Below are 41267 nucleotides of genomic sequence, written 5' to 3'. Positions count from 1 at the left end.
AATGCGCAATACCCAGAATTCGATCTCGATGCTGCAGACCGCCGAAGGCGCGCTGAACGAAGTCACCAACATCCTGACCCGCATGAAGGACCTGGCTACCCAGGCAGCCGACGGCTCTTCGTCGGACGATGACCGCACCGCAATGCAGGGCGAATACACGTCGCTGACGAACGAACTGACCAACATCGTCAAGAACACCAGCTTCGGCGGCACCGCACTGCTCAACAACGCGTCGGGCAAGCTGGCCTCCAACGTGTCGTTCCAAATCGGTTCGGCCAGCACCGAACAGATGGGTCTGGATGTGTCGGCTCAACTGACCTCGATGCACCAAGCCATCAGCGCTTCATCCGCGGCTTTCAACGGCGGCAAGGTTACCGAAAATCATGACAATGACGATGGTCCTACCCCAGAAGAAGACTGGGCGCAATCGAATATCGCCGGCAAAGAACTGCTTGCAACTACTGCTGCCGAAGATCTTACTGTTGGCGGCACCGGCACCGGCACCGCTCGTACGGGCACTCAAAACGCCAACTTGAATATCGATCGCCTGAAGACTGCTATCGAAGGCGTCAGCACCGTCCGCTCGGCACTGGGCGCCGCTGCCAACCGCCTGGATCACGTCTACAACAACCTGGCCAACGTCAGCACCAACACCAAGAACGCCACCGGCCGCATCATGGACGTCGACTTCGCTACCGAATCGTCGAACATGACCGCCAAGCAGATGCTGATGCAAGCCGGCACCGCGATGCTCAAGCAGACCAACAGCATGTCCTCGATGGTCATGTCGCTGCTGCAGTAATACTCGCTTCCCGGCACCTGTTCCGGCGATACCGAAGGCCAGCCTGTAAAGGGTTGGCCTTTTTTCATGGATGGGCGGCCATGAAAGAATTTCCGTACGGCACTTAATGGGCTAGCGAAACCGGTCGTCTTGTACTTATGAGAGCGCGACGAGCGCGACCTCCCACCAGATTCTTAATTCAGGAGTTCACCATGCTGAGCCTTCACACCAACGCCGCGACCCTTTCCGCGCAAAATTCGCTGGGCCGTACCCAGTCCTCGCTGTCGACCTCGATGACCCGCCTGTCGACCGGCTACCGCATCAACTCGGCCATGGACGACGCCGCCGGCCTGCAGATCGCCACCCGCCTGAAAGCCCAGACCAGCGGCATGGCCGTGGCAATGCGCAATACCCAGAATTCGATCTCGATGCTGCAGACCGCCGAAGGCGCGCTGAACGAAGTCACCAACATCCTGACCCGCATGAAGGACCTGGCTACCCAGGCAGCCGACGGCTCTTCGTCGGATGACGACCGCACCGCAATGCAGGGCGAATACACGTCGCTGACCAATGAACTGACCAACATCGTCAAGAACACCAGCTTCGGTGGTACTTCGCTGTTGAACAACGCTTCGGGCAAGCTGCGCAGCGCAGTATCCTTCCAGATTGGCGCAGAGAAGACCGAGCAGATGTCGCTGAACGTCTCGACCGAGCTCAATTCCATGCATAGGGCAATCACTAAAGCAGCTTCAGCATTCGATGGCGGTGCGCTTGCTACCGAAGACACTGATAATGATACGGCGACGCCCGAGGTCGCGATGGTGAAGGCAAACGTTGCTGGCAAAGAACTGCTGGCGACTACCGGGGCGGAGATGGACACGGCGACAGGTGCCACGGGCAACGCCGCCCGTACTGGCACCGAAAACGCAAACGCGAACATCGACCGACTGAAGACTGCTATCGAAGGCGTCAGCACCGTCCGCTCGGCACTGGGCGCCGCTGCCAACCGCCTGGATCACGTCTACAACAACCTGGCCAACGTCAGCACCAACACCAAGAACGCCACCGGCCGCATCCTGGACGTTGACTTCGCCACCGAATCGTCGAACATGACCGCCAAGCAGATGCTGATGCAAGCCGGCACCGCGATGCTCAAGCAGACCAACAGCATGTCCTCGATGGTCATGTCGCTGCTGCAGTAATGCTGGTGCAGTAATACCAGCTTCCCGGGTAGCTGTTCCGGTAGTATCGAAGGCCAGCCCGCGAACGGCTGGCCTTTTTTCATAGGTGAATCGTCATGAGCACCATCCCTTCCATCGTCCCTCTCCTGCCACCTGCGGCGACGCCGCTCGGCGTCGGCACCGTTGCCGCCGCTGCGCCGGTCGCCCTCACGCCCTTCGACGGCGGCGAGCTGCCCTTGCCGCTGCCCCTGCCCCACGCCGCCGCACCGGCGGCGCCGGCGGAACCCGGGCCGGAAGGACTCGCCATGCGCCCCGACCAGGTCTTCCTGGCGCGCCAGCTGCATTTCCAGGCAGCCGACGGCCGCACCCTGGCCGCATCCTGGCAGGCCATGGTGCGCCAGTACGGCAAGCAGGTGACCGACCGCGAGCTGCGCGCCCACATGGGACAGCTGCCGCCGGCAGTGCTGGCCGCGAACCAGGAAGGACGCGTGCTGCGCCAGGCGGATCACCCCCTTCTGCTGCAGGACGCATGGCGCTTCACGGTGCATGCGGGCGGTCCGAAGGACCAGCACCTGGGCGTGGTGCAGGAGCAGCCCGACGGCCCGGGCGGCCGCCGCCGCAATGCACGCGCCGCGCTGCGCCTCGAGCTGGAACTGGACGACGGCACGATCGTGGTGCTTCAGGTGGAACCGATGCCCGGCGGGCTGGCGCTGGAACTGTGTGCGCCCGGCGCGGCGGCGCTGGAACGCCTGCGCACGCTGCAGCCGGTGCTGGCCGACGCCGTCGAACGCGCCGGCCTGCAGGTGCTGCGTTGGCGCTACCGCGACCGGTTGCCGCTGGCGCCGGCCCATGCGCGGATGCCGTCGCACGACGTGGTGCAGGTGCTGACGCTTCCCGTTTTCCGTGCCGTGGCCGAGTTGGCCCTGGTGCTGCCGCGCAGCCACGCCGCCGAATCCGGTGCTGAACCTCAGTCCCAGCCGGCGTGAAATAATCTTACATAAGTAGTATTTCGGTGAAATATTATTTCACCACAAAATGAGACTTACCGTCCGTTCAACCAACCGTCCCGACGATAGACACGTCCCGGTTCTCGGGAATCTCGTTATACGACAGCACGTGCAGCCCCGGCGCGAACAGCTTCGCGTAGCGCGCCAGCAGCGGACGCACCTGCGGCAGCACCAGCAGCAGCGGCGGGGTGTGCTGCTGCTTCATCTGCTCGCGCGCCACCGGCATGTTGATCTGCAGTTGGGACAGCAGTTGCGGGTCGATCGGGTAGTTGTCGAGCGCCACCTTGCCGCCGTTGTTCTGGCGCGCCTGGTTCAGGGAACCGAGCAGCATGTTCTCCAGTTCGGCCGACAGGTTAAAGGCTGGCATGTCCTTCTTCTTCCCGAACAGGCTGGACACGATCTGGCGCCGCAGCGCACAGCGCACCTCGGCCGCCAGCAGGATCGGGTCCTTGGTGGTCTCCGAACTGTCCAGCAGCGTGGTGGCGATCACCACGATGTCCTTCAGCGACACGCCTTCCTGCAGCAGCACGCGGAACACGCGCAGCAGCTGGGTGTGGGTGAGCGCTTTTTCCAGCGCTCCTGCCAGCTTCGGCGACAGCGCCTGCAGGCGCTCCAGGATCGCCGGCACGTCCTCGTGGCGGAACAGCTCGTGCAGGTATTCGCGCACCACCTTCGAAGTGTGGGTCGCGATCGCGCTGGCCACTTCGACCACCTGGTAGCCCAGGCCCAGCGCATCGGCCTTCTGCTCGGGCAGGATCCAGGTGATCGCCATGCCGTAGGCCGGCTCGATGCCGGGGATGCCGTCCAGCTCGCCGTACACGTTCGGCGACGGGATCGCCATCAGGTGGTCCGGCATCACTTCGGCTTCGGCCACCACGATGCCCGACAGGCTGATCGAATACTGCGAGGGGCGCAGCGCCAGGTCGTCGCGCACGCCGATGTTCGGCAACAGCATGCCCATCTGCTCCGACAGGCTCTGGCGCAGGCCCTTGATGCGCTTAGGTAAGGGCTCGCCCTGGGCCTTGTCCAACATGCCGACCAGCTTGTAGCCCACCGCCACCGTGACCGGCTGCACCACCGGCAGCGCCTGCCAGTCGAGCTCCGGCGCGCGCTCGTCGCGCAGCGCGGCTTCGATCGCTTCCACGCCGGCGTTGTCGGGCGCCTTGACGCGCTTGGTTAGCTTCCAGCCGACATAAGCGACCACTGCGGCGAAGATGAAGAAGGTAGCCATCGGCATGCCCGGCACCAGGCCGAGAACGACCATCACGCCCGCCACCGAGAACAGCACCGCCGGCTGGGCCAGCATCTGGCTACTCACCTGCTTCTCCAGGTCGCCCGATTCGCCGATGCGGGTCACCAGGATCGCCGCCGCCGCCGACAGCAGCAGCGCCGGGATCTGGGACACCAGGCCGTCGCCGATGGTCAGCAGCGCGTAGACCTTGAAGGATTCGCCCAGCGGCAGGTCGTACATCAGGGCGCCGATGGCGATACCGCCCACCAGGTTGATGATCAGGATCAGGATCGAGGCGATGGCGTCACCGCGCACGAACTTCGAGGCGCCGTCCATGGCGCCGTAGAAGTCGGCTTCGGCCGCCACGTCCTTGCGCCGCTGGGTCGCTTTTTCCTGGTTGATCAGGCCCGCGTTCAGGTCGGCGTCGATCGCCATCTGCTTGCCCGGCAGCGCGTCCAGGGTGAAGCGCGCCGAGACTTCCGAGATACGTTCCGCGCCCTTGGTCACCACGATGAAGTTGATGATCATGAGGATCACGAACACCACCAGGCCGACCACGAAGTTGCCGCCGATGACGACGTTGGCGAAGGATTCGATCACGTTACCGGCTGCGTGCGGACCGTTATGACCATTGAGCAGCACCACGCGGGTCGAGGCCACGTTCAGCGCCAGGCGCATCAGGGTGGTGCCGAGGATCACGGTCGGGAACACCGAGAAGTCGAGCGGCCGCTTGGCCGTTACCGACACCAGGATCACGATCAGCGCCAGCACGATGTTGAACGTGAACAGCACGTCCAGCAGCACCGGCGGCAGCGGCAGCATGATCATCGCCAGCAGCGCGATCAGGAAGGCAGGGCCGGCGAACTTGTGGCGCTTCAGCTCCGAGACAAATGCGTTGACGGAATTCATGCGGAAACCTCACTCAAATGCGATGGGACGACCACCTCGTTGGGGAACCGTGGGGGCGCCTGGCGCCGGCCTGCACGGAACGCGTTCAGTTGTAGGACGTAGTTCAATACCTGCGACACCGCCTGGTACAGCTGCGCAGGGATCTGCTGCTGCACCTGGCTGGTGTTGTAGATCGCGCGCGCCAGCGGCGGCAGCGACAGTGTCTCGATGTCGTGCTCGCGCGCGATGCGCTTGATGTACAGCGCCATCTCGTCGACGCCCTTGGCCACCACGAAGGGGGCCTCGGCGCGGTTGGTGTCGTACTTCAGCGCCACTGCGTAGTGCTCCGGGTTGACGATCACCACGTCCGCCGTCGGCACGCTCTTGCGCACGCTGCGCTGGGCCAGCTGGTGCTGCAGCTGGCGGATGCGCTGCTTCACCTCGGGCTTGCCCTCGTTGCTCTTGTGTTCTTCCTTCAGTTCCTGCTTGCTCATGCGCTGGTTTTTCGTGAACAGGAAGGACTGCACCGGCACGTCGACCAGCGCGAACACCACGAACACCGCCACCAGCGCCATCAGTCCGTCCAGCATCAGGTCGGCGCCCCCGAGCAGCGCGTCGGACAGCGGCATGCGCTGCAGCTCCACGTAGGCCTTCATGCCCGAGCTGCTCACGTGCCACAGCACGAAACCCAGCACGATCGCCTTGGCGGTCGAGGTCGCAAAGCCGATCCAGTGCTTTTGCGTGAACAGGTTGCCCAGGTTCGTGATCGGGCTCAGGCGGCTGAACTTCGGCGCCATGTTCTTGCCCGACGCAACGAAGCCGCCCGGGATCGCACCGGCGGCAATGATCGCGGCCGGCACCGCCAGCAGCGGCAGCACCATCTTCACCAGCAACATCAGCGCGCTGCTGAACACCACCGACATCGCGTTCTCGATCGCGCCGGCTTCGCCCAGCGGCACGTAGATCAGCCGGAACAGCGTGCGGAAGGATTCCATGTAGCCGGGCAGCAGCATAGCGAAGAGCTTCAGGCTGATGAGGATGCCGACCGCGGTTGCCAGGTCCTTGGAGCGGACGACCTGACCCTCCTCGCGCGCCTTCTTGAGCTTCTGCGCCGAGGGCTTTTCGGTCTTGTCGCCACCGGTACCGTTATCGGACATGCGCCACCTTCATCTGCTGCTGCAGCATTTCCAGGATCTGGTTGGTCATTGCCACATAGTGCTCGGGGATGAAACGCACCACCTGCACCAGCATCAGGAGTCCAAAGATCGTCACCAGCGAAAAGCCCAGCGAAAACAGGTTCAAACTCGGTGCGACCCGGTTCAGGAAACCGAAACCGATCTGCACCACCATGGTCGAAAACACGATCGGCAGCGCCAGCAGCATCGCCGCGGAAAACACCCAGGCCACGTTCAGCGCCACCGACTCCAGCAGCAGCGGCCCGTAGCCGGCGCCGACCGGCCAGGCCTTGAAGCTCTGGCCGACCACGCCCATCAGGACCAGGTGGCCGTCGATCCCGAAGAACACCAGGATCGCCAGCAGCGACAGCAGGCCGGACACCACGTCCGAGGCCTGGCCGTTCATCGGGTCGTTCATCTGCGCCATCGAGAAACCGATCTGGCTCGATGCGAGGAAGCCGAGCATCGCGATGACGGCCATCGCGAACTGCAGCGCCAGGCCGGTCACGCCGCCGATCACGGCCTGCTCGAACATCGTCACCACGCCGGCCAGCGAGAACGGGTCGGGCAGCGCCCCCGCGTTCTGCGTCGTCACCGGCAGCATCATGAAGGACAGCGCGACCGCCAGCAGCGCGCGCACCGGCACCGAAACCGCGCCTTCGCCGAGCACCGGCGCAGTCGCCATCATCGCCATGATGCGGGCGAACGGCCACCACAGGGCATTCATCAGCGGCAGCAGGAAGCCGACCAGCTCCATCGGTCTTTCTTGTTCCCGTCAGGACGCGAGCGTGGCCGCGCGCTGGAAGACCGAGACGCAGTAATCCATCAGCGTCGACGTCATCCAGTGGCCGGCCAGGATCACCGCCGCCAGCGTCACCAGCAGGCGCGGCAGGAAGCTCAGGGTCTGCTCGTTGATCTGGGTCGCGGCCTGGAACAGCGCCACGATCAGGCCCATGATCAGGCCCGGCACCACCAGCACCAGCACCAGCAGCATCACGACCTGCAGGGCTTCGGCCACCAGGTCGACTGCGATATCGGGACTCATTTAATCAGTTCTCTCGTTCGGTCGCTTATAGCTAATAACCATGGATGCTGCCGACCAGCGTGTTCACGGTCAGGGTCCAGCCATCCACCAGCACGAACAGCAGCAGCTTGAAGGGCAGCGAAATCACCAGCGGAGACAGCATCATCATGCCCATCGCCATCAGCACCGACGACACCACCAGGTCGATGATCAGGAAGGGAATGAACAACATCGCCCCGATCTGGAAAGCGGTCTTCAGCTCGGACAGCACGAAGGCCGCCAGCTTGACGGTGAAGCTGCGCTGCTCGGGCGCCAGGTTGGCCGGCTCGCCCGCCAGATGCGCGACCTGGGCCAGCGAGGTCTTGCTGGTCTGGGCGAGCATGAAGCGCGTCACCGGCACCTCGGCGATCTTCAAGGCCTGCTCCAGGCCGATCTTGTCGCGGTCATAGGGCAGGAAGGCGTCGCGCCACACGGCTTCGCCGACCGGACGCATCACCAGGAGGGTCAGGATCAGCGCGATGCCGGTGATGATCCGGTTCGGCAGGCCCTGCTGCAGGCCGAGGGCCTGGCGCAGCAGCGAGAGCACGATCACGAAGCGGGTGAAGCTGGTCATCATCATGACCATGACGGGCAACAGCCCGAGCAGGGTCATCAGGACCAGGATCTGCGACTTGACCGTCATCCCCTGGGTCGAGCCGGGGATCACCCCGGGCAGGATGCTCGCCCCCTGCTGCTGGGCGTCGGCAGGCAACGCGACCAGCAGCAGCGGCAATGCCAGCGCGCCAGCAAGCGCCAGCGCGATGCGGCGCCGGGGCGATCGAGCCCGCGCGCCGCCCACTGCCAACATCATGACGTCAGGGCGTCCAGGTTAAGGCCGTCGAGGTCGATGACCTTCAGGCCATACTGCTCGCCGGCGACGACGACTTCGGCGCGGCCGATCGGCGCGCCATTGACCTTGATGACCAGCGGCTCGCCGGCCAGGGCGTCGAGCGGCACCACCGAGTTCGGGCCGATCGCCATCAGTTCCTGCAGCGAGATGCGGGCCGAGCCCACTTCCAGCGTCAGGGTCACCGGGATGCGGCGCATCATCTGCGGCAGCTGACGCGCGGCATTCTTGCCCGCCACTGCAGTCGCGGCTTCGACGCCTTCGAGGTCGTCGATGATCACGTCACCCGTCAGTTGATCGTTGAGGTTCATATCCATTTACTCGGCATCTTCAAAAGAGGTTAAACAGAGCTTTCCTTTGTGCTCGGCCACGGCGGCCGTGAACAGGCGCGATTCGTCCAGCAGCACGTCGGCGCGCCCGACCGACACGGGAATGATGTCGCCCACCTTCAGCTCGAACAGCGCACCCAGCGTCGTTTCCTTGCTCACCAAACGCCCGTCGAGCTTCACGAACAGGCCGGAGGACAGGCCGTCGTTGCCGGCGCGCGCGGTGCGCACGCTGCTGCGCTCTTCCTTCAGACCCTGCAAGACATAGGCCATCAGTTCCTGGTCCAGGCCGATCCAGCAATGGCTCTGCTGCTCGCCATGGGTGGCCAAGGTCATGCGGATGACCCAGCCGGCCTTGCCCGGTGCACTGGTCGCGCAGGGGGCTTCCACCACCGCGGCGTCCGCGCCCGGCACCTCCACGCCAACCGCCGCCAGGCCTTCGGCCACGCGCGCATGCAGCTGTTCGACCAGCTGCGCGGTCAGGGTAGCGGCCAGGCGCTCCTCGGTCGCGGTCACGCGCTCGAGGCTGGGGTCGCGCGGCGCGCCGGGGGCGCTTGCCGGCTTGCCTTTACGGCCATAACGGCCCTCCAGCAAGTCCAGCAGGAGGCTGCGCTCGAACGCGACCGCGGCCGTGCCCAGGGGGCCGGCCACGCCCAGCCAGCGCAGGCCGTCCTCGTCGGGAGCACGCTCGAAGGCCAGGTTCGCCAGCCGCCAGCTACCCCAGTAGCGACGCCCGCCGGGCCCGGCCATCGCCGTGCCCAGGGCATCGGCAAAACGGCGCGCGAACTTGGGCAGCAGGTGCACCGGGCGTCCCAGCAGGCTGGGATCGAGTACCTGGTAATGACCTTGATAGTCACCGCGCTGGTACTTTCCGGCACGGTCGGCTCCGTCCTTGCGCGATCGGTCGAGTGGATTCATCGGCATTGTTTATTGGTCACTAGGAAACGGCAAATAACTTTTTTTCATTCCTCAAGGAAACTATTATACATGGAGATTTACGCCAAGGACTTCGACATTCGCCTTTGATTTCCCACTTGCCCTACGGTAATATCTCTCCTATCGCATCGCAGTAACCGGCCTCTTCCTAGTACGCACAGGGAGGAAACCCAGCAAAAGGGTCAAGAATAAAACGGCCGTTCGTAGACATCGATTTAACAAAGCAAGCTCTTGGACGGGCTGCCCAACGACAAAACAAGACACAATTTGTCGCCTCTGCACAACACGCGCAACACCACTTTTCGTACTGGATTGAGAAATGGGAACTGAACTTGCCGGTCTGATCAAAGCTGACCTTGCCGCCCTGACAAATGAAGCCAAGCGCCTTGCCATTACTCCAGCCGCCGACCTGTCGACCGGCACTGCATTTAACAATTCGCAAGGTACTTTTTCCTTTACGCAATCCATGAAGGATGCGATTGCCAGCGTCGACGCGGAAGACCGCGCTGCCGGGGAACGCATGGCCGCCGTCGATGCCGGCAAGAGTGACGACCTGGTCGGCGCCATGCTGGCCAGCCAGCAGGCCAGCCTGTCCTTCTCGATGCTCATGCAAGTACGTAACAAAGTCATGGGCGCTGTCGACGAGCTGATCAAGCTGCCGGTCTGACCTCTCCCTTATTACAGAGAAGCGAAGAGAACATCCTGTGATTTCGACCCTCAAGGCCGCCGTCGGCGGCAAGAAGCTGGCGCTGCCCGACATGCCGCCTGCGCTGCGCAACAACCTCACCCTGCTGCTCGGCCTGGCAGTGGCCATCACCGCCGCCGTCATGCTGTTCCTGTGGCAGGACCAGTCCAATTACAAGCCGGTGTTCGGTGCGCGCGAAAAGGTCGCCGCCAGCGACATGATGAGCGTGCTCGAGGCCGAAGCCATCCCCTACCGCATCCACCCGGACAGCGGCCAGGTGATGGTGCCCGGGAGTGAGCTGGGCAAGGTGCGCATGCTGCTGGCCGCCAAGGGCGTCACCGCCCAGCTGCCGGCCGGCCTCGAGCTGATGGACCGCAACGACCCGCTCGGCGTATCGCAGTTCGTCCAGGACGTGCGCTTCCGCCGCGGTCTCGAAGGCGAGCTGGCGCAGAGCATCCTGACCATGGACGCGATCGCGTCGGCACGCGTGCACCTGGCAATCGCCAAGTCGAGCTCTTTCGTTGCCGGCGCCGGCGACCAGTCCTCGGCGTCGGTGGTGGTCGCGGTCAAGCCGGGCCGCTCGCTGTCGAACGAACAGATCGCCGCCATCGTCAACATGGTGTCGAGCAGCGTCGCCAACCTGAGCCCAAGCCGCGTTTCGCTGGTCGACCAGGCCGGCAACTACCTGTCCTCGCGCGTCGACCTGAGCGACGGCTACGACGGCCAGGCCCAGGGCCAGGGCGACAACAGCGCCGCCAAGCGCTACACGGACGAAGTGCGCAGCAACGTCAACGAGCTGCTGGCGCCGGTGCTCGGCGTGAACAACTTCAAGCTCTCCGTCACCGCCGACGTCGACAACGACAAGATCGAGGAAACCCAGGAAAAGTATGGCGAAGCGCCCAAGGTCACCAGCGAGGCGATGCGCGAAGAGATGGAGCGCAACCGCATGGCGCTGGGCGTGCCGGGCACCCTGTCGAACCGTCCGCCGCAGGCCGCCGATCCCGCCGATGGCCAGGCGCCGGAGGCCGCGGCGAAGCCCGACGACGGCAGCGCGCGCAAGAACGCCACCACCCGCCAGTATGCCTACGACCGCGCGATCACCCAGATCAAGCGCTCGCGCGGCCGCCTGAAGAAGCTGTCGGTGGCGGTCGTGCTGAACAATGCCACCGCCGCCAACCCGAAGGTCGGCTACACCCCGGCCGAGCTGGCGAACATCGAAAAGATCCTGAAGGGCGGCCTCGGCATCGACGCCGCGCGCGGCGACGTGCTGACCGTCTCGAGCCTGAGCTTCCCGGCCGCGCCGGCGGCCCAGGAATGGTGGCAGGAACGCGACAACGTCGTCGACATGACCAATTACGGCCTGTATGCTCTCGGCGCGCTGCTCGCCTATTTCCTGCTGGCCCGCCCGTTGCTGCGCGCGGCGACCTCGCGCCTGGCGCCGCAGCCCCCGCTGATGCCTGCTGCGCCGGCCTTGCCGGGCGCGCCGGGCGGTGCGGCTGCCATGCCGGAAGGCGCCGTCGCCGCCCTGCCGGCGGGGAGCGCTGCCGCGCTGGCCGCGCCAGCCGCCGCTGCCGCTACCGCCGATGCCGGCGCCGGCAAGATGCCGGTGGTCCCGCTGCTCGAAAACTACGACCTTCCGCCGGCCGGTTCGGCCGTCGACGTGATGGTCGACCACCTGAAAGTCCTCGCCGGCAAAGAGCCTGAGCGCGTTGCCGAAGTCGTCAAACAATGGGTACAGAAAAAACATGGCCGAACTGAATAACGCTGAAGGCGGCGAAGCCGTCCTGACCCCGGTCGAGCAGGCTGCCATCGTGCTGCTCTCGATCGGCGAAGAAGGCGCCGCCGCGGTGCTGCGCTGCCTCGAGCGCGAAGAGCTGCTGGAGCTCACCCAGGTCATGTCGCGCATGAGCGGCATCAAGGTCGACGCCGTGAAGTCGGCGGTCCAGAATTTCTTCGATGATTATCGCCAGCAAAGCGGCCTGCACGGCGCCTCGCGCAGCTACCTGAAGCGCTCGCTCGACCTGGCGCTCGGCAGCGACATCGCCAACAGCGTCCTGAACACCATCTACGGCGACGAGATCCGCCCGATGATGGCGCGCCTGCAGTACGCCTCGCCGAAGTGGCTGGCCGAGTTCATCTCGACCGAGCACGTGCAGATGCAAGCCGTGTTCCTGGCCTTCCTGCCGCCTGCCCTCGCCTCCCAGATCCTGGAAGCGCTGCCGGCGGACGGACGCGAGATGGTGCTGCTGAACATGGCCCACCTCGACGAGATCGAGCGCGACGTGCTGCACGAACTGGAAGAGCTGGTGAACCGCTGCCTGTCCGCGCTCGACACGCAAAGCGCCAGCGTGGAAGGCGTGCGCCAGGTCGCCGAGATCCTCAACCGCCTGCAGGACAACCGCGCCGGCATGGTGGAGCTGCTGCGCGCCCACGACCCGGAAGTCGTGTCGCAGATCGAGATGTCGATGTATGACTTCTTCATCCTGTCGCGCCAGACCGAACAGGTCATCACCCGCCTGCTCGACGAAGTGCCGCTCGAGCAGTGGGCGATCGCGCTCAAGGGCGCCGAGCCGCTGCTGCGCGACGCCATCCTGGGCGCGATGCCGAAGCGCCAGGCCCAGAGCTTCGAAGACCTGATGCGCCGCTCCGGACCGGTGCCGATGTCGCGCATCGAACAGACCCGCCGCGAGATCATGGCCACCGTCAAGGACCTGGCCGATGCCGGCGAGATCGACATCGCCCTGTTTGCCGAGGCGACCGCCGAATGAAGCAGTTCCGGCCCTATCACTTCCCTCCCCTGTACCAGCTGACCAGCGCCCTGCCCAAGGGCTCGGCGGCCGCAGGTTCAGGGGCGGGCATCGGCTCGGCCGAGGAATGGCAGGCCGCGCTGTCCGACGGCTACCGCCAGGGCCAGCGCGAAGGCTACGAGGCAGGCCTGGACCAGGGCCGCGCCGACGGCTTCCCGGTCGGCCAGAGCGAAGGCCTGCAGCGCGGCATCGAAGAGGGCCGCGCGATGGCGCTCGCCCAGTTCGAGGAGCTGTCCAAGCCGATCGACGCCATGCTGAAAGGCCTGAAAAAGCTCAAGACCGACATGCGCGCCGCCCAGCGCAAGGAAGTCGTGGACCTGGTCGGCAAGATCGCACGCCAGGTGATCCGCGCCGAGCTGGCGCTGCAGCCGGTGCAGCTGCTCGCCCTGGTCGAGGAAGCCCTGAGCGTGATGCCGCCTTCGCGCGACGCTGTCGAGGTGTTCCTGAATCCGGAAGAACTGCGCCGCGTGCTCGAGCTCGATCCGAAACGCGCCAAGAAGTGGACCCTGCTGCCCGACCCGGCTCTCGAACCGGGCGAATGCCGGGTGCGCTCCGGCGACAATGAAGTCGACGCCGGCTGCCAGGGCCGCCTGAACGCCGTGATGGACCAGGTGCGCGAGCAGCTGCTGGAAGAGGAGGACGCGCAATGACGGCCCTTGCCGCCAAGCTGCGCGCAGTCGAACTCGGGGCGGTGCCGGTCGCCATCCCGACCGGGCGCCTGGTCGGCGCCCAGGGCCTGCTGCTGGAATCGGTGGGCTGCCCGCTGCATACCGGCCAGCGCTGCCGCATCGAGACCGTCGATGGCGGCTGGCTGGACGCGCAGGTGGTCGGTTTCAAGGAAAAGGTCAGCTACCTGATGCCCTTCAAGAAGGCCTCGGGCCTGGCGACCGGCGCGCGCGTGCTGCCGGCGCCCGTCCAGCAGGACCTGATGATCGGCCCATCCTGGATGGGCCGCATGGTCAACGGCATGGGCGAGCCGATCGACGGCCTGGGCAAGCTCGGCGGCGACCAGCCGCTTTCGATCACGCCGCCCAAGGTCAACCCGCTGAGGAAGAGCCCGGTGGAAGAACCGCTGGACGTCGGCGTGCGTGCGATCAATGCCATGCTCACCATCGGCAAGGGCCAGCGCGTCGGCCTGATGGCCGGTTCCGGCGTCGGTAAATCGGTGCTGCTCGGCCTGATCACGCGCCAGACCGTGGCCGACGTGATCGTGGTCGGCCTGATCGGCGAACGTAACCGCGAGGTGCGCGAATTCGTCGAGAAATCGCTGGGCCCGGACGGCTTGAAACGCGCCGTACTGGTGGTGGCGCCGGCCGACGAGTCGCCCCTGATGCGCGTCATGGCCACCGAACTGTGCCACTCGATCGCGGCCCACTTCCGCGACCGCGGCCAGAACGTGCTGCTGCTGTGCGATTCGCTGACCCGCTACGCGATGGCGCTGCGCGAAGTCGCGCTGTCGCTGGGCGAGCCGCCGGCCACGCGCGGCTACCCGCCCTCGGTGTTCTCGAACCTGCCGCAGCTGGTGGAATCGGCCGGCAACGGCGAGAACCCGAAAGGCAGCATGAGCGCGATCTATACCGTGCTGGCCGAAGGCGACGACCAACAGGACCCGGTGGTCGATTCGGCCCGCGCGATCCTGGACGGCCACATCGTCTTGAGCCGCGAACTGGCCGAGCGCGGCCACTATCCGGCGATCGACGTTGCCCAGTCGATCTCGCGCTGCATGGCGCAGGTGGTGCCGCAGGAGCACCAGCTCGCCGCGCGCAAGCTGAAGGCGGCGCTGGCGAAGCACGCTAGAGTGCGCGACCTGATCCCGCTTGGCGCCTATGTGCCGGGCGCCGATCCGGAAACCGACAAGGCGGTGCGCCTGCATCCGCAGATCGAAGCCTTCCTGTGCCAGGGCACGCGTGAAGAGGCGCCGATGGGCGGCTGTGTCGAACAACTGAAAGCGATGATGGCATGAAGCGTGATCAGACCATAGCCAGCCTCGGCACCCTGGTGCAGCTGCGCAGCCTCGACGTGGACCGGCTGCAGGCCGACCTGGCCAGCCAGGAAGCGACCCGCACGCGCTACCAGAACAACCTGGCGCGCCTGGATGCGCTGGCCACGGGCAGCGGCGCGACCGGCGCACTGCCGCCGGCGCTGGCGCTGAACTGCGGCGCCTACAAGCAGAACGTGATGGCGATGGCCGACCTGCACCGCACCGACCTGGCCCTGCACGAAGCCAATATGGCGGTGTCCCAGCGCAAGCTGGCCGACGCCTATACCCGCCGCGAGCTGCTGGGCAAGGTGCTGGAACAACAACAAGTGCTGCATGCGCGCGAACATGATCGCGTCGTGCGCAAGCGCGAAGACGATATCGCCACCCAGTCGTGGATGGCGAGCCGGGCGACCTAGGTCGCCTGCCTATGCCCATATAGAGGAGAACAACATGGCCATCACCAGTCCAACCTATGATCCAGCCGCCACGGCGGCCGCACTGGCGGAGAAATACGTCTTCGGGCAGCAGCAGGCCCTGACGGCGCGAACCCAACGCGCCAGCGCCACCGAAAAGGGATTGTCCAGCCTGAGGTCCGCGATCAGTAGCTTCCAGACGGCGCTGGTTGGCATGACCGGTGCGAGCAAGACCATGCTTGCCAAGTCCGCAGTCTTCAGCGACACGAGCGTGGGCAGCGCCACCGCCAAGTCGACGGCAGTGGCCGGCACCTACTCGTTCTACGTCACGGCGCTGGCCAGCGCGCATCAGGTCTCGTATGCGTTAAACGAGGACAGTAAGGTCACTGGCTCCCTGGAAATCAAGGTCGGCGATGCCCGCCCGATTACCATCGATCTCGCGGCCGCCAATACGAATCCCGATGACCCGCTGACGCCACGCGAGATTGCTGCGGCCATCAACGCATCGGACGACAACAAGTCACTGGTAACCGCCTCCGTCATCAGCACCGGCCCTGGAAAGTACGAACTCGTGCTGACTGCGAAGAACACAGGAACCGCAAGCGCGATTACGGTCACGCACGACAGCGAAACCGATCCGCCCCCTCCCTCCTCTCCCTTCGATACGGTCAAGCAGCTGGTGCCCGCACAGAATGCCAAGATCCATATCGGCTCTACGTCCGGCCCGCTGATTGATCAGGCGACCAACACCTTCACCGGCATTGACGGCGTGACCGTGAACTTCACGAAGACGACCACCGCTCCCGTCACCCTGACGGTCGGCTCCGACACGGGCGCGACCACCGCCAACGTGCAGGCTTTCGTCGATACCTACAACAAGCTCAAGAGCGCAATCGATGCGCTGACGGCGCCCGGCGACCCGTCGAAAGGCACCGCCGGCGGCCCCTTCGCAGGTGACAGCGGCGTTGGCGCCTTGCGCGAACGGCTCCTGAGTATCCTGCGTCCGAGCAGCGGCGACAGCCTTGCACTGTACGGCATCACCGCCAACCGCCTGGGCACCCTGTCGCTCGACACGAACCGGCTCAACAAGGCCCTGGCTGCGAACCCGACCGGCCTTGACGCCCTGATCGGCAGTACCGCCGGGACGACGCCGACTGGCCTGGCAGGCAAATTCGATACCTACCTCAAAGGCTGGACCGGTGCCACCAACGGGCAACTCAAGACACGCCAGGAAGCAGTCACGAAAGTGCTGTCGGAGACGGCCATTCGCCAGGAAAAGATCGATAAGCAGTATGACGCGGCTTACCAGCGCTATCTGATGCAATTTACTCAACTGCAAGCTTTACAGAACCAAATGTCGAGCAACAGCTCGATGTTCGACGCCCTGTTCAGCAGCAACAAAGATTAGACGAGATCACCCCATGTCCTACCAAGAAGCCTACGGCGACTACCACGCCGTCAACCTGGACGCGCAGACCTCGCGCGCCTCGCCGGTCGAGCTGGTCCTGCTGCTCACCGACGGCCTGCTCGACGAGCTGGCGCGCGCCCGAGCCCACATCGCGGCCAAGCGCTACGAACAGAAGGCCGCCAGCATCGACAAGTGCGTCGAGATCATCAACGGCCTGTCGAGCTCGCTCGACTTCGAACAGGGCGGCGAGACCGTCGCCAACCTGGCGAACATTTACGAGTTCTGCGCCACGCAATTGCACGGCGCGGGCATCAAGATGGATCCGAACATGGTCGATGACGTGGTACGCATCCTGACCACGATCCGCCAGGGCTGGAAAGGCGTCCAGGAACGCAATGGATAGGACGCGTTCCATCGACGGCCTTGGCGCGGTCCTGCGCGATGCCGGCGCACGTGCCGACTGGGAGCTGCTCGGCCGCGCCGTGGGCGAGCTTGCTCCCCGCCTGCAGGCGCTGGCCGGCGGGCGCCCCTGGACCGATGCCGAGCGCGCGGCCCTGGAGCGCCTGCGCAGCGCCCACGCGTCCGCGGCGCAGGCGATTGCCGCCGCCAGCGCGCAGCTGCAGCTGCGCATGGACGACATGCGCGCCAACAAGGAAGGCTGGATGGCCTATGCCCTCGAGGGCGAACTCGACACTGGTAACACCCAACGATGAACATCACGATGAATAGCGCTCCCCTTTCGGCGTCCGGCGCCGGAGCAGCCGACAACGCGGTCAACGGCGCAGTCCCGGCCGAGGGCCTGCCGCTCGACCGGGCCCTGGCTGCCGCGCAGCCGGGCGCACAGGCGCCGCTTGCCTTCCTGCAGTTCATGCAGGTGGATGTGCCGGCTGCGCCGGACGCGCTGGCGCAGCCGGAACTGGCCGTTGCCCTGCCGGGCGATGCGCCCCAGGCCGCCATCCCTGCGCAGGATGCGCAGGAAGAACAGACCGGGGCCGCCCTCGATACCGGCGCGCTGCCGCTGATGCCGTCGATGATGACGATGCCGGCGGCCCTGCCCGCTGCCGCGCGCCTGATGGCCGCCATGCCTGAGCGCCGGGAGCGCGCCGCCGATGCCGCGCCGACCGCCGCTGCCGCAGGCACGAACGCCGGCGCGGTCGAGCTGCAGATTGCGGCCGCAGCGCCGGTCACGCCGCTGCCGGCCCAGGCCCTCGATGCCGCCACCGCACAACTGGCACGCGCCAACGCCGCGCAGCAAGCGGCCCAGCCGGCTGGCGCTGCGCCTGCCGCCGCATCTGCCGCTAGATCGGCAGGCGACGCCGCCGGCTCCGACGGCCAGGCCGCCGCAGGCAGCAGTGCCGCCGGCAGCACCGGCTTCGGCGTCTCCCTGCCAAGCGCCCCCGCCGCCGCAGCGCGCGACGGCGGCACCTTGAGCCTGTCCGGCCCGCCGACCGCATGGCGCCAGAGCCTGCAGGAAGCGCTGGGCGAGCGCCTCAACCTCCAGCTCGGCAAGAACGCCGAGCAGGCCGTGATCCGCCTGGAGCCGCCGATGCTGGGCCGGGTCGAGATCTCGATCCGTCATGCCGCCGGCAGCCTCGAAGTGAACATCACCGCCACCCACAGCGAGGTGCTGCGCCAGCTGAACACCGTCAGCGACAACCTGCGCAGCGACCTGGCCGGGCGCCAGTACACCGACGTTTCGGTCAACGTGAGCCAGGCGCCGCGCGCGCAGGCCGCGGCGCAATCGGGCGCAGGCTTCGGCGCCGATGCGCAGGGCCGCGGCCGCCAGCAGGGCCAGGACCAGGACGAGCGCGCGCCCGGCGCGGCCCTGGCCGAAGCCAACCATTCCACCACCGCGTTCTCCCTGAGCGGACGCGCTTGAGTACTCCTACTGAACACTGAGCCATGAACAGCAAAGCCAAACTGATCGCTGCCTTCCTGGGCGTCGCCATCCTCGCCGCCGGCGCCGCCGGCGGTGCGATGTGGTACCTGGCCCCCGCCCAGTCCGGCAAGGCAGCGGCCACGGCCGAGGCCCCCAAGAAGGAACTGGAAAAGAAGCCGACCAAGTACGTCACCCTCGACAAGGTGATCGTGATGCTGCGCCGCGCCCCGAACGAGGCGGCGGCGCACTACCTGTCGGTCGACCTGGTGCTGGCCACCACCCCCGCGCAGGAGAAGGAGGCGAAGGAGCACCTGCCGCTGCTGCGCAGCATCGTGGTGTCTTCGCTGTCCACGCACACGCTGTCCGAGGCCAATGGCATGACCGTGGACCAGTACGCGGCCCTGCTGAACAAGACTTTCAACGCCAATTATGAAAAGGAAAACCATGAAAAGCCGTTTTCCGAAGTCATGATCGGCAAGCTGATCATTGAATAAAGCACGCCCAGCGGGGACATCGTGGCCTATCTAGCCGACTATGCCGATACCAATGCTGCTTCGCTCTATGGCGAGGCGCCCGCCAACGCCGGGATGACGCCGGCCGAGGAGCAGCGCCACCTGCTGGCCTATGCGCCGCTGGTCAAGCGCATCGTGCGCCAGCTGAATTCGCAGGTCTCGGGCACGATGTCGCGCGAAGACATGGAACAGATCGGCCTGATGGGCCTGCTCGAAGCGCTGCGCCGCTACGGCACCCCGGACGGGGGCTTCGGCAGCTATGCGAGCCTGCGGGTGCGCGGCGCCATCCTCGACGAGTTGCGCCGCCAGGACTGGCGCCCGCGCGCGGTCCGCCAGGACAGCCACCGCGTGCGCGACGCGCTGCGCGAGCTGACCCGCAAGCTGGGCCGCGAGCCGACCGAGAAGGAAGCCGCCGCCGCGCTCGGCGTCACCCACGAAGAATTCCGCCAGCACGTGCTGGACGACTGCGCCGAAGAGATGCTCAGCTTCGACGAAGTGCTGCAGGAAGCGACCGAGAATGCGCACAGCACGCCCGGTCCGGAAGAAGCCTATCTGGTACGCCGCAGCCTGGAACAGGTGCTGGGCAGCCTGAACGAAAAAGAACAGCGCGTGATCCAGATGATCTACGAGTTCGAGCTGAGTTACAAGGAAATCGCCGCCGTGCTCGACCTGTCGGACGCCCGCGTTTGCCAGCTCAACAAGAGTGCCCTGGCAAAGATGAAGGCGGCGCTGCAGCGCGCCTGAACCGCACAAACACACAAGCAACAAGAAAGGCTTACGTCATGCAGCAATTACTCGGTCTCGCCATCGTGCTCGGGTGCGTCTTCGGCGGCTTCTCCCTGATGGGTGGCACCTTTGCATCGATCTTCCATCCGATCGAACTCCTGATCATCGGCGGTGCGGCCTTCGGCGCGCTGGTTCTGGGCAACCCGAAGCACGTGCTCGCCGAGCTGGCTCACCAGCTCAAGAAGGTCGCCGCACGCAAGAAGCACGATTCCGAATTCCAGCGCCAGCTGCTGCTCCTGATGTACGAACTGCTGCAGACCGCCGCCGGCGGCCTGAAAGCCCTCGACGCCCACGTCGAAGCGCCGTCGGAAAGCCCGCTGTTCCAGCGCTACCCGCGCATCCTGGAAGAGCCGAAGCTGTTGGCTTTCATCGTCGACAATTTCCGCCTCATGGCCATGGGCAAGATCAACGCCCACGAATTGGAAGGCGTGCTGGAACAGGAGCTCGAAGCCATCCATGAAGAACTCACCCAGCCGGCCAAGTCCCTGCAAAAAATCGGCGAGGCAATGCCAGGCTTCGGTATTCTGGCCGCGGTGCTGGGTATCGTGATGGCGATGTTCTCGGTGTCCGGCGGCGCCGACTCCGGCGAGATTGCAGAGAAGATCGGCGCGGCCATGGTCGGTACCTTCCTCGGCATCTTCTTCTGCTACGGCCTGCTGGATCCGCTGGCCAACCTGATGAAGCAGTCGGTCAATTCCGAAGCATCGACCATGGAAACCGTGAAGGTGGTGCTGTGCACCCACGTGGCCGGCAAACCTGCCCTGCTGGCGATCGACGCCGGACGCCGCCTGATCCAGCTGAACACCAAGCCCAGCTTTGCCCAGCTCGAACAGTGGATCAATGCCATGGGCGGCGAGGATGAATCGCAGAACAAGCGGCGCCGCGGCACCGATCGCATGGCGGGTTGATCGTGTCGAACCTTAAAGACAAGCACCATGAAGCCACCATCGTCAAACGCGGTGGCGGCAAGCACGCGCACGACGAGCACGGCGGCGCCTGGAAGGTCGCCTTCGCCGACTTCTGCCTCGCCTTGATGGCACTCTTTCTAGTTCTGTGGCTGATTGCCTCGCGCGAACAACAGAACCTCAAGAAAATCGTGCGCGACGCCAACGCCAGCGGTATGCTCGAGGGCATGGGCCACAAGCCGGCGATCGCGTCCGAGCCGAGCGGCAGCCTGATCGAGCGCTTCCAGCTGCCGGCTGCCGGCGCCAAGGGCAGCAACGACCCGGGCGCGCCGAGCCAGCCGCGCGTGGCCTACGAGTCCCCGTCCGAGCTGGCGGCACTATCGAAGGCGCTGGGCGAGATGAGCCGCGAAGCCGGCCTCGCAGCCAACCTCGACACCGTAGTGACCCCGTATGGCCTGCGCGTGATGCTGCACGATACCGACAACCAGGGCATGTTCATGCGCGGCAGCGCCCTGCCCACCGGCCGCTTCGTGAAGCTGCTGCGCAAGATGGGCCCGCTGTTCGCGCAGATGGAAAACCAGATGCTGATCGTCGGCCACACCGACTCCTCGCGTTTCGCCGGCCCCGACAAGGGCGGCTACTCGAACTGGGCCCTGTCGACCGACCGCGCGCTGTCAGCCCGCGCCGAGCTGCTGGGCGGCGGCATGCGTGCCGAGAGCGTGCTGCAGGTGGTCGGCATGGCCGACCGCGGCCCGATCGACGCCCAGCAGCCGCTGGCGGGCGTAAACCGCCGCATCGAACTGCTGATCCTGACCAGCACCCAGTCGCGCCTGGTCTCTGCAATGTTTGGCAAGCCCGGCGCCACCATCCCGCTGGGGAAGGAGGCGTCGATCGAGATGCCCGACGCGGCCGCCCTGGAAAAGCTGCGCGGCCAGTTGCCGAAATGAGGGCCAGCACATGAGCATTCAATCGAAAACCCGAGGATCCCGCATGAAAATCACCGGCACGATCACCTCCACCGTGAACGTCGGCACCCAGCCGGTCACGGTCTCGGCGCCGGCCGAGGCGCCGGCCGCGGCCGCGCCTGCGCGTGCCGCCACCCCTGCCCTCCAGTCCGAAGTGCTGCAGCCGGCCGCCCAGGCCCTGCGCATGATGCCGGATTTCGACGCCGCCCGCGTAGCCGAGCTGCGCGACGCCCTGGCCAAGGGCGAGCTGCCCTTCGACCCGGGCCGCCTGGCCGGCCTGATCCAGCGCTTCCACGGCGGAGGCCGCGGATGAGCACGAACATGAGCCAGAGCGTGCCACGCCTTACTCGCCAGCAGGCCAACCTCTTGCTTGCCGACGGCGTGCAGGCCGACGTGCGCGACAGTGCCGAAGTGCTGGCCCTGCTCGAACGCCAGTTCGAGGCGGCGCTGCGCCACCGCAGCAGCGAGCTGACCCAGCTTGCCGAACAGCTCATGCCCTTGTTGGATGCCATGGAAGCGCGGCGCCAGCAGCGCGTGTCGCTGGTGCGCGCCCTGCTGGGCGAAGGCGCGACCATGGCCGGTTTCATCGCCAGCCTGGCGCAGCCGGCGCAGGGCGCACTGGCCGCTGCCTGGGCCAACCTGGAAAGCACCGTGCAGGCCTGCAAGGCGGCCACCACCCGCAACGGCGGCCTGCTGGCGGAACAGTACACCGTGATGCAGCGCGTGCTGCACGGCGAGGACGATATCTATGCGCCACGCTGATTTCTCGCTGCCGTCCATGCAGCCGACGGCGCCGACCGCCGCCACCCGTCCTACCGCAGGCATCGGTGGCGGCGCCGGCGCCAGCTTCGGCCGCATGTTCAATGAAGTACAGGGCGAAGTCGCCGCCTACATCCAGAATGGCGACTTCGCGGCATCCGCCAGCGCGGCCGGCCTGAATGCCGAAGGCGCCGTCCTGCGTGCACGTGCAGCCGGCCTGATCAGCGGCGAACCGGAAGTCGACGGCCCCGGCGGCGTGGACGCCAATGTCGCCGGCACGCCGGAACAGCGGGCTTTCCTGGAAAGTATCGCCCCGTGGGCGCAGCAGGCCGCCCAGCAGCTGGGCGTGGCGCCGGAACTGGTGTCGGCCCATGCCGCGCTGGAATCGGGCTGGGGCCAGCGCCCGCTGAGGACCAGCAATGGCGAGTCGAGCCACAACCTGTTCGGCATCAAGGCCGGCAGCGCCTGGCGTGGCGCCGTCAGCGAGTCGGCTACCACCGAATACGTGGGCGGCGCGGCGATCAGGACGCGCGAGCGCTTCCGCTCCTACCCGGATGCGGGCGCCGCCTTCCGCGACTATGCGCAGATGCTGATCGATAACCCGCGCTACAAGAACGCCCTCGGCGTCGGCAGCGACGCGCGCGCCTTCGCCCAGGGCCTGGCGCGCGGCGGCTACGCGACCGACCCGGCCTATGCGGCCAAGCTCGAGCGCCTGGCCACCAAGTTGCAGGGAAGTGGCGGTTAAGGCCGGCGGCTGACGCCGGCAGGCATGTCGACCGGTTCGACGGTGCCTGCGCCCGCCACGCGCATGCGCACCACCTGGCCGCTCGCCGCATTGCGCACCCGGACCACGGCGCCCTGCGCGCCGGCGTCCAGCGCCTCGCCGGCCATGCTCACTTCGATGCCTTCCTGACGCGCCACCATCAGCACCTGGTCGCCGCGCTTGACCACCAGGGGGGCGGCCAGCTGGTTGGCGCGCAGCACTTCGCCGGCGCGCAGGCTGCGGCGGCTGGTCTGGCCGACCGCGGTTTCGGGGCTGCCGATGGCGTCGCCGATCAGGGTGACGTCGCGGCGCTCGAGCGTGACGTGTTCATTGCCCAGCACCTCGCCGGCCTTGAGCGGCATGGCAGTGACGGCGACCTGGGCGCTGACGCGCGCGCGCACGATGAAATCGTGGCGCCAGCCCTTCGGATCCGGGCAGCGCGCGACAAAGCGCATGCGGCTGTACTGGCGGGTATCGAGGGCTTCGATCTCCACCGGGGCGCTGCAGGGCGGGGCCGGGCGGGCGCTGACGACGCTGAGCTCGACTTGCGGTTCCGACAGGCCGCTGCTTAGCAGTTGTTTGTCAATTTGTCCACGAGCTTCTTGCTCTATCGCTAAGGAAATAGATTGCGCAGCGTTGACTGTGGCGCACAAAAGACAGGTTAGAATGCCGATGGTTGCCGTACGGAAAGCAATCATTGTTAAATAGAGGCCGTAAAAATTTCATTTTACCGAAACAAGCAGCAGTAGAACCGACAGAGGATCGCCATGACGATGAATTTCAAGGAAGCCCTCGGCGTGCACGCCGACGCGCTGCAACTGCGCGCCGAACGCACCCGCGTGCTTGCCGCCAATATCGCCAACGAGAGCACGCCGGGTTACACCGCGCGCGACATCGACTTCGCCTCCGCCCTGCAGGAGCAGATCGACGCCGAAGCGGGCGAACCGACCCTGTCGTCCGACGGCCCGCTGTATCGCGTGCCCTACCACCCGAGCGCCGACGGCAACACCGTCGAGATCGGCGTCGAACAGGCCGCGTTCTCGCAGAACGCTTCCGACTTCCAGACCAGCCTCACCTTCATCAACATGAAGCTGAAGGGCTTGGCCAAAGCCATCAATGGACAATAAACATGGGCTTTAAAGACATCTCGAATATCGCCGGTTCGGCCATGGCGGCCCAGACCGTGCGCATGAACACGATCGCCAGCAACCTGGCCAACGCCAATGCCGTGTCGGGCTCGGAAGCCGAAGGCTACCGCGCGCGCAAGCCGGTGTTCGCCTCCCTCGTGGGCGAGGACGGCGCCGCCCGCGTGCAGGTGCTGGACGTGGTCCAGTCAAGCGAGCCGCTGCGCAAGATGTACGAACCGGACAATCCCGTGGCCGACGCCGACGGCATGGTCTACTACGCCAACGTCAACGAAGTCGCCGAGATGGCCGACATGATGGCCGCCTCGCGCGCCTTCGAGACCAACGTCGAGGTCATGGGCCGCATCAAGAGCATGCAGGCTTCCCTGCTGAAGATGGGCGAAGGCTGATCGCGATGACCACCACCGGTACCTCGAATTCCTTCGGCTTCCCGGCGTCCACGACCCCGGCAAGCGACAAGATCGCAACAAGCGTGGCCACCAGCGAGAACAAGGACATGTTCACCAAGCTGCTGGTCGCCCAGATCCGCAACCAGGACCCGCTCGCGCCTTCGGACCCGAGCCAGTTCGTGAACCAGCTGTCGCAGCTGTCGCAGACCGAAGCGCTGCAGAAGCTGGCCCAGACCACCAGCGCCAGCGCCAGCGTGCTGCAAAGCCTGCAGGTGCTGGCGATGGGCGCCCAGGTCGGCAACGAAGTCTCGGTCGAGACCAGCCGCGTGCGCCTCGACGGCGACAAGGTTTCTGGCAGCGTTCAGCTGGGTGCGGCGAGCAGCGTGACCAACCTGGTCCTGACCGCGATCGACGGCAAGCAGACCCGCGTCAGCCTGCCTGCGCACGGCGCCGGCGCCCTGCCCTTCTCGATCGACCCGGCCAAGCTCGGCCTGGCGCCGGGCAACTACAGCATCAGTGCCGAAGCCTCGGACGGCACCAAACCCGCGGTCGAAGTCACGGGCCGCCTCGACAGCGTGCGCATGTCGGCTGCCGGCGGCATCCTGCTGCGGGTCGCCGGCATCGGCGAAGTCGAACCCTCGGCCGTCACAGGCTTCAACGGCAAGGCCACTGCCCTCGCCTCTACCGAATACTGAAAGGAAACTCCATGAGCTTCAACATCGCACTGTCCGGCATCCAGGCCATCAACGAGCAGCTGGAAGCCGTTTCGAACAACATCGCCAACGCCGGCACCTACGGCTTCAAGAGCAGCCGCGCCAACTTCGCCTCCTTGTACGCCGGCGAACAGGCGAACGGCGTCGAAGTCGCCTCGCTGACCCAGAACATCGGCCAGAACGGGAGTCTGCAGACCACCGGCCGCGGCCTCGACGCCGCCATCCAGGGCCGCGGTTTCTTCACCAGCCGCGACGCCCAGGGCGTGATGCAGTACACCCGCGTCGGCATCTTCAATGCCAACAAGGACGGCTACCTGGTCGACGCCGCCGGCCGCAACGTGCAGGGCTACGGCCCCACCGTGGGCGGCGTGCTCGGCGTGATGGGTGACATCAAGATCCCGACCGGCCAGATCGCGGCCAAGGCCAGCACCGGCATCGCCTACGTGGGCAATCTGTCGTCCGACTGGGAAGTCCCGACGGCCGGCTTCAACCCGGCCAACTCAACCACCTACAACATGGTCAAGCAATCGGTGCTGTTCGACTCGCTCGGCACCCAGCACACCGTGTCGCAGTATTTCGTCAAGACTGACGCCGACACCGTCACGGTCCACTATGCCTTCGACAAGGGCGCCCCGATCACCCAAACTACCGCCCTGAACTTCGGCACCGACGGCCGCATCTCGGGTGCGGTCTCGAGCGCTCCCCTGACCCTGACTCCGACGGGCGGCGCGGCGCCGATCACTTTCACCATCGACTACACCGGCACCACCCAGTTCGCCGGCGAAGCCACCACCACCACCAACCGCAGCGACGGCTATGCCTCGGGCAGCTTCGTGGGCGTGGAACTGGCCGAAGACGGCTCGGTGGTTGCCAAGTACAGCAACGAACAGCAGCAGGTGGTCGGCACCCTGGCGATCGCCACCTTCCCGGATGAAGGCGCCCTGATCTCGACCAGCGACACCAGCTGGGCCGCCAACAACGCCTCGGGCGCCCCGCTGTACAGCACCCCGGGCATCGGCCTGGCCGGCAAGCTGTCCAAGGGCACCCTGGAAGGCTCGAACGTGGACATCACTTCGGAACTGGTCGGCCTGATGACCTCGCAGCGCAACTACCAGGCCAACTCGAAGGTGATCACCGCCGAGAACCAGATGATGCAGGCCCTGATGCAGGCCCTGTAAGCCTGACGCCAAGCGACCATGGATAAACTGATCTTTACCGCCGTCAGCGGCGCCGAGCGCACCCTGCGCGCGCAGCAGGTGCGCGCCAACAACCTGGCCAACATCGAGACTGCGGGCTTCCGCGCCAACCTCGAAGTGGCCGCGACCCAGGCCATGCAGAACGGCTTCGGCTACGACAGCATGCACCTGTCGAAGACCGATGCCGACTCCATCTCGACCCGCGCCGGCGCGGTGCGCGAGACCGGCCGCCCGCTCGACGTGGCCATCAACGGCAACGGCTACCTGGCGGTGCAATACGGCGACGGCGAAGCCTATACCCGCGCCGGCGCCATCGACATCGACGCCAATGGCGCGCTGTCGGTGCACGGCCACCCCTTGATGGGCGAAGGCGGCCCGATCGTACTGCCGCCGCACCAGGCGGTCGAGATCGGTACCGACGGCACCATCTCGGTGCTGACCGAAGGTGCCACCCTGATGCAGGCGGTCGACAAGCTGCGCCTGGTGAATGCCGAAGGCGCGGAGCTGACCAAGAACGAAGCGGGCCTGATCGTCTCGCGCGCCGGCGATCCGCTCGAGGCGGATCCGAACGTCACCGTGCGCGGCCGCGCCCTCGAGGGCAGCAACGTGTCGGCGGTGGAAGAGATGGTCGCCGTGATGAGCCTGAACCGCAGCTTCGAGATGCAGATGAAGCTGTTCAAGGCCAGCGACAGCATGAACGAAGTAGGCAACCGCCTCATTGGTGCGTAAGCACGCCTTTAACCATATTTAAGGAGTACCCATGAATCCAGCAATGTGGATCAGCAAGACCGGCGTGCAGGCACAGGATGCCAAGCTGCAGGCGATCGCCAACAACCTGGCCAACGTCAACACAGTCGGCTTCAAGCGCGACCGCGTCGTGTTCGAAGACCTGTTCTACCAGGTCGACGCCCAGCCGGGCGCGCAAAGCGCGGACAATACCGTCTCCAACGGCGTCCAGCTCGGCAACGGTACCCGCCTGGTCGGCACCCAGAAGGTCTTTACCAACGGGAACATGCAGACCACCAGCCAGCCGCTGGACGTCGCCATTTCCGGCGCCGGCTTCCTGCAGGTGCGCCGCCCGAACGGCGAACCGGCCTTCACCCGCGCCGGCCAGCTGCAGGTCGATGCCAACGGCACCCTGACCAATGCCCAGGGCCTGCCCCTGGTGCCGCAGATCACCGTGCCGCAGAACGCCACCGCCATCACCATCGGCGAGAACGGCATGGTCTCGGCCACCGTCGCCGGCTCCACCGCTCCCCAGGAACTGGGCCAGCTGACCCTGACCAGTTTCGTCAACCCGGCCGGCCTGCTGGCCCTGGGCGAGAACCTGTTCCAGGAAACCGCCGCCTCGGGTACCGCCAACGAAGGCCGTCCGGGCGACGGCGCCTTCGGCAAGCTGAAACAGGGCGCGCTGGAAGGCTCGAACGTGCAGGTGGTCGAAGAGATGGTCGACATGATCGCCGCCCAGCGCACCTACGAAATGAACACCAAGGTGCTGTCGGCTGCCGACAACATGCTCCAATACCTTGCACAGGCTGCACGCTAAATAACGAAACCGATGAAATACCTTACCGCGGCGCTGTGCGCCATCGTCCTGAGCGGCTGCGCTTCCGCGCCGCCGCGCCAGGCCATGAACGACGACGACGATTTCGTGCCGATGGCACGTATGGCGTCGCGCGGCGTCTCGGGCGGCGTCTTCACGGGTGAAGCCGTGTCGCTGACCTCGGACAGCCGTGCCTACCGCGTGGGCGACGCGGTCACCGTGATTCTTCAGGAAACCACCCAGGCCAGCAAACGCGCCGGCACCAGCTTCTCGAAAGAGTCCTCGGCCGGCGTGTCGCCGATCGCGGCCCTGGGCAAGACCTTCGGCAAGACCGCGATCGACCTGTCGGCCGAGCGCGAATTCCAAGGCAATGCCACCAGCACCCAGCAGAACGCCCTGTCCGGCGCCCTGACCGTGATCGTGCAGGAAGTGCTGCCGAACGGACTCTTGCGCGTCGCTGGCGAAAAGAATTTGACCCTGAACCAGGGCGAGGAATTCGTGCGCCTGAAGGGCTTCATCCGCGCCCAGGACATCGACAACGACAACCAGGTGTCCTCGCTGCGCGTAGCCAATGCCCGCATCGCTTATTCGGGCAAGGGCGCCCTGGCCGACGCCAACCAGCCGGGCTGGCTGACCCGTTTCTTCAACAGCCCGCTGATGCCGTTCTGAGGACAATATGATTCAGATTTCCAAGGTGCCCCGAGTAGTTCGAATCATGTTGTGCGCCGCCGTGCTGGGCGCAGCCGCCCTGCCCGGCGCCGCCAGTGCGGCGCAGGCCCTGCGCAACCTGGTCAGCGTCGAAGGCGTGCGTGAAAACCCGCTGGTCGGCTACGGCCTCGTGGTCGGCCTGAACGGCAGCGGCGACTCGACCCAGGTCAAGTACGCCAGCCAATCGGTGGTCAACATGCTCAAGCAGTTCGGCGTGCGCCTGCCGGAAGGCGAAGACGCCAAGAACAAGAACGTCGCCGCCGTCATGGTATCGGCGGTGTTCCCGCCGGGCTATCGCCGCGGCCAGGCGATCGACGTCACGGTATCCTCGCTGGGCGACGCGAAAAGCCTGCGCGGCGGCACCCTGCTGCTCACGCAGCTGCGCGCGGCCGACAACGAAGTCTATGCCCTGGCCCAGGGCAACCTCGTCGTGGGCGGCCTGAACGCCACCGGCAAGAGCGGTTCCTCGGTCACGGTCAACACCCCGACCACCGGCCGCATCCCGAACGGCGCCATGATCGAGCGCGAGATCGCCACCGACTTCGCCACCCGTCCACAGGTGATGCTGCGCCTGCGCCAGCCGCATTTCGAGACCGCCACCAACGTGGTCAACGCGATCAACAAGGTATACGGCCCGATCGCCACCACCGCCGACGGCACCAGCGTCGAAGTGGTCGCCCCCAGCAACCCGACCGAGCGCGTGGCCTTCATGGCCAGGCTGAACAACCTGCCGGTGGAAGCCGGCATGGAAACCCCGAAGGTGGTGTTCAACTCGCGCACCGGCACCGTGGTCATCGCCGACGGCCTGCGCGTCAAGGCGGCTGCCGTCACCCACGGCTCGCTCAAGGTGATCATCTCGGAAAGCGCACGCGTGTCGCAGCCGGGCCCGCTCTCGCGCGGCCAGACGGCGGTGACGCCGGAATCGAAGCTGTCGGTGGACCAGGGCTCGGGCCAGATGTTCCGCTGGCCGGCCGGCGCCAGGCTGCAGTCCATCATCGACGTGGTCAACAGCCTGGGCGCCTCGCCCGACGACATCATGGCGATCCTGCAGGCCCTCGACCAGGCCGGCGCGATCGAAGGCGAACTGGTGGTGATCTGATGAAGATCGAACAGAACCAACCCATTCCGCTGCAGACCGGCCAGGATGCGCCGGTCGCCTCCGCTGCCGACCAGCCGGACCCCGTTTACGTCGCCAAGGCCACCAAGGCCGCGGTCGAGTTCGAACGCTTTTTCATCTCGCACATGCTGAAGGAGATGCGCTCCTCGACCCGCGCCATGGCCGCCGAGGACAGCGTGTTCAACAACCGCGTCAACCAGGACATGCAGGACATGGCCGACGACCTGCTGGCCGGGAACATGGCCGGCAACCGCGCCTTCGGCATTGCCGACGCCATCCTGCGCCAGCTGGTGCCGGGCGCAAAACCGGGCAACAAGACTTGATTCGCACAGCCGGCGCGCAATGCCGTCCGCGAAAAAACTTCGCATAAATAAGCTTAACGTGCTGCAATAAACGGTCGCCTTTACCAGGTGTCCCCCGCTCGAGGAAGAACCCGCACCATGGCCATCATCAACAACGCCCTGTCCGGCGCGCTTGCCGCCCAGGTTGCGCTGACCACCAGCAGCCACAACATCGCCAACCTGCAGACCAAGGGCTATACCCGCCAGTCCGCCCTGCTCACCGCCATCGGCCCGGACGCCAACCCGCGCTCGGCGGGCAATGGCGTGCAGGTATCTTCCCTGCTGCGCTTCTCGGACAACTACAAGAGCCAGGCCATGTGGCGCGCCGCCGCCGACCTCGGTTCGTATTCGCAGACCCAGCCCTACCTGAGCCAGCTCGAGAACGTGATGGGCGACGACACCGCCAGCCTGTCGGCCGGCATCGACCAGTTCTTCGGCGCGCTCAACGCGGTTGCCGGCGATCCGGGCTCGACCCCGCTGCGCCAGCAGGTGCTCACCTCGGCCGGCCTGATGGCGGAGCGCTTCAATGGCCTGAACAACGTCTTCAACGCCCAGCTGCAGTCGGTGCGCAACCAGCGCAGCGCGATCGTCGATTCGGCCAATGCCCAGATCGCCACCATCGCGCGCCTGAACCAGCAGATCAGCCAGGCCCAGGCGGGCAACCTGAGTGCCTCGGCCATGATCGACGCACGCGACCAGGCGATCGACGACCTGGCCGGCAAGATGGCGCTGGAAGTCTCGGACAACGGCGACGGCACCCGCGACGTCTCGCTGAAGACCGGCCAGGCCCTGGTGCTCGGCAGCATGCACGGCACGCTCAAGGCTGCCCCAACCGCCACCTCGCCGCAGGAATTCTCGCTGAGCTTCGCCGGCACCAGTTATGTGCTCGACGCCGGCAAGCTCGGCGGCCAGCTGGGCGGCCTGACCAAATTCGAGACCGAGAAGCTGGTACCGCTGCAGGCCGCCGTCGCCAACATCGCAGAGGAGATCGCAAGCAGGGTCAACGGCCAGCTCGCCCTCGGCCGCAAGCCTGACGGCTCCGCGGGCACCCCGCTCTTCGTGTACACCCCGGGTAGCAGCGCGGACATGCTGAAGGTGGCGAACGGCTTCGAGGCCGCCGACCTCGCCTTCTCCGCCGACGGCACCCCGGGCGACACCGGCAACCTGCAGAAACTGGTCGCCATCAAGGGCCAGCCGATCACCGTGACGAGCATCGGCACCGTGCTGCTGAGCGATGCCGACACCCAGCTCGTCGGCAAGCTCGGCGTCGACAGCCAGCTCAACAAGGCAGGGCTGAAGACCACCCAGACCGTCCGCACCCAATCGGTGGACGACTGGCAGTCGACCAGCGGCGTGAACCAGGACGAGGAAGCGGTCAACCTCGTCGAGTACCAGAACATGTACCAGGCGAACATGAAAGTCATTGCCATCGCCAACCAGCTCTTCGACGCCACGCTGGCGATGATGGGCTAAAGGAACCACCATGCGTATCGCGACTTCCCAGTACCAATCGACGATGAACCAATCGCTCCAGATCAACCAGGAGCGCATCACCCACCTGACGCAGCAGCTGGCGTCCAACAAGCGCATCCTGGTGCCTTCGGACGACCCGGTCGACAGCGTACGCCTGGCACGCCTGGCGCGCGAGGAAGCGACAGTGCAGCAATACCGCGACAACATCGCGTCGATCAAGATCCGCATGAACAAGACCGAAGGCACCCTGCAGAACATGACGGACGAGCTCATTCCCGGTCGCGACCTCCTGGTCTGGGCCTCGGACGGCAGCAACGCACCGGAGGACCTGCAATCCATGGTGTCCCCGCTCGAATCGCTGCGCGACAGTCTGCTCTACAGCGCCAACTCGATCGACCAGGAAGGCAACTACAACTTCTCGGGCACCCTGACCAAGACCGCGCCGATCGCCTACGATCCGGCGGCGGCGCTCGGTTCGCGTTACAGCTACGTCGGCAACATCAATTCACAGAACGTCGTGGTCGGTAACGGCATCACCCAGCCGGGTAACCAGAACCTGCAAGGCATCGAAAAGCTGCTGAATCACCTCGAGCTGGCCATTGCCGGCCTGAAGGCGCCAGGCGCCTCGGCCAGCGACCCGGCGCTGCGCTCGGTGCTGAGCAACGCCCTGGACGGGTTCGACGATGCACTGGACCTGGTCAGCAGCAAGGTGGCCACCCTGGGCGGCGCGCAGAACATCATGAAGACCCTGGACGCCAACCACGCCAATATCAGCCTGTCGAACAAGATCGCAATTACCGACATCAGCGCGCTCGACGTCGGCGAAGCGGCCACCTCGCTCAACGGATATTCGACCGCCCTGCAGGCCACCTACAAGGCCTATAGCCGCATCGGCACCCTGTCCCTGTTCTCGGTGTTGTAATACGATAGTTTGTCATGGAAGCAACCCTTCGTCCTACCAGTCCCGCGGCCAACCCGGCCAATTCATCGATCAGCAATGCCGCTGCTGCGTCCTCGACCGCCGCAGCGGCACGCGCCACCGCGATCAAGCCGCTCGACGCGGACAGCCGCGCGGTCACCCGGGCCGCTCCCACTGCCGCCCCGCTCAAGCGCGGCATCACCTGGGATACGCGACTGCAGGGCGACGTCGCCCGGGCCCAGCAGGCACTCGACTATCTGGAGCGTGTCGCTTCCCAGCTCGAAGCGCTGAAGGCCGACCTGAGCGCCAAGATTTCCGGGCGCGGCGATCCGGTGCGCCAAATCGAGGCCAGGTCCCAGCAGCTCGCCAGCGCGCTGGAAGCGCGCCGCAAGCAGGCCGGCGGCGGCGTCGATGCCCAGCTCGGCTTCGATGGCGGCCAGCCTGCCATGACGCGCTTCCGCATCCGCGGCTTCGACATCGCTTCGCTGCAGTCCGCGGGCCAGCAGACCTATGCCTTCTCGGTCGGCAGTGCCGGTGGTCCGCAGCTGACCGCCACCATCGAGCCCGGCATGACGCCAGAGGAAATCGCCGCCCGCCTGGACCGTACCCTGTCGCCGGTGAAGGTACGCGTCTCGCTCGACAAGCAGCAGCAACTGGTGTTCAGCGCGCCGGAATCGGAGTGGGCCGGCATCAAGGATGCGATCGCGATCTCGGGACGTGGCCGTGTCGACGTGGCGGAAGACCCGAGCGGCCTTGCGCCTGAAAAGTGGAGCATCGGCAATCCGGACGCCCTGCGCCAGAGCCTGCTCGAGGTGGTCCAGGCCTTGGCCCGGGTGCGCCGGTCGCAGGAAGCGGCCAGTGCCGCCTTGAACGCGGCGATGGCGCGTACCGAGCAGCAGGACGTCCCGGAAGCGGAACTTACCGCCATCAGCAGCGATTTCGCCGCCTCGGCCGCCAGCCACGACTACCAGTCGCTGCTGGCGATTACCTCTGCCCTGGTCGGCGTGAGCCGGGAGCGGGTACAGGCCCTGCTCGGATTGCGCTGATCTGTTTCGCCCATGAAAAAAGCTCTCCCGCGCCTGGCGCTGGAGAGCTTTTTTGTTAAGCGAGCTTGCTTAGAAGCCGTATTTGAGACCTGCGCTCCACACGTTCGCGCGGGCGCCAAAGTCCTTGGTCTTGCCGTAGCGCTCATATTCCGCCACCAGCGCCGTGGTCTGGTTCAGCTTGTATTCCACGCCGACACCGGCATAGCCGCTGTTGTCGCTCTGCTTGAAATTACCCACATTGGTGCGCAGCTCGCGCGAGCTGTGCGAGATGCCCAGCTTGCCGTAGGCCGACACCTGCTCGTTGACCGGCATGGTGTACTTGGCGGCCACGTAGGCGCCATAGCCTTCGACGTCGCCGCGCACAGCGCCATTCGCGAAATCGGTCTTGTGGTGATTGGTCGCGCCTACTTCGACGCCGACACGCTCGTCGAAGTGGTAGCCTGCGAACAGCTTGCCGTCGGCTTTATTCGCGTCAACGGTGGTGTTCTTGGCGGTCACGGCGCTAGCGCCGACATAGCCGCGGCCGGCCATGGTCTGGGCCTGGGCGGTGCCTGCAACGGCGGCGCTGGCGATCAGTGCAATCATGAGCTTTTTCATACTAACTCCCTTCAATCGTCTTCAACTGTATCGCAATTCCCAATGAATCGCGTTGTGTGTTCACAATAGCATCGCACCACCGCCGAGCCCAAGCGAACGGCCGGCAAGAACTGTAACAAGTTGCAAAATGAAGACCAGATCCGCACTTATGTGCGCCAGATGACGGACGATGACTTCAAGACTGCCGGACGCGACTGGATTCCAAAAATAAAAAAACCCGCTGCAAGCAGCGGGTTTTTCAGAATCAAGGCTAATTACGCGCCTTCGCGGCTCGCCTTCTTGCGCTCGTGTTCCTTCAGGAAGCGCTTGCGCAGGCGGATCGATTTCGGGGTGATCTCGACCAGCTCGTCGTCCTCGATGAACTCGACGGCGTATTCCAGCGACATCTGGATCGGCGGCACCAAGCGCACGGCTTCGTCGGTACCTGACGAACGCACGTTGGTCAGCTGCTTGCCCTTGATCGGGTTGACGACCAGGTCGTTGTCGCGCGAGTGGATGCCGATGATCATGCCTTCGTACACCGGGGTGTTGTGCTCGACGAACATGCGGCCGCGGTCCTGCAGCTTCCAGATCGCATAGGCGACGGCGGCGCCGTCATCCTGCGAGATCAGCACGCCGTTGCGGCGGCCGGCCAGGTCGCCCTTGGTGTTGTCGACCGGTGCGTACTCGTGGAACACGTGGCTCATCAGGCCGGTGCCGCGGGTCAGGGTCATGAACTCGCCCTGGAAGCCGATCAGGCCACGCGCCGGGATCAGGTATTCCAGACGAACACGGCCCTTGCCGTCCGATTCCATGTTCTGCAGGTCGCCGCGACGGCGCCCCAGCTCTTCCATCACGCCGCCCTGGTTGACTTCTTCCACGTCGACGGTCAGGTTCTCGTAGGGCTCGCACTTGACGCCGTCGATTTCCTTGAACACCACGCGCGGACGCGACACTGCCAGTTCGAAGCCTTCACGACGCATGTTTTCCAGCAGGATGGTCAGATGCAGTTCGCCACGGCCCGAGACTTCGAAGATGGTGTCGTCGTCGGTCGGCAGCACGCGCAGCGCCACGTTGGCCTTGAGCTCACGCTCCAGGCGCTCGCGCAGCTGGCGGCTGGTGACGAACTTGCCTTCGCGACCGGCCAGCGGCGAGGTGTTGACCATGAAGTTCATGGTCAGGGTCGGCTCGTCGACGGTCAGCATCGGCAGCGCTTCCGGCACGTCCGGTGCGGTCACGGTCACGCCGATGCCGATGTCTTCGATACCGTTGATCAGGACGATGTCGCCGGCGACGGCTTCCTCGACCTGCACGCGCTCCAGGCCCTTGAAGTTCAGCACCTGGTTGATGCGGCCCTTGATCGGGTTCTTGTCGTCCTGGCCGTTCACCACCAGCACGTCCATGCCCGGACGCACACGGCCGCGGTTGATGCGGCCGATGCCGATCTTGCCCACGTAGGACGAGTAGTCGAGCGAGGTGATCTGCATCTGCAGCGGACCGTCCGGGTTGTCGTCACGCACCGGCACGTATTTCAGGATGGCGTCGAACAGCGGCTTCATGTCGCCGCCGCGCACGCTTTCGTCCATGCCGGCGTAGCCGTTCAGGCCCGAGGCGTAGACGATCGGGAAGTCCAGCTGCTCGTCGGTCGCGCCGAGCTTGTCGAACAGTTCGAAGGTCTGGTTGATCGCCCAGTCGGCGCGCGCGCCCGGACGGTCGATCTTGTTGACCACGACGATCGGTTTGAGGCCCAGGGCCAGCGCCTTGCGGGTCACGAAGCGGGTCTGCGGCATCGGGCCTTCCTGGGCGTCGACCAGCAGCAGCACCGAGTCCACCATCGACAGCACGCGCTCGACCTCGCCGCCGAAGTCGGCGTGGCCCGGGGTGTCGACGATGTTGATGTGGGTGCCTTCGTACTCGACCGCGCAGTTCTTCGACAGAATCGTGATGCCACGTTCTTTTTCGAGGTCGTTCGAGTCCATCACGCGGGTGTCCACCGCCTGGTTTTCACGGAAGGTGCCCGATTGGCGCAGCAGCTGGTCCACCAGGGTGGTCTTGCCGTGGTCAACGTGGGCGATGATTGCGATATTACGAATCGCGCGTTTGGTGTCTGACATGTGTGTTTTCAACAGTGAATGTTGCGTGATGGATGGAAGCGGCGACGAACGAAGAGATTACCGATTTCCGTAACCCGCTACTATAGCATGCTTCTCCAACTTGCTGCGTTGCAGCGAGAAGCCGGGAGTTGGTTTTTCGATGATGTTGCCGCCGGCGGGCCCGTTTCCGGGCCGGGATGCCGGCGAGTGTAGCGGCGGGATGTTGAAGGATGATGACAGTCCGGACGCCGCTGGCAGCGTGGCGCTGCCTTTTCCGGGACAAGGACGTATATGGAAACAGATTGGTGGAATTCAAGACCCGCGCGCGCGGGTCTGGCAGAGGCCGGCCTCAGCTCTTCTCGAGGGCTTCGATCTGTTTCGCCAGGCTGGCGCGCAGCGTTTCATCCTTGCTACGTTCACGCAGGGTTTCCAGCGCCGCGCGGTGGGCGACGCCGAGCGCCGCCTTCTCGTCGACCGCGACGTGCGGCTGTACGCCTATGCCTTCCCAGCTGCCGCCATCGACGGGGCTGACCGACTCGCCGATCGGGATCGACAGCAGGTAGTCGTTACGCAGCGGCAGCATCATGTTGGGGTTGCCACCGCCGCGGGTGGTAACGCCGACCAGGGTCGCGCGCTTCAGGCTCTTCATCGCGTACGCAAAGGCTTCGCCGGCAGAGAAGGTGCGGCCCGAGGTCAGCAGCCAGACCGGCTTGCCGAGGTAGCGCTTGCCCGCGACGTTCGCGAAGGACTTTGCCTCTACCTTGCGGTTGCCGCGGTAGCGCAGTTCCATCACCGTGAACGGCTTTTCGAAGAAATAGCTGGCCAGTAGTTGCATGGCTTCTCCGCCGCCGCGATGACTACGCAGGTCGATGATGAGCGCATCGGTATTGGCCACGAAACCCATGGCGACGCCGAAGGCCTCCATGGCCTGTTCGGTATCGTCGTGGAAGTGGAGGATATCGATGTAGCCGACGTTGCCCGGCAAGATCTCCACCTTGCGCAGGCCGTAGTTCTCGCGGCGCTCCTGCTCGCGCTTGGCCGCCGTGCTGGCAAAGGCGCCCGGACGCAGCGTGCGCACATTCGGCTGGTGGCGCAGGCTCATGTGCTTGTCCTTGCTGATTTCCTGCAGGTGGCTGCTCAAGAGCTTGACGAACTCCTCTTCGGTGCCGGCTGCGGCATAGGCACCGGCCTGTTGGTGCTTGCGCACGTTCTGTTCGATGGCCGGGTAGCGTTCGGGGTGGATGTATTCCGCCTTGATCTGGGCGAGCGTCTCGTCGACCACCAACTCGCGTTCGCTCTTGGCGCCGGCGTGCAAGCCGGGACAGGTCAACAGGGAGACGGCCAGCAGGGCCGCACGGAACAGATGGTTTTGCATGATGGGTCTCCAGAATAGTGGTGAGTCCATCATTGCAAGCGCCGTGCCAAGGGTTTCTCTCTGGGAAAACGGCTCGTGGGAAGCGTCCGCGGACGCGCACGCTGCCGTCCACGACGTGGCGCGGACAGCGGCATGCAGACAGGATTACTGCGCGGCCGCGATCAGGCGCTCGGGCGCCAGGATCGCATACTCCTGCAAGTTGGCGGTGCCGAGCAGCTTGCCGTCATGATAGACGCGCACTCGGCCCAGTTCGCTCGGGACCATGACGGATTCCTTGCCGAGCGCGAGGCGCTGGCCGTTCAGGAAGCGCTTGGCGAGCTCCGGCGTGAGCTCGACCGAGGGGAAGCTCGACAGTAGCGCATCGACCGGGGCCAGCAGCGACAGCGGGTCCGGGTGTGCCTGCAGGTCGTCCAGCGTGATCATGCGTTCGGCCGACAGGTTGCCTACCTGCACGCGGTGCAGCGCGTTCAGGTGGGCGCCGCAGCCGAGCGCGGCGCCGATATCCTCGCCCAGCACCCGCACATAAGTGCCCTTGCTGCAGGTAACCAGGATCTTCAGGTAGGGCGCCGTGTAGTCGACCAGCGACAGGCCGTGGATCGTCACCGGACGCGCCTCGCGCTCGAGCGTGATGCCTTCGCGCGCGTATTCGTACAAGGCCTTGCCGTCGCGCTTGAGCGCCGAATACATGGGCGGAACCTGGAAGATGGGGCCGCGGAAGCGCGCCAGCGCAGCTTCGATCTGCTCGCGCGTCACATCCTGCATCTCCTCGGCCCTGCGCTGCTCGATGACCTCCCCTTCGGTATCGCCGGTCGTGGTCATGATGCCGAGATGGACCGTTGCCTCATAGGTCTTGTCGGCTTCCAGCAGGTCTTGCGAGAACTTGGTCGCTTCGCCGAAGCACAGCGGCAGCAGGCCCGTGGCGAAAGGATCCAGGGTGCCGGTGTGGCCGGCCTTCCTGGCGTTGAAAACGCGCTTGGCCTTGATCAACGCGTCATTCGAGGACAACCCGACCGGCTTGTCGAGCAGGAGAACGCCGTCGACCGGGTCGCGCGGCTTTTTGGGAGGACGCGCGTTCACTCGGAATCCGCATCTTCGTCCTGGCCGAAGTCGGCCGCACGGACCGCATTGGCCTGGTCGATCAGGGCCGACATGGCGAGGCCGCGCGTGGTCGAGGTGTCGTGCACGAAATGCAGCTGCGGCAGCGTGTGGATGTGCAGGCGCTTGCCGAGCAGGTTGCGCAGGTAGCCGGCGGCCTTGGACAGGCCCTCGAGGGTCTGCTTCACTTCTTCCGGGCTGTCCTTCAGCAAGGTGAAGTAGACCTTGGCGTGGGCGTAGTCGGGCGTCAGCTTGACTTCGCTGATGGTGACCATGCCCACGCGGGGATCCTTGAGTTCGAAGGCGATCAGTTCCGACAGGTCTTTCTGGATCTGGTCGGCGACGCGCAGGCCGCGCTGGGGGATGCTTTTGCTGTGTTTTGCCATGATGTAAAGCGATGTTGTTCTTGTGATGTGATGGGCCAAAAACAAGGGCCAGGCCCTTCGCGGCATCGCCGCGAAGCGTCCTGGCCCTCATGGTACGCCCAATGCCGAAATTACAGCGTACGCGCCACTTCGGTGACTTCGAACACTTCCAGGACGTCGCCGACCTGGATGTCGTTCATGTTCTTCAGCGACAGACCGCACTCGAGGCCGGCGCGGACTTCTTTCGCATCGTCCTTGAAGCGCTTGAGCGAGTCGATCTCGCCGGTCCAGACGACGATGTTGTTGCGCAGCAGGCGGACCGAGGAAGTACGCTTGACCACGCCGTCGGTGACCAGGCAGCCCGCGATCGCGCCGACCTTCGACACCAGGATGACCTGGCGGATTTCCACCTGGCCGGTGATGGTCTCGCGCTTCTCCGGCGCCAGCATGCCCGACAGTGCCGTCTTGATCTCGTCGATCGCATCGTAAATGATGCTGTAGTAACGGATGTCGACGCCGTTGGCTTCCGCCACCTTGCGCGCCGATGCGTCGGCACGGGCGTTGAAGCCGATGATGACCGCTTTCGAGGCCACCGCCAGGTTGACGTCCGACTCGCTGATGCCGCCCACCGCCGCATGGACGATCTGGACACGCACTTCCGAGGTCGACAGCTTCTGCAGCGAGCCCACCAGCGCTTCCTGCGAACCCTGCACGTCGGTCTTGACGATCAGCGGCAGGTTCTTGACTTCGCCTTCGGCCATCTGGTCGAACATGTTCTCCAGCTTGGCGGCCTGCTGCTTCGCCAGCTTGACGTCGCGGAACTTGCCTTGACGGAACAAGGCGATTTCACGTGCCTTGCGCTCGTCGGCCATGACCATCGCTTCTTCGCCGGCGCTCGGCACTTCGGTCAGGCCCTGGATCTCGACCGGAATCGACGGACCGGCTTCGGTCACCGCCTTGCCGTTCTCGTCCAGCATCGCACGGACGCGGCCGAACGAGGAACCGGCCAGCACGACGTCGCCGCGCTTCAGGGTACCCGACTGCACCAGGATGGTGGCAACCGGACCGCGGCCCTTGTCGAGGCGCGCTTCCACAACGAGGCCACGTGCCGGTGCTTCGACCGGCGCGGTCAGTTCCAGCACCTCGGCCTGCAGCAGCACCTGCTCCAGCAGGTCGTCGATACCGGTGCCGACCTTGGCCGAGACCGGGACGAACGGCGAATCGCCACCGTACTCTTCCGGCACCACGCCTTCGGCCACCAGTTCCTGGGTGACGCGGTCGGTGTTGGCGCCCGGCTTGTCGATCTTGTTGATCGCCACCACCAGCGGTACGCCGGCAGCTTTTGCGTGGGCAATCGCTTCCTTGGTCTGCGGCATCACGCCGTCGTCCGCCGCCACCACCAGGATGACGATGTCGGTCGCTTTCGCGCCACGGGCACGCATTGCGGTGAACGCCTCGTGACCCGGGGTATCCAGGAAAGTGACCATGCCGCGCGGGGTATCCACGTGGTATGCACCGATGTGCTGGGTAATGCCGCCGGCTTCGCCAGCTGCCACCTTCGCACGGCGGATGTAGTCCAGCAGCGAGGTCTTGCCGTGGTCGACGTGGCCCATGACGGTCACGACCGGCGCGCGCGGCTTGGCCTCGAACTCGGCGTGCTCGCCCTGGTCGGCCAGGATCGCTTCCGGATCGTCGACGGCGGCCGCGAAGGCCTTGTGGCCCATCTCTTCCACCACGATCATCGCGGTTTCCTGGTCCAGCACCTGGTTGATGGTGCACATCTGGCCCAGCTTCATCAGCTGCTTGATGACTTCCGACGCCTTGACCGCCATCTTGTGGGCCAGTTCGGCCACGGTGATGGTTTCCGGCACGTGG

Annotated in this window: 46 protein-coding genes; 32 read left to right on the top strand and 14 right to left on the bottom strand. The window is 65.5% G+C overall.

Annotated features, from left to right (window positions below; all coding sequences use genetic code 11):
* The first annotated feature begins 1 nt into the window (after window position 1).
* The 3 genes from MA09_RS12135 to MA09_RS25045 all read left to right on the top strand — a co-directional run bounded on the left by MA09_RS12135 (window position 2) and on the right by MA09_RS25045 (window position 2948).
* Window positions 2–802, top strand: coding sequence for a flagellin (locus MA09_RS12135; RefSeq protein WP_036248737.1), 801 nt, complete (start codon window positions 2–4; stop codon window positions 800–802).
* A 191-nt stretch (window positions 803–993) separates the two neighbouring features.
* The gene (locus MA09_RS12130; protein WP_036248734.1) at window positions 994–1983 is read left to right on the top strand and encodes a flagellin; all 990 of its coding nucleotides are present in this window, start codon (window positions 994–996) and stop codon (window positions 1981–1983) included.
* 95 nt (window positions 1984–2078) lie between these two features.
* Entirely contained in the window at window positions 2079–2948 is an 870-nt protein-coding gene (locus MA09_RS25045) for a hypothetical protein (protein WP_051933393.1), read from the top strand.
* A gap of 67 nt (window positions 2949–3015) precedes the next feature.
* On the opposite strand, the gene MA09_RS12120 is transcribed toward MA09_RS25045, so the two are convergent.
* Genes MA09_RS12120 through MA09_RS12090 form a run of 7 tightly spaced genes read right to left on the bottom strand, consistent with a single transcriptional unit; the run spans window position 3016 to window position 9417 of the window.
* Window positions 3016–5109 (bottom strand): flagellar biosynthesis protein FlhA, encoded by a 2094-nt coding sequence (locus MA09_RS12120; protein WP_036248732.1) that lies wholly within the window; start codon window positions 5107–5109, stop codon window positions 3016–3018.
* Window positions 5106–6245 carry a flagellar type III secretion system protein FlhB gene (gene flhB / locus MA09_RS12115; protein ID WP_036248730.1) on the bottom strand — a complete coding sequence of 380 codons (1140 nt, stop codon included), beginning with the start codon at window positions 6243–6245 and terminating at the stop codon, window positions 5106–5108. Before flhB ends, MA09_RS12120 begins: the two co-directional genes overlap by 4 nt.
* Window positions 6235–7020, bottom strand: coding sequence for a flagellar biosynthetic protein FliR (gene fliR, locus MA09_RS12110; RefSeq protein WP_036248727.1), 786 nt, complete (start codon window positions 7018–7020; stop codon window positions 6235–6237). The genes flhB and fliR overlap by 11 nt, the downstream gene beginning before the upstream one ends.
* Window positions 7021–7038: 18 nt before the next feature.
* A complete protein-coding gene (gene fliQ / locus MA09_RS12105; RefSeq protein WP_036248724.1) occupies window positions 7039–7308 on the bottom strand; it encodes a flagellar biosynthesis protein FliQ in 270 nt (89 codons plus the stop codon).
* A gap of 31 nt (window positions 7309–7339) precedes the next feature.
* Complete coding sequence (gene fliP, locus MA09_RS12100) at window positions 7340–8137, bottom strand: flagellar type III secretion system pore protein FliP (RefSeq protein WP_036248722.1); 798 nt, start codon at window positions 8135–8137, stop codon at window positions 7340–7342.
* Window positions 8134–8490 (bottom strand): FliM/FliN family flagellar motor switch protein, encoded by a 357-nt coding sequence (locus MA09_RS12095; RefSeq protein WP_036248719.1) that lies wholly within the window; start codon window positions 8488–8490, stop codon window positions 8134–8136. The genes fliP and MA09_RS12095 overlap by 4 nt, the downstream gene beginning before the upstream one ends.
* A complete protein-coding gene (locus MA09_RS12090; protein ID WP_161783217.1) occupies window positions 8491–9417 on the bottom strand; it encodes a hypothetical protein in 927 nt (308 codons plus the stop codon).
* A gap of 337 nt (window positions 9418–9754) precedes the next feature.
* On the opposite strand from MA09_RS12090, the gene MA09_RS12085 reads away from it, so the two are divergent.
* The 17 genes from MA09_RS12085 to MA09_RS12005 are packed head-to-tail and all read left to right on the top strand — an operon-like array spanning window position 9755 to window position 23280.
* Window positions 9755–10102: a flagellar hook-basal body complex protein FliE gene (locus MA09_RS12085; RefSeq protein ID WP_036248716.1), complete on the top strand. Its 348-nt coding sequence runs from the start codon at window positions 9755–9757 to the stop codon at window positions 10100–10102.
* 37 nt (window positions 10103–10139) lie between these two features.
* Entirely contained in the window at window positions 10140–11882 is a 1743-nt protein-coding gene (gene fliF, locus MA09_RS12080; RefSeq protein WP_036248713.1) for a flagellar basal-body MS-ring/collar protein FliF, read from the top strand.
* Window positions 11866–12888 carry a FliG C-terminal domain-containing protein gene (locus tag MA09_RS12075; protein ID WP_036248710.1) on the top strand — a complete coding sequence of 341 codons (1023 nt, stop codon included), beginning with the start codon at window positions 11866–11868 and terminating at the stop codon, window positions 12886–12888. The genes fliF and MA09_RS12075 overlap by 17 nt, the downstream gene beginning before the upstream one ends.
* Window positions 12885–13577, top strand: a complete 693-nt coding sequence (gene fliH / locus MA09_RS12070; RefSeq protein ID WP_036248707.1) for a flagellar assembly protein FliH — start codon at window positions 12885–12887, stop codon at window positions 13575–13577. Before MA09_RS12075 ends, fliH begins: the two co-directional genes overlap by 4 nt.
* The gene (gene fliI / locus MA09_RS12065; protein ID WP_036248705.1) at window positions 13574–14890 is read left to right on the top strand and encodes a flagellar protein export ATPase FliI; all 1317 of its coding nucleotides are present in this window, start codon (window positions 13574–13576) and stop codon (window positions 14888–14890) included. Before fliH ends, fliI begins: the two co-directional genes overlap by 4 nt.
* On the top strand, window positions 14887–15324 hold the full coding sequence (locus MA09_RS12060) for a flagellar export protein FliJ (protein ID WP_036248702.1): 438 nt from the start codon (window positions 14887–14889) through the stop codon (window positions 15322–15324). Before fliI ends, MA09_RS12060 begins: the two co-directional genes overlap by 4 nt.
* A gap of 34 nt (window positions 15325–15358) precedes the next feature.
* The gene (gene fliD, locus MA09_RS12055) at window positions 15359–16729 is read left to right on the top strand and encodes a flagellar filament capping protein FliD (RefSeq protein ID WP_036248701.1); all 1371 of its coding nucleotides are present in this window, start codon (window positions 15359–15361) and stop codon (window positions 16727–16729) included.
* A gap of 13 nt (window positions 16730–16742) precedes the next feature.
* Window positions 16743–17132, top strand: coding sequence for a flagellar export chaperone FliS (gene fliS, locus MA09_RS12050; RefSeq protein WP_036248698.1), 390 nt, complete (start codon window positions 16743–16745; stop codon window positions 17130–17132).
* Window positions 17125–17442, top strand: a complete 318-nt coding sequence (locus MA09_RS12045) for a hypothetical protein (protein WP_036248695.1) — start codon at window positions 17125–17127, stop codon at window positions 17440–17442. The genes fliS and MA09_RS12045 overlap by 8 nt, the downstream gene beginning before the upstream one ends.
* Before the next feature lie 8 nt (window positions 17443–17450).
* Entirely contained in the window at window positions 17451–18608 is a 1158-nt protein-coding gene (locus tag MA09_RS23695; protein WP_152594633.1) for a flagellar hook-length control protein FliK, read from the top strand.
* Between the two features lie 23 nt (window positions 18609–18631).
* Complete coding sequence (gene fliL / locus MA09_RS12035) at window positions 18632–19102, top strand: flagellar basal body-associated protein FliL (RefSeq protein WP_036248693.1); 471 nt, start codon at window positions 18632–18634, stop codon at window positions 19100–19102.
* Between the two features lie 21 nt (window positions 19103–19123).
* Window positions 19124–19864: a FliA/WhiG family RNA polymerase sigma factor gene (locus MA09_RS12030; RefSeq protein ID WP_036248691.1), complete on the top strand. Its 741-nt coding sequence runs from the start codon at window positions 19124–19126 to the stop codon at window positions 19862–19864.
* Window positions 19865–19902: 38 nt separating this feature from the next.
* Window positions 19903–20814, top strand: coding sequence for a flagellar motor stator protein MotA (gene motA / locus MA09_RS12025; RefSeq protein ID WP_036248688.1), 912 nt, complete (start codon window positions 19903–19905; stop codon window positions 20812–20814).
* A gap of 2 nt (window positions 20815–20816) precedes the next feature.
* Window positions 20817–21758: a flagellar motor protein MotB gene (locus tag MA09_RS12020; RefSeq protein ID WP_036248745.1), complete on the top strand. Its 942-nt coding sequence runs from the start codon at window positions 20817–20819 to the stop codon at window positions 21756–21758.
* Window positions 21759–21801: 43 nt separating this feature from the next.
* Entirely contained in the window at window positions 21802–22089 is a 288-nt protein-coding gene (gene flgM / locus MA09_RS12015; RefSeq protein ID WP_036248685.1) for a flagellar biosynthesis anti-sigma factor FlgM, read from the top strand.
* A complete protein-coding gene (flgN, locus tag MA09_RS12010; protein WP_229440690.1) occupies window positions 22086–22538 on the top strand; it encodes a flagellar export chaperone FlgN in 453 nt (150 codons plus the stop codon). Before flgM ends, flgN begins: the two co-directional genes overlap by 4 nt.
* Window positions 22525–23280, top strand: a complete 756-nt coding sequence (locus MA09_RS12005; RefSeq protein WP_036248682.1) for a glycoside hydrolase family 73 protein — start codon at window positions 22525–22527, stop codon at window positions 23278–23280. Before flgN ends, MA09_RS12005 begins: the two co-directional genes overlap by 14 nt.
* On the opposite strand, the gene flgA is transcribed toward MA09_RS12005, so the two are convergent.
* Window positions 23277–23792: a flagellar basal body P-ring formation chaperone FlgA gene (flgA, locus tag MA09_RS12000; RefSeq protein WP_229440688.1), complete on the bottom strand. Its 516-nt coding sequence runs from the start codon at window positions 23790–23792 to the stop codon at window positions 23277–23279. The two genes, MA09_RS12005 and flgA, sit on opposite strands and share 4 nt — an antisense overlap.
* A gap of 273 nt (window positions 23793–24065) precedes the next feature.
* Between flgA and flgB the strand changes: the two genes are divergently transcribed.
* The 12 genes from flgB (at window position 24066) to MA09_RS11940 (ending at window position 33888) form a co-directional block, all read left to right on the top strand.
* Window positions 24066–24425 (top strand): flagellar basal body rod protein FlgB, encoded by a 360-nt coding sequence (flgB, locus tag MA09_RS11995; protein WP_036248680.1) that lies wholly within the window; start codon window positions 24066–24068, stop codon window positions 24423–24425.
* A 2-nt stretch (window positions 24426–24427) separates the two neighbouring features.
* Window positions 24428–24832, top strand: a complete 405-nt coding sequence (gene flgC, locus MA09_RS11990) for a flagellar basal body rod protein FlgC (RefSeq protein ID WP_036248678.1) — start codon at window positions 24428–24430, stop codon at window positions 24830–24832.
* A gap of 5 nt (window positions 24833–24837) precedes the next feature.
* On the top strand, window positions 24838–25527 hold the full coding sequence (locus MA09_RS11985) for a flagellar hook capping FlgD N-terminal domain-containing protein (protein WP_036248676.1): 690 nt from the start codon (window positions 24838–24840) through the stop codon (window positions 25525–25527).
* A gap of 11 nt (window positions 25528–25538) precedes the next feature.
* On the top strand, window positions 25539–26723 hold the full coding sequence (locus MA09_RS11980) for a flagellar hook protein FlgE (RefSeq protein WP_036248673.1): 1185 nt from the start codon (window positions 25539–25541) through the stop codon (window positions 26721–26723).
* Between the two features lie 18 nt (window positions 26724–26741).
* Window positions 26742–27470, top strand: coding sequence for a flagellar basal body rod protein FlgF (locus tag MA09_RS11975; RefSeq protein ID WP_036248670.1), 729 nt, complete (start codon window positions 26742–26744; stop codon window positions 27468–27470).
* 31 nt (window positions 27471–27501) lie between these two features.
* Entirely contained in the window at window positions 27502–28287 is a 786-nt protein-coding gene (gene flgG / locus MA09_RS11970) for a flagellar basal-body rod protein FlgG (RefSeq protein WP_200883063.1), read from the top strand.
* A gap of 12 nt (window positions 28288–28299) precedes the next feature.
* Window positions 28300–28953 carry a flagellar basal body L-ring protein FlgH gene (gene flgH, locus MA09_RS11965; RefSeq protein ID WP_036248668.1) on the top strand — a complete coding sequence of 218 codons (654 nt, stop codon included), beginning with the start codon at window positions 28300–28302 and terminating at the stop codon, window positions 28951–28953.
* Window positions 28954–28999: 46 nt separating this feature from the next.
* On the top strand, window positions 29000–30091 hold the full coding sequence (locus MA09_RS11960; RefSeq protein ID WP_051933391.1) for a flagellar basal body P-ring protein FlgI: 1092 nt from the start codon (window positions 29000–29002) through the stop codon (window positions 30089–30091).
* Window positions 30091–30432: a rod-binding protein gene (locus MA09_RS11955; RefSeq protein WP_036248664.1), complete on the top strand. Its 342-nt coding sequence runs from the start codon at window positions 30091–30093 to the stop codon at window positions 30430–30432. Before MA09_RS11960 ends, MA09_RS11955 begins: the two co-directional genes overlap by 1 nt.
* A 117-nt stretch (window positions 30433–30549) precedes the next feature.
* Window positions 30550–31923, top strand: coding sequence for a flagellar hook-associated protein FlgK (gene flgK / locus MA09_RS11950; RefSeq protein ID WP_036248663.1), 1374 nt, complete (start codon window positions 30550–30552; stop codon window positions 31921–31923).
* Window positions 31924–31933: 10 nt separating this feature from the next.
* Window positions 31934–32845 (top strand): flagellar hook-associated protein FlgL, encoded by a 912-nt coding sequence (flgL, locus tag MA09_RS11945; protein ID WP_036248662.1) that lies wholly within the window; start codon window positions 31934–31936, stop codon window positions 32843–32845.
* 14 nt (window positions 32846–32859) lie between these two features.
* Window positions 32860–33888, top strand: a complete 1029-nt coding sequence (locus tag MA09_RS11940; protein WP_036248661.1) for a hypothetical protein — start codon at window positions 32860–32862, stop codon at window positions 33886–33888.
* 69 nt (window positions 33889–33957) lie between these two features.
* On the opposite strand, the gene MA09_RS11935 is transcribed toward MA09_RS11940, so the two are convergent.
* From MA09_RS11935 to infB, 6 genes are all read right to left on the bottom strand, one after another.
* On the bottom strand, window positions 33958–34485 hold the full coding sequence (locus MA09_RS11935; protein WP_036248655.1) for a porin family protein: 528 nt from the start codon (window positions 34483–34485) through the stop codon (window positions 33958–33960).
* A 254-nt stretch (window positions 34486–34739) separates the two neighbouring features.
* Window positions 34740–36578 (bottom strand): translational GTPase TypA, encoded by a 1839-nt coding sequence (typA, locus tag MA09_RS11930; protein WP_036248654.1) that lies wholly within the window; start codon window positions 36576–36578, stop codon window positions 34740–34742.
* 328 nt (window positions 36579–36906) lie between these two features.
* Window positions 36907–37932, bottom strand: coding sequence for a S41 family peptidase (locus MA09_RS11925; RefSeq protein ID WP_036248653.1), 1026 nt, complete (start codon window positions 37930–37932; stop codon window positions 36907–36909).
* Window positions 37933–38076: 144 nt separating this feature from the next.
* The gene (gene truB, locus MA09_RS11920) at window positions 38077–39009 is read right to left on the bottom strand and encodes a tRNA pseudouridine(55) synthase TruB (protein WP_036248652.1); all 933 of its coding nucleotides are present in this window, start codon (window positions 39007–39009) and stop codon (window positions 38077–38079) included.
* Window positions 39006–39413 (bottom strand): 30S ribosome-binding factor RbfA, encoded by a 408-nt coding sequence (rbfA, locus tag MA09_RS11915; protein WP_036248651.1) that lies wholly within the window; start codon window positions 39411–39413, stop codon window positions 39006–39008. Before rbfA ends, truB begins: the two co-directional genes overlap by 4 nt.
* 110 nt (window positions 39414–39523) lie before the next feature.
* A partial coding sequence (gene infB / locus MA09_RS11910) for a translation initiation factor IF-2 (protein ID WP_036248649.1) occupies window positions 39524–41267 on the bottom strand: 1744 nt, incomplete at its 5' end.

Source organism: Massilia sp. BSC265 (assembly GCF_000740675.1).
GTDB lineage: Bacteria > Pseudomonadota > Gammaproteobacteria > Burkholderiales > Burkholderiaceae_D > Telluria.
Note: the sequence above shows the minus strand (reverse complement) of the source record. Positions and strands in the feature narration are given on the sequence as shown.

Coding starts and splice junctions, on each gene's coding strand:
- MA09_RS12135 (WP_036248737.1), top strand. CDS start 2: ATGCGCAATACCCAGAATTCGATCTCGATGCTGCAGACCGCCGAAGGC.
- MA09_RS12130 (WP_036248734.1), top strand. CDS start 994: ATGCTGAGCCTTCACACCAACGCCGCGACCCTTTCCGCGCAAAATTCG.
- MA09_RS25045 (WP_051933393.1), top strand. CDS start 2,079: ATGAGCACCATCCCTTCCATCGTCCCTCTCCTGCCACCTGCGGCGACG.
- MA09_RS12120 (WP_036248732.1), bottom strand. CDS start 5,109: ATGAATTCCGTCAACGCATTTGTCTCGGAGCTGAAGCGCCACAAGTTC.
- flhB (WP_036248730.1), bottom strand. CDS start 6,245: ATGTCCGATAACGGTACCGGTGGCGACAAGACCGAAAAGCCCTCGGCG.
- fliR (WP_036248727.1), bottom strand. CDS start 7,020: ATGGAGCTGGTCGGCTTCCTGCTGCCGCTGATGAATGCCCTGTGGTGG.
- fliQ (WP_036248724.1), bottom strand. CDS start 7,308: ATGAGTCCCGATATCGCAGTCGACCTGGTGGCCGAAGCCCTGCAGGTC.
- fliP (WP_036248722.1), bottom strand. CDS start 8,137: ATGATGTTGGCAGTGGGCGGCGCGCGGGCTCGATCGCCCCGGCGCCGC.
- MA09_RS12095 (WP_036248719.1), bottom strand. CDS start 8,490: ATGGATATGAACCTCAACGATCAACTGACGGGTGACGTGATCATCGAC.
- MA09_RS12090 (WP_161783217.1), bottom strand. CDS start 9,417: ATGAATCCACTCGACCGATCGCGCAAGGACGGAGCCGACCGTGCCGGA.
- MA09_RS12085 (WP_036248716.1), top strand. CDS start 9,755: ATGGGAACTGAACTTGCCGGTCTGATCAAAGCTGACCTTGCCGCCCTG.
- MA09_RS12075 (WP_036248710.1), top strand. CDS start 11,866: ATGGCCGAACTGAATAACGCTGAAGGCGGCGAAGCCGTCCTGACCCCG.
- fliH (WP_036248707.1), top strand. CDS start 12,885: ATGAAGCAGTTCCGGCCCTATCACTTCCCTCCCCTGTACCAGCTGACC.
- fliI (WP_036248705.1), top strand. CDS start 13,574: ATGACGGCCCTTGCCGCCAAGCTGCGCGCAGTCGAACTCGGGGCGGTG.
- MA09_RS12060 (WP_036248702.1), top strand. CDS start 14,887: ATGAAGCGTGATCAGACCATAGCCAGCCTCGGCACCCTGGTGCAGCTG.
- fliD (WP_036248701.1), top strand. CDS start 15,359: ATGGCCATCACCAGTCCAACCTATGATCCAGCCGCCACGGCGGCCGCA.
- fliS (WP_036248698.1), top strand. CDS start 16,743: ATGTCCTACCAAGAAGCCTACGGCGACTACCACGCCGTCAACCTGGAC.
- MA09_RS12045 (WP_036248695.1), top strand. CDS start 17,125: ATGGATAGGACGCGTTCCATCGACGGCCTTGGCGCGGTCCTGCGCGAT.
- MA09_RS23695 (WP_152594633.1), top strand. CDS start 17,451: ATGAATAGCGCTCCCCTTTCGGCGTCCGGCGCCGGAGCAGCCGACAAC.
- fliL (WP_036248693.1), top strand. CDS start 18,632: ATGAACAGCAAAGCCAAACTGATCGCTGCCTTCCTGGGCGTCGCCATC.
- motA (WP_036248688.1), top strand. CDS start 19,903: ATGCAGCAATTACTCGGTCTCGCCATCGTGCTCGGGTGCGTCTTCGGC.
- flgM (WP_036248685.1), top strand. CDS start 21,802: ATGAAAATCACCGGCACGATCACCTCCACCGTGAACGTCGGCACCCAG.
- flgN (WP_229440690.1), top strand. CDS start 22,086: ATGAGCACGAACATGAGCCAGAGCGTGCCACGCCTTACTCGCCAGCAG.
- MA09_RS12005 (WP_036248682.1), top strand. CDS start 22,525: ATGCGCCACGCTGATTTCTCGCTGCCGTCCATGCAGCCGACGGCGCCG.
- flgB (WP_036248680.1), top strand. CDS start 24,066: ATGACGATGAATTTCAAGGAAGCCCTCGGCGTGCACGCCGACGCGCTG.
- flgC (WP_036248678.1), top strand. CDS start 24,428: ATGGGCTTTAAAGACATCTCGAATATCGCCGGTTCGGCCATGGCGGCC.
- MA09_RS11985 (WP_036248676.1), top strand. CDS start 24,838: ATGACCACCACCGGTACCTCGAATTCCTTCGGCTTCCCGGCGTCCACG.
- MA09_RS11980 (WP_036248673.1), top strand. CDS start 25,539: ATGAGCTTCAACATCGCACTGTCCGGCATCCAGGCCATCAACGAGCAG.
- MA09_RS11975 (WP_036248670.1), top strand. CDS start 26,742: ATGGATAAACTGATCTTTACCGCCGTCAGCGGCGCCGAGCGCACCCTG.
- flgG (WP_200883063.1), top strand. CDS start 27,502: ATGAATCCAGCAATGTGGATCAGCAAGACCGGCGTGCAGGCACAGGAT.
- flgH (WP_036248668.1), top strand. CDS start 28,300: ATGAAATACCTTACCGCGGCGCTGTGCGCCATCGTCCTGAGCGGCTGC.
- MA09_RS11960 (WP_051933391.1), top strand. CDS start 29,000: ATGTTGTGCGCCGCCGTGCTGGGCGCAGCCGCCCTGCCCGGCGCCGCC.
- MA09_RS11955 (WP_036248664.1), top strand. CDS start 30,091: ATGAAGATCGAACAGAACCAACCCATTCCGCTGCAGACCGGCCAGGAT.
- flgK (WP_036248663.1), top strand. CDS start 30,550: ATGGCCATCATCAACAACGCCCTGTCCGGCGCGCTTGCCGCCCAGGTT.
- flgL (WP_036248662.1), top strand. CDS start 31,934: ATGCGTATCGCGACTTCCCAGTACCAATCGACGATGAACCAATCGCTC.
- MA09_RS11940 (WP_036248661.1), top strand. CDS start 32,860: ATGGAAGCAACCCTTCGTCCTACCAGTCCCGCGGCCAACCCGGCCAAT.
- MA09_RS11935 (WP_036248655.1), bottom strand. CDS start 34,485: ATGAAAAAGCTCATGATTGCACTGATCGCCAGCGCCGCCGTTGCAGGC.
- typA (WP_036248654.1), bottom strand. CDS start 36,578: ATGTCAGACACCAAACGCGCGATTCGTAATATCGCAATCATCGCCCAC.
- MA09_RS11925 (WP_036248653.1), bottom strand. CDS start 37,932: ATGCAAAACCATCTGTTCCGTGCGGCCCTGCTGGCCGTCTCCCTGTTG.
- rbfA (WP_036248651.1), bottom strand. CDS start 39,413: ATGGCAAAACACAGCAAAAGCATCCCCCAGCGCGGCCTGCGCGTCGCC.